At 63.3% G+C, this 56,345-nt stretch carries 59 protein-coding genes (1 of these 59 running past the window's edge); 47 read left to right on the top strand and 12 right to left on the bottom strand.

Annotated elements, in window-relative coordinates; translation table 11 throughout:
- The 20 genes from GBB18_RS02820 to rplQ form a co-directional block, all read left to right on the top strand.
- On the top strand, positions 1-19 hold the end of the coding sequence (locus tag GBB18_RS02820) for a substrate-binding domain-containing protein (RefSeq protein WP_151549543.1). 980 nt of this gene lie to the left of the window's left edge; only the last 19 of its 999 coding nucleotides appear in the window; its start codon lies off the left edge, out of view; its stop codon occupies positions 17-19.
- Between the two features lie 35 nt (positions 20-54).
- Positions 55-1,056, top strand: a complete 1,002-nt coding sequence (locus GBB18_RS02815; protein ID WP_151549544.1) for an ABC transporter permease — start codon at positions 55-57, stop codon at positions 1,054-1,056.
- Between the two features lie 3 nt (positions 1,057-1,059).
- Positions 1,060-1,821, top strand: a complete 762-nt coding sequence (locus GBB18_RS02810; RefSeq protein ID WP_151549491.1) for an ATP-binding cassette domain-containing protein — start codon at positions 1,060-1,062, stop codon at positions 1,819-1,821.
- 303 nt (positions 1,822-2,124) lie between these two features.
- A complete protein-coding gene (rpsH, locus tag GBB18_RS02805; RefSeq protein WP_151528927.1) occupies positions 2,125-2,523 on the top strand; it encodes a 30S ribosomal protein S8 in 399 nt (132 codons plus the stop codon).
- A gap of 18 nt (positions 2,524-2,541) precedes the next feature.
- Entirely contained in the window at positions 2,542-3,078 is a 537-nt protein-coding gene (gene rplF / locus GBB18_RS02800) for a 50S ribosomal protein L6 (protein ID WP_151549492.1), read from the top strand.
- Complete coding sequence (rplR, locus tag GBB18_RS02795) at positions 3,078-3,479, top strand: 50S ribosomal protein L18 (RefSeq protein WP_151528925.1); 402 nt, start codon at positions 3,078-3,080, stop codon at positions 3,477-3,479. The genes rplF and rplR overlap by 1 nt, the downstream gene beginning before the upstream one ends.
- Positions 3,480-3,519: 40 nt before the next feature.
- Positions 3,520-4,146, top strand: coding sequence for a 30S ribosomal protein S5 (gene rpsE, locus GBB18_RS02790; protein WP_151528924.1), 627 nt, complete (start codon positions 3,520-3,522; stop codon positions 4,144-4,146).
- 3 nt (positions 4,147-4,149) lie between these two features.
- Entirely contained in the window at positions 4,150-4,335 is a 186-nt protein-coding gene (gene rpmD, locus GBB18_RS02785) for a 50S ribosomal protein L30 (protein ID WP_151528923.1), read from the top strand.
- A gap of 7 nt (positions 4,336-4,342) precedes the next feature.
- Positions 4,343-4,792 carry a 50S ribosomal protein L15 gene (rplO, locus tag GBB18_RS02780; RefSeq protein WP_151549493.1) on the top strand — a complete coding sequence of 150 codons (450 nt, stop codon included), beginning with the start codon at positions 4,343-4,345 and terminating at the stop codon, positions 4,790-4,792.
- Between the two features lie 366 nt (positions 4,793-5,158).
- Positions 5,159-6,481: a preprotein translocase subunit SecY gene (gene secY / locus GBB18_RS02775; protein ID WP_151549494.1), complete on the top strand. Its 1,323-nt coding sequence runs from the start codon at positions 5,159-5,161 to the stop codon at positions 6,479-6,481.
- A complete protein-coding gene (locus GBB18_RS02770) occupies positions 6,481-7,026 on the top strand; it encodes an adenylate kinase (RefSeq protein ID WP_151528920.1) in 546 nt (181 codons plus the stop codon). Before secY ends, GBB18_RS02770 begins: the two co-directional genes overlap by 1 nt.
- Before the next feature lie 98 nt (positions 7,027-7,124).
- Entirely contained in the window at positions 7,125-7,934 is an 810-nt protein-coding gene (gene map / locus GBB18_RS02765; RefSeq protein ID WP_151640698.1) for a type I methionyl aminopeptidase, read from the top strand.
- Positions 7,935-8,083: 149 nt separating this feature from the next.
- Entirely contained in the window at positions 8,084-8,923 is an 840-nt protein-coding gene (locus GBB18_RS10835) for a L,D-transpeptidase (RefSeq protein ID WP_192795896.1), read from the top strand.
- Positions 8,924-9,005: 82 nt separating this feature from the next.
- Positions 9,006-9,497: a GNAT family N-acetyltransferase gene (locus GBB18_RS02755; RefSeq protein WP_192795895.1), complete on the top strand. Its 492-nt coding sequence runs from the start codon at positions 9,006-9,008 to the stop codon at positions 9,495-9,497.
- 157 nt (positions 9,498-9,654) lie between these two features.
- A complete protein-coding gene (gene infA, locus GBB18_RS02750) occupies positions 9,655-9,873 on the top strand; it encodes a translation initiation factor IF-1 (protein ID WP_012359610.1) in 219 nt (72 codons plus the stop codon).
- 252 nt (positions 9,874-10,125) lie between these two features.
- Positions 10,126-10,494 carry a 30S ribosomal protein S13 gene (rpsM, locus tag GBB18_RS02745; RefSeq protein ID WP_018018724.1) on the top strand — a complete coding sequence of 123 codons (369 nt, stop codon included), beginning with the start codon at positions 10,126-10,128 and terminating at the stop codon, positions 10,492-10,494.
- Entirely contained in the window at positions 10,494-10,898 is a 405-nt protein-coding gene (rpsK, locus tag GBB18_RS02740) for a 30S ribosomal protein S11 (protein WP_018018725.1), read from the top strand. Before rpsM ends, rpsK begins: the two co-directional genes overlap by 1 nt.
- A gap of 28 nt (positions 10,899-10,926) precedes the next feature.
- Complete coding sequence (gene rpsD, locus GBB18_RS02735; protein WP_151528916.1) at positions 10,927-11,532, top strand: 30S ribosomal protein S4; 606 nt, start codon at positions 10,927-10,929, stop codon at positions 11,530-11,532.
- Between the two features lie 177 nt (positions 11,533-11,709).
- Positions 11,710-12,735 (top strand): DNA-directed RNA polymerase subunit alpha, encoded by a 1,026-nt coding sequence (locus GBB18_RS02730; RefSeq protein WP_151528915.1) that lies wholly within the window; start codon positions 11,710-11,712, stop codon positions 12,733-12,735.
- 94 nt (positions 12,736-12,829) lie between these two features.
- Complete coding sequence (rplQ, locus tag GBB18_RS02725; protein WP_151549499.1) at positions 12,830-13,321, top strand: 50S ribosomal protein L17; 492 nt, start codon at positions 12,830-12,832, stop codon at positions 13,319-13,321.
- A gap of 138 nt (positions 13,322-13,459) precedes the next feature.
- Here rplQ and GBB18_RS02720 read toward each other — a convergent pair whose 3' ends face one another.
- Positions 13,460-14,221, bottom strand: coding sequence for a siderophore-interacting protein (locus tag GBB18_RS02720; RefSeq protein ID WP_151640697.1), 762 nt, complete (start codon positions 14,219-14,221; stop codon positions 13,460-13,462).
- Positions 14,222-14,416: 195 nt separating this feature from the next.
- Between GBB18_RS02720 and GBB18_RS02715 the strand changes: the two genes are divergently transcribed.
- From GBB18_RS02715 to GBB18_RS10605, 5 genes are all read left to right on the top strand, one after another.
- Positions 14,417-15,289, top strand: coding sequence for a DUF998 domain-containing protein (locus tag GBB18_RS02715; RefSeq protein ID WP_151640696.1), 873 nt, complete (start codon positions 14,417-14,419; stop codon positions 15,287-15,289).
- Between the two features lie 64 nt (positions 15,290-15,353).
- Complete coding sequence (gene truA, locus GBB18_RS02710; protein ID WP_151640787.1) at positions 15,354-16,232, top strand: tRNA pseudouridine(38-40) synthase TruA; 879 nt, start codon at positions 15,354-15,356, stop codon at positions 16,230-16,232.
- Positions 16,233-16,343: 111 nt separating this feature from the next.
- A complete protein-coding gene (locus GBB18_RS02705; protein WP_151640695.1) occupies positions 16,344-18,779 on the top strand; it encodes a DUF6541 family protein in 2,436 nt (811 codons plus the stop codon).
- 28 nt (positions 18,780-18,807) lie between these two features.
- Positions 18,808-18,966 carry a hypothetical protein gene (locus tag GBB18_RS10610; RefSeq protein ID WP_192795894.1) on the top strand — a complete coding sequence of 53 codons (159 nt, stop codon included), beginning with the start codon at positions 18,808-18,810 and terminating at the stop codon, positions 18,964-18,966.
- Between the two features lie 379 nt (positions 18,967-19,345).
- Complete coding sequence (locus GBB18_RS10605; RefSeq protein ID WP_192795893.1) at positions 19,346-19,504, top strand: hypothetical protein; 159 nt, start codon at positions 19,346-19,348, stop codon at positions 19,502-19,504.
- A gap of 833 nt (positions 19,505-20,337) precedes the next feature.
- Here GBB18_RS10605 and GBB18_RS02695 read toward each other — a convergent pair.
- Positions 20,338-20,919 (bottom strand): NADPH-dependent FMN reductase, encoded by a 582-nt coding sequence (locus GBB18_RS02695; protein ID WP_151640694.1) that lies wholly within the window; start codon positions 20,917-20,919, stop codon positions 20,338-20,340.
- Positions 20,920-21,408: 489 nt separating this feature from the next.
- Here GBB18_RS02695 and GBB18_RS02690 point away from each other — a divergent pair, with 489 nt between their 5' ends.
- Positions 21,409-21,669 carry a hypothetical protein gene (locus GBB18_RS02690; protein WP_151549503.1) on the top strand — a complete coding sequence of 87 codons (261 nt, stop codon included), beginning with the start codon at positions 21,409-21,411 and terminating at the stop codon, positions 21,667-21,669.
- Positions 21,670-21,687: 18 nt separating this feature from the next.
- Here the strand turns inward: GBB18_RS02690 and GBB18_RS02685 are convergent, their stop codons facing one another.
- Together GBB18_RS02685 and GBB18_RS10715 are read right to left on the bottom strand one after the other, a co-directional pair.
- On the bottom strand, positions 21,688-22,374 hold the full coding sequence (locus GBB18_RS02685) for a metal-dependent transcriptional regulator (protein ID WP_151640693.1): 687 nt from the start codon (positions 22,372-22,374) through the stop codon (positions 21,688-21,690).
- Positions 22,375-22,608: 234 nt separating this feature from the next.
- Positions 22,609-23,277: an SHOCT domain-containing protein gene (locus tag GBB18_RS10715; protein WP_225979193.1), complete on the bottom strand. Its 669-nt coding sequence runs from the start codon at positions 23,275-23,277 to the stop codon at positions 22,609-22,611.
- 313 nt (positions 23,278-23,590) lie between these two features.
- Here GBB18_RS10715 and eccB point away from each other — a divergent pair, with 313 nt between their 5' ends.
- A complete protein-coding gene (gene eccB / locus GBB18_RS02675; protein WP_151640692.1) occupies positions 23,591-24,916 on the top strand; it encodes a type VII secretion protein EccB in 1,326 nt (441 codons plus the stop codon).
- A 61-nt stretch (positions 24,917-24,977) separates the two neighbouring features.
- On the opposite strand, the gene GBB18_RS02670 is transcribed toward eccB, so the two are convergent.
- A complete protein-coding gene (locus GBB18_RS02670; RefSeq protein WP_151640691.1) occupies positions 24,978-26,192 on the bottom strand; it encodes a S8 family serine peptidase in 1,215 nt (404 codons plus the stop codon).
- A gap of 6 nt (positions 26,193-26,198) precedes the next feature.
- A complete protein-coding gene (gene eccD / locus GBB18_RS02665; protein WP_192795892.1) occupies positions 26,199-27,626 on the bottom strand; it encodes a type VII secretion integral membrane protein EccD in 1,428 nt (475 codons plus the stop codon).
- 363 nt (positions 27,627-27,989) lie between these two features.
- On the opposite strand from eccD, the gene eccCa reads away from it, so the two are divergent.
- The 6 genes from eccCa (at position 27,990) to rpsI (ending at position 35,184) form a co-directional block, all read left to right on the top strand.
- Positions 27,990-31,625, top strand: a complete 3,636-nt coding sequence (gene eccCa / locus GBB18_RS02660) for a type VII secretion protein EccCa (protein WP_151640689.1) — start codon at positions 27,990-27,992, stop codon at positions 31,623-31,625.
- On the top strand, positions 31,626-32,711 hold the full coding sequence (locus GBB18_RS02655) for a type VII secretion-associated protein (RefSeq protein WP_151640688.1): 1,086 nt from the start codon (positions 31,626-31,628) through the stop codon (positions 32,709-32,711).
- Between the two features lie 191 nt (positions 32,712-32,902).
- The gene (locus GBB18_RS02650) at positions 32,903-33,217 is read left to right on the top strand and encodes a WXG100 family type VII secretion target (protein WP_151640687.1); all 315 of its coding nucleotides are present in this window, start codon (positions 32,903-32,905) and stop codon (positions 33,215-33,217) included.
- Positions 33,218-33,286: 69 nt separating this feature from the next.
- A complete protein-coding gene (locus GBB18_RS02645; protein WP_151640686.1) occupies positions 33,287-33,574 on the top strand; it encodes a WXG100 family type VII secretion target in 288 nt (95 codons plus the stop codon).
- Positions 33,575-34,195: 621 nt separating this feature from the next.
- Positions 34,196-34,639, top strand: coding sequence for a 50S ribosomal protein L13 (rplM, locus tag GBB18_RS02640; RefSeq protein WP_151528899.1), 444 nt, complete (start codon positions 34,196-34,198; stop codon positions 34,637-34,639).
- Positions 34,636-35,184: a 30S ribosomal protein S9 gene (rpsI, locus tag GBB18_RS02635; protein WP_151640685.1), complete on the top strand. Its 549-nt coding sequence runs from the start codon at positions 34,636-34,638 to the stop codon at positions 35,182-35,184. Before rplM ends, rpsI begins: the two co-directional genes overlap by 4 nt.
- A gap of 102 nt (positions 35,185-35,286) precedes the next feature.
- On the opposite strand, the gene GBB18_RS02630 is transcribed toward rpsI, so the two are convergent.
- Positions 35,287-36,285 carry a TIGR00730 family Rossman fold protein gene (locus GBB18_RS02630; RefSeq protein ID WP_151640684.1) on the bottom strand — a complete coding sequence of 333 codons (999 nt, stop codon included), beginning with the start codon at positions 36,283-36,285 and terminating at the stop codon, positions 35,287-35,289.
- 136 nt (positions 36,286-36,421) lie between these two features.
- Here GBB18_RS02630 and glmM point away from each other — a divergent pair, with 136 nt between their 5' ends.
- The 3 genes from glmM to GBB18_RS02615 all read left to right on the top strand — a co-directional run bounded on the left by glmM (position 36,422) and on the right by GBB18_RS02615 (position 39,720).
- Positions 36,422-37,765, top strand: coding sequence for a phosphoglucosamine mutase (gene glmM / locus GBB18_RS02625; RefSeq protein ID WP_151640683.1), 1,344 nt, complete (start codon positions 36,422-36,424; stop codon positions 37,763-37,765).
- Positions 37,766-37,915: 150 nt separating this feature from the next.
- Positions 37,916-38,239 carry a hypothetical protein gene (locus GBB18_RS02620; RefSeq protein ID WP_151640682.1) on the top strand — a complete coding sequence of 108 codons (324 nt, stop codon included), beginning with the start codon at positions 37,916-37,918 and terminating at the stop codon, positions 38,237-38,239.
- Entirely contained in the window at positions 38,236-39,720 is a 1,485-nt protein-coding gene (locus GBB18_RS02615; RefSeq protein ID WP_151640681.1) for a hypothetical protein, read from the top strand. The genes GBB18_RS02620 and GBB18_RS02615 overlap by 4 nt, the downstream gene beginning before the upstream one ends.
- 309 nt (positions 39,721-40,029) lie before the next feature.
- On the opposite strand, the gene GBB18_RS02610 is transcribed toward GBB18_RS02615, so the two are convergent.
- Positions 40,030-40,896 (bottom strand): dienelactone hydrolase family protein, encoded by an 867-nt coding sequence (locus GBB18_RS02610; protein WP_151640680.1) that lies wholly within the window; start codon positions 40,894-40,896, stop codon positions 40,030-40,032.
- Between the two features lie 155 nt (positions 40,897-41,051).
- Between GBB18_RS02610 and glmS the strand changes: the two genes are divergently transcribed.
- A complete protein-coding gene (glmS, locus tag GBB18_RS02605; protein WP_151640679.1) occupies positions 41,052-42,917 on the top strand; it encodes a glutamine--fructose-6-phosphate transaminase (isomerizing) in 1,866 nt (621 codons plus the stop codon).
- A 67-nt stretch (positions 42,918-42,984) separates the two neighbouring features.
- On the opposite strand, the gene GBB18_RS02600 is transcribed toward glmS, so the two are convergent.
- Positions 42,985-43,722 carry a CPBP family intramembrane glutamic endopeptidase gene (locus GBB18_RS02600; protein ID WP_151640678.1) on the bottom strand — a complete coding sequence of 246 codons (738 nt, stop codon included), beginning with the start codon at positions 43,720-43,722 and terminating at the stop codon, positions 42,985-42,987.
- 43 nt (positions 43,723-43,765) lie between these two features.
- Here GBB18_RS02600 and alr point away from each other — a divergent pair, with 43 nt between their 5' ends.
- On the top strand, positions 43,766-44,929 hold the full coding sequence (alr, locus tag GBB18_RS02595) for an alanine racemase (protein WP_151640677.1): 1,164 nt from the start codon (positions 43,766-43,768) through the stop codon (positions 44,927-44,929).
- 6 nt (positions 44,930-44,935) lie between these two features.
- Positions 44,936-45,424 carry a tRNA (adenosine(37)-N6)-threonylcarbamoyltransferase complex ATPase subunit type 1 TsaE gene (tsaE, locus tag GBB18_RS02590; RefSeq protein WP_151640676.1) on the top strand — a complete coding sequence of 163 codons (489 nt, stop codon included), beginning with the start codon at positions 44,936-44,938 and terminating at the stop codon, positions 45,422-45,424.
- A gap of 25 nt (positions 45,425-45,449) precedes the next feature.
- Here the strand turns inward: tsaE and GBB18_RS02585 are convergent, their stop codons facing one another.
- Entirely contained in the window at positions 45,450-46,949 is a 1,500-nt protein-coding gene (locus GBB18_RS02585; RefSeq protein ID WP_151640675.1) for a hypothetical protein, read from the bottom strand.
- A gap of 254 nt (positions 46,950-47,203) precedes the next feature.
- Here GBB18_RS02585 and GBB18_RS02580 point away from each other — a divergent pair, with 254 nt between their 5' ends.
- Entirely contained in the window at positions 47,204-48,658 is a 1,455-nt protein-coding gene (locus GBB18_RS02580) for an MFS transporter (protein WP_151640674.1), read from the top strand.
- Here the strand turns inward: GBB18_RS02580 and GBB18_RS02575 are convergent.
- Positions 48,655-49,107 carry a methylated-DNA--[protein]-cysteine S-methyltransferase gene (locus GBB18_RS02575; RefSeq protein WP_151640673.1) on the bottom strand — a complete coding sequence of 151 codons (453 nt, stop codon included), beginning with the start codon at positions 49,105-49,107 and terminating at the stop codon, positions 48,655-48,657. The genes GBB18_RS02580 and GBB18_RS02575 overlap by 4 nt on opposite strands.
- A 37-nt stretch (positions 49,108-49,144) precedes the next feature.
- Here GBB18_RS02575 and tsaB point away from each other — a divergent pair, with 37 nt between their 5' ends.
- The 7 genes from tsaB (at position 49,145) to groL (ending at position 55,762) form a co-directional block, all read left to right on the top strand.
- Positions 49,145-49,819, top strand: a complete 675-nt coding sequence (gene tsaB, locus GBB18_RS02570) for a tRNA (adenosine(37)-N6)-threonylcarbamoyltransferase complex dimerization subunit type 1 TsaB (protein WP_151640672.1) — start codon at positions 49,145-49,147, stop codon at positions 49,817-49,819.
- Positions 49,820-49,976: 157 nt separating this feature from the next.
- Positions 49,977-50,477 carry a ribosomal protein S18-alanine N-acetyltransferase gene (rimI, locus tag GBB18_RS02565; RefSeq protein ID WP_370513257.1) on the top strand — a complete coding sequence of 167 codons (501 nt, stop codon included), beginning with the start codon at positions 49,977-49,979 and terminating at the stop codon, positions 50,475-50,477.
- Between the two features lie 14 nt (positions 50,478-50,491).
- On the top strand, positions 50,492-51,520 hold the full coding sequence (gene tsaD, locus GBB18_RS02560) for a tRNA (adenosine(37)-N6)-threonylcarbamoyltransferase complex transferase subunit TsaD (protein WP_225990224.1): 1,029 nt from the start codon (positions 50,492-50,494) through the stop codon (positions 51,518-51,520).
- Between the two features lie 152 nt (positions 51,521-51,672).
- Positions 51,673-52,101: a hypothetical protein gene (locus tag GBB18_RS02555; protein ID WP_151640670.1), complete on the top strand. Its 429-nt coding sequence runs from the start codon at positions 51,673-51,675 to the stop codon at positions 52,099-52,101.
- Positions 52,102-52,290: 189 nt separating this feature from the next.
- Positions 52,291-53,649 (top strand): sodium/glutamate symporter, encoded by a 1,359-nt coding sequence (locus tag GBB18_RS02550; protein ID WP_151640669.1) that lies wholly within the window; start codon positions 52,291-52,293, stop codon positions 53,647-53,649.
- Positions 53,650-53,827: 178 nt separating this feature from the next.
- Positions 53,828-54,127 carry a co-chaperone GroES gene (groES, locus tag GBB18_RS02545; protein ID WP_151528881.1) on the top strand — a complete coding sequence of 100 codons (300 nt, stop codon included), beginning with the start codon at positions 53,828-53,830 and terminating at the stop codon, positions 54,125-54,127.
- An 18-nt stretch (positions 54,128-54,145) separates the two neighbouring features.
- Complete coding sequence (gene groL / locus GBB18_RS02540; protein WP_151640668.1) at positions 54,146-55,762, top strand: chaperonin GroEL; 1,617 nt, start codon at positions 54,146-54,148, stop codon at positions 55,760-55,762.
- A gap of 98 nt (positions 55,763-55,860) precedes the next feature.
- Here the strand turns inward: groL and GBB18_RS02535 are convergent, their stop codons facing one another.
- The gene (locus GBB18_RS02535) at positions 55,861-56,136 is read right to left on the bottom strand and encodes a WhiB family transcriptional regulator (RefSeq protein WP_151640667.1); all 276 of its coding nucleotides are present in this window, start codon (positions 56,134-56,136) and stop codon (positions 55,861-55,863) included.
- Positions 56,137-56,345 lie beyond the last annotated feature (209 nt).

Raw genomic sequence — 56,345 nt, 5'->3', positions numbered from 1 at the left:
AAAGGCGGGCCTGCGATGAGCGACACCGCTTCGGCGAGCGCGGCCGATGAACGCATGCTGCAGCGCTCCTTCTTTCAGAAACTCATTCGCCGCCCCGAGCTGGCGAGCCTGCTCGGCGCCATCGTGATTTTCACGCTCTTCATGATCGTGGCCCCACCCTTCCGCTCTTTTGAGTCGCTGGCCACGGTGCTCTATGCATCGTCCACGATGGGCATCATGGCCCTAGCGGTGGGCATGCTCATGATCGGCGATGAATTCGACCTCTCCTCTGGTGTCGCCGTGACGACTGCTGCTTTGGCCGCCACGATGCTCAATTACAATCTGCACCTGAACTCTTGGGTGGGGGCGGGCATTGCGCTGCTTATCGCGCTGACCATCGGCGCGCTCAACGGCTATCTCACGACCACCACCGGTATCCCCTCCTTCCTCATCACGCTGAGCGCCTTCCTCATGCTGCAGGGGCTGAACTTGGCCATCACCAAGCTCGTCACCGGCGCGGTGGCCACTCCTACCATCGCGGATATGGAGGGTTTCTACTCCGCGAACATGGTGTTTGCCTCCAATGTCAATGTCGCTGGGGTGCAGGTGCGGGTGACGGTGTTCTGGTGGATTGGCTTCGTGGCGCTGGCGTCGATCCTGCTTTTTAAAACCAAGTTTGGTAACTGGATCTTCGCCGTTGGCGGCAACCAGGACGCCGCCCATGCCGTGGGTGTGCCGGTGCGCCGCACCAAGATCATCCTGTTCATGTTCGTTGGTTTCGCCGCATGGTTTGTGGGCATGCACAATCTCTTCGCCTTCGACTCCATCCAAGCGGGCCAGGGCGTGGGCAATGAGTTCCTCTATATCATTGCGGCCGTCATCGGCGGCTGCGCGATGAATGGCGGCAAAGGCACCGCCGTCGGCACCGCTATCGGCGCCCTGATTTTCGGCATGACCAACCAAGGCATCGTCTACGCCGGGTGGAACCCGGACTGGTTCAAGTTCTTCCTCGGCGCCATGCTGCTGTTCGCCGTCATGACGAACCTCGGCGTCGCGAAATATACGGAAAAGAAATAGCCCATGGACCCGATCATTGAGCTGCACGACGTCAGCAAAAAATACGGCGCCTTCGACGCGCTTCGCTCGATCAATCTGCAGGTGGTGCCCGGCGAGGTCACCTGTGTGCTGGGCGATAATGGTGCCGGCAAATCCACGCTCATCAAGATTCTGGCCGGCCTGCATCCCCACACCTCGGGCACGATGCTTGTCGACGCCACCCCGACGCACTTCACTTCCCCGGCCGATGCTCTCGCCGCCGGTATTGCCACCGTGTACCAGGACTTGGCCGTGGTGGGGCAGATGAGTGTGTGGCGCAACTTCTTCCTCGGCCAGGAGATCAGCAATCGCTGGGGGTTGATCAATGAGGGGAAGATGAAGCGCATCGCCGCCACGGAGCTGGAACACATGGGCATTGTCATCCCCGATATCGATGCGCCCGTCTCCTCGCTGTCCGGTGGCCAGCGCCAAGTGGTGGCGATCGCCCGGGCTATCTACTTTGGCGCCCGCGTGGTGATTTTGGATGAGCCCACCGCCGCGTTGGGCGTGAAGCAGTCCGGCATGGTGCTGAAATTCATCGCCAAGGCCCGGGAACAGGGCACCGCCGTCATCTTCATCACCCACAACCCCAAGCACGCGCTGCTGGTGGGGGATAGGTTTGTGGTGCTCACCCTCGGCAAGCAGACGCTGCAGGCGCGGCGCGAGGACGTGGATGTTGACACCCTCACGCTAGAGATGTCCGGCGGCGGGGAACTCGACGCCCTGCAGCACGAGCTTCAGCGCTAGATGCACCGCCCCGGCCGAGAGCGGTGACGTGCTGAAACGTCTTGACCCGCAGGCTGGGGGTGTGTATCATTTCATTCTTGGACTCGCGAGATCCCGCGAGATCCTTTTATTTTGTACGTTCCTACTTTGTTGTAGGCCTTATATTCGCCCCATAACGTCCAGCGTTCGTGAGTGCAAGGCAGCGAGCTTTCCCACTATTGAGTGCGTGGAAGCGCCAGAGTCGCCGGCTCCCTAGTGACAGCTGACAACGGTTCTTGGGTGAATTAGGAACCGCAACGAGAAAGGTATCAAGGTCTAAGTCTTATGACCATGACTGATCCCATTGCAGACATGCTGTCTCGCATTCGTAACGCTAACCACGCGTACCACGAGACCGTGTCCATGCCGTCTTCCAAGCTGAAGGCGAACATCGCGGGCATCCTCAAGCAAGAGGGTTATATCAAGGATTACAAGGTGGAGGACGCCAAGGTTGGCAAGACCCTCACCCTGGATCTGAAGTATTCCTCCGCCCGTGAGCGTTCCATTTCCGGCGTTCGTCGCGTGTCCAAGCCCGGTCTGCGCGTGTACGCAAAGTCCACCAACCTGCCGCAGGTTCTCGGTGGCCTCGGTGTGGCGATTATCTCCACATCTCAGGGGCTGCTCACTGACCGCCAGGCTCACGAGAAGGGCGTAGGCGGAGAAGTCCTCGCCTACGTCTGGTAAGAGGGAGGGAATCTAAATATGTCTCGTATTGGTAAAGCTCCCATCGCCATCCCCAGCGGCGTTGACATCAAGATCGACGGCCAGAACGTTGAGGTCAAGGGCTCCAAGGGCACTCTGTCCCAGGACATCCCGGCCCCGATCACCGTTGCCGTGGAAGACAACCAGATTATTGTCTCCCGCCCCGATGATCACCGTAAGAACCGTTCCCTGCACGGTCTGTCCCGCTCTCTCGTGAACAACATGGTTGTGGGCGTGACCGAGGGCTACACCATCAAGATGGAAATCTTCGGTGTTGGTTACCGTGTGCAGGCCAAGGGCCAGAACCTCGAGTTCTCTCTCGGTTACAGCCACCCCGTGCTGGTTGAGGCCCCCGAGGGCATCACCTTCGCGGTCGATGGCAACACCAAGCTTTCGATCTCCGGTATCAACAAGCAGCAGGTCGGCCAGGTCGCCGCTAACATCCGTCGTCTGCGTAAGGATGACCCCTACAAGGGTAAGGGCATCCGCTACGAGGGTGAGCAGGTCCGCCGCAAGCTCGGAAAGACAGGTAAGTAATGAGCAACACTGCAGAGAACAAGCGCGTTCCTGTCGGCAAGGACATCTCTACCCGTCGTCGTCAGGCTCGTGCCCGTCGTCACTTCCGTCTGCGCAAGAAGCTGCGCGGTACCCCCGAGGCACCGCGTCTCGTCGTCCACCGTTCCTCCCGTCACATGCACGTTCAGGTCATCGACGACCTGGCCGGCCACACCCTGGCCGCTGCATCCTCGATGGATCAGTCCATCCGCGAGATGGAGGGCGACAAGAAGGCCAAGGCCACCGCTGTGGGCAAGCTCGTCGCCGAGCGCGCCAAGGCTGCCGGCATTGAGAAGGTTGTCTTTGACCGTGGTGGCTACCAGTTCCACGGCCGCGTTGCGGCTTTGGCCGATGGCGCTCGTGAAGGTGGTCTGAACTTCTAATGATCACCGCAGATAAGTTCAACAACGGAAGGATCGCGTAATGCCAGGACGTGAACGGCGCGACGGCGGACGCACCGCCGACGAGAACCAGAAGAACAACCGCAACGACCGCCGTGGTGGTCGTCGCAATGACCGCAACCAGCAGGACGAGCGCTCGCAGTACTTGGAGCGCGTTGTCACCATCAACCGCGTGTCCAAGGTCCAGAAGGGTGGTCGTCGCTTCAGCTTCACCGCTCTCGTGATCGTCGGCGACGGCCAAGGCATGGTCGGCGTTGGCTACGGCAAGGCCAAGGAAGTTCCCGCCGCTATCCAGAAGGGTGCCGAGGAAGCTCGTAAGAACTTCTTCCGCGTCCCGATGATTGCCGGCACCATCACCCACCCGGTTCAGGGTGAGGCCGCAGGCGGCGTCGTTATGCTTCGCCCCGCTGCCCCCGGTACCGGTGTGATCGCTGGTGGCGCTGCCCGCCCGGTGCTTGAGTGCGCTGGCGTGCAGGACATCCTGTCCAAGTCTCTCGGCTCGGACAACGCCATCAACGTTGTCCACGCCACCGTGGATGCCCTCAAGCAGCTCGTGCGCCCCGAAGAGGTCGCTGCCCGCCGCGGCAAGAGCATCGAAGAGGTCACCCCGGCCCGTATGCTGCGCGCACGCGCAGGTCAGGAGGCGTAAATCATGGCCCTCAAGATCACCATGACCAAAAGCACCGTCGGTGCTAAGAAGAATCAGCGTGACACGCTGCGCAGCCTCGGCCTGAAGCGCCCGAACAATGTTGTTGTTCGCCCGGACACCCCGATCGTTCGTGGCTACATCAACACCGTTCGCCACATGGTCGAGGTCGAAGAAGTAGCAGGGGAGTAGATAACTCATGAGCGAACCTATTAAGCTCCACGATCTGCGCCCGGCGAAGGGCGCGAAGAAGGCCAAGACCCGCGTGGGTCGCGGTAATGCCTCCAAGGGCACCACCGCTGGCCGCGGTACCAAGGGCACCAAGGCTCGTAAGCAGGTGCCAGCAGGTTTCGAGGGTGGCCAGATGCCCATCCACATGCGCCTGCCGAAGCTCAAGGGCTTCAAGGCCCGCAACAAGGTCATCTTCCAGGTGGTCAACGTTGCAGACATCGAGAAGGCTTTCCCGCAGGGCGGCGACGTCAGCGTTGCCGATCTCGTAGCAGCCGGCCTGGTGCGAAAGAACCAGCCCGTCAAGGTGCTCGGCAACGGCGACATCTCTGTGAAGGTCAACGTGACCGCACAGAAGTTCTCCGGTTCCGCCAAGGAAAAGATCGAGGCCGCCGGCGGCTCTGTCGCCGAGGCTCAGTAGCACCCCTCAGTCCCGCGCCGAGCGCGGGGCGCGAAGAGTGCGGAAGCCGCCAGTCCCAGCAGTAGCTGAGGCTGGCGGCTTTGTTATCTCCCATACGATGGCCGATCGAGGGCTGCGTCGATAAGCGCGCGGCCCTGCTGAGCGGGGATTCCCCCTCAAGGTTAGGGTGTGGTGAGTACGCAATATCGGTGCCGGCGAGCATTGCTGGTAAAGTGACACCGTTGTTAACTCTTGATCTCAGGCACGCGAGCTTGGTGCGTGCGCTGATTCGTCCAGTTAGGTATTTGTTACTACGTCCCTTATGTCCTCGATCGGGTGCGGCACACCCGCCGCAGATCGAGCTAGGGGTGTACAGGAGGATTATTAGTGTCCGCCATTGTCTCGGCCTTCAAGGACGCTGATCTGCGAAAGAAGATTCTGTTCACGCTCGCGATGGTCGTGCTGTACCGCATCGGTGCACAGATCCCCTCGCCCGGCGTGGACTATCGCGAGATCAGCGCACGGCTGCATGAGATCGCCTCGGAAAACTCCGGCGTGTACTCGCTGATTAACCTGTTTTCCGGCGGTGCGCTGCTGCAGCTCTCGGTGTTCGCCATCGGCATCATGCCCTACATTACGGCGTCGATTATCGTGCAGCTGCTCACAGTGGTGATCCCGCGATTCGAGGAGCTCAAAAAGGAAGGCCAATCGGGCCAATCTACGATGATGCAGTACACCCGCTACCTCACGGTGGCGTTGGCGCTGCTGCAATCCGCCGGCATCGTGGCGCTCGCCGATCGCGAGCAGCTACTGGGCCAAGGCCAGCGCGTGCTGGTGGAAAATTCGAATATCTTCACCCTGCTCATGCTGGTCGTGGTGATGACCTCCGGTGCGGTGCTGGTGATGTGGCTCGGCGAGCTCATCACCGAACGCGGCATCGGTAATGGCATGTCGCTGCTGATCTTCGCCGGTATCGCCACGCGTCTGCCCACCGACGGCATGAACATCCTGCAATCCTCCGGTGGGGTGGTCTTCGGTGTCGTGCTCGCCGCGGTGATCCTGCTGGTGATCGGCGTGGTCTTCATCGAGCAGGGGCAGCGCCGCATCCCAGTGCAGTACGCCAAGCGCATGGTGGGCCGCCGCCAATACGGTGGCACCTCCACCTACCTGCCGCTGAAGGTGAACCAGGGTGGCGTGATCCCGGTGATCTTCGCCTCCTCGCTCATCTACATGCCGGTGCTGATCACCCAGATCGTGAACTCCAATAGCGCCTCGGTGCCGGATAACTGGTGGATGCGCAACGTTATCGCGCACCTGCAGACCCCCTCCTCGTGGCAGTACATCGTGCTCTACTTTGTGCTCATCGTGTTCTTCTCCTACTTCTACGTCTCGGTGCAATACGACCCCTACGAGCAGGCCGAGAACATGAAGAAGTACGGCGGCTTCGTGCCGGGCATTCGCCCTGGGCGTCCCACCGCCCACTACTTGGGCTATGTGATGAACCGACTGCTCTTCGTGGGTGCCGCCTATCTGGGCATCATTGCCGTATTGCCGAACATCATGCTGGACCTCGGAGTTGGTAACATAGACGCAGGTGCAACTCCCTTTGGTGGTACCGCACTTCTGATTCTTGTCTCGGTGGCTCTGACCACCGTCAAGCAGATTGAGAGTCAGCTCCTGCAAAGCAACTATGAAGGATTCTTGAAGTAATGCGACTCGTTCTCCTAGGCCCTCCCGGTGCAGGCAAGGGCACCCAAGCTGCGATTCTTTCCGAGAAGCTGGGTGTTCCGCACATCTCCACCGGTGATCTATTCCGAGCAAATATTGGCGAAGGAACCCCGCTGGGCGTGGAGGCGAAAAGCTATATCGACGCCGGCAAACTCGTCCCCACCGAGGTGACCGCCCGCATGGTGGAATCCCGCCTTGCCGAGGACGACGCCAGCGAGGGCTTCCTGCTGGACGGCTTCCCCCGCACCACCGAGCAGGCCGACCTGCTGGCTGAGATGCTGCAGAAGCAAGGCGTGGACGTCGACGGCGTGCTGAACTTCCAGGTATCCGAGGACGTCGTGGTCGAGCGCATGCTCGCCCGCGGTCGCGCCGACGATAACGAGGAGACCATCCGCACCCGCATGGAGGTCTACCGCGAGCAGACCGCCCCCGTGATCGACTACTACGGCGACAGCGTCTACACCGTCGAAGCTGAAGGCAGCATCGAAGAGATCAACGAGCGCGCCATGAGCGCCCTCGGCAAATAAGTTCATCTCTCGCCTCCGCCGGCCTCCTCTCCTCGAGAGGATGGTCGGCGTTGTGCTGTGCCGACCCCCTAACCAAGAACCAAAGGAGAACGCCGCCCATGGCGCGTCGCAAGAACAACCGCACAATCCCCGCCAAAACCCCCGAGCAGCTAGAGAAGATGGCGGCCGCGGGCGCTATCGTCGGCCACGCCCTGCACGAGGTGCGCGCCGCCGCCCGCGAGGGCATGAGCACACTCGAGCTCGACCGCATCGCCGAGACCGTCATCCGCGATCACGGCGCCACTCCCACCTTCCTCGGCTATGAAGGCTTCCCGGCCACGATCTGCGCCTCCGTCAACGATGCCATCGTGCACGGCATCCCCAACGCCGAGACCATCCTGCAGCCCGGTGATCTCGTCTCCATCGACTGCGGCGCCACCTACAACGGCTGGGTCGGCGACTCCGCGCTCAGCTTCGGCATCGGGGAGCTTGACGACGCCACCTCCGCGCTCAATGACGCCACGGCATGGGTGCTACGCCAGGGCATTGCGGCCATGGTACCGGGCAACCGGCTCACCGATATCTCCCACGCCCTCGAGATGGCCACCCGCGCGGCCGAGAAGAAGTTCAACGTGGAGCTGTTCATCGTGGACGGCTATGGCGGCCACGGAATCGGGCGCACCATGCACGAGGATCCTTTCCTCGCCAATGAAGGGCGGGGCAATAGGGGACCGCTGATCCAGGAAGGCTCGGTGCTGGCGATCGAACCCATGCTCGCCGGCGGCACCGCCTATTCGGAGGTGCTCGAGGATAACTGGACGGTGGTCACCGAGGATGCTTCGCCCGCCGCGCACTGGGAGCACACGGTGGCCGCCACCGCTGCGGGGCCGCGCATTCTCACCACGCGCCCGGAGGGGGACTTCTCCTAGGGTGTGTCCCCTTGACTGCACCGCACGATAAGGGGATAAGATTCCTAAAATATCGCCCAACCTGAGTGTGATCAGATAGGGTGGGCTTGAAATACACATTGCGGCGCCCACATGAGGTGTCGCTTGAAGAAAAGGACGTCTACACTCCTATGGGCTCTCGTCACTCCTCCGGCTGCGGTGTTGGTGCTCGGCTCGTGCGCGGCGCTACCGCCTTGTGCGCCACCCTCGCTGTTGCTCTCCCGCTTGCTCCGGCAGCGCACGCACAGCTTCCCTTCGGCCTCGACAACATGGTGCCGGACTTCGGTTCCTCCCAGTTCGAGCTGCCGGGCCTCGATGGCTTCACCATCCCCACCCAGTCCGATTTCCAGGCCCAGGGCGAGGCCCAGGCATGGCGCACCCGTGGTGATCTGCACCGCAGCGCCGACCAGCTGCTGCCGGCACCGCTGGCACAGCAGGCCAAGGACGCCGTAGACCGCACCCTCGAGGCCGTCTACCCGGGCATCATCGCCCGCCACTCCGGCCCGCGCCCCGCACCGAATCCGGCCCCCGCTCCGGCCCCGCAGCCCGCTCCGGCGCCGAGTCCGCGCCCCACTCCCAGCCCGTGCCCGAAGGAGGCACGTGCCTGCGTGGACGCTGATAAGCAGGTGGCTTGGCTGCAGGACGGCAAGGGCCACCGCGTCAGTGACGTCATTCGCGTCTCCACCGGCGCCGATGGCTACGACACCCCGCCTGGTCGCCACTATGTGAACCGCAAGGTCAAGTACGAGGTCTCCCGCGAGTTCTACAACGCTCCCATGCCGAATTCCGTGTACTTCACCAGGAACGGTATCGCTTTCCACGGCGGTGACCCCGAGGTGCTCTCCCACGGTTGCGTGCACGTGCCCATGCGCGAGTCCGAGCGGTACTTCAACCACCTCAACATAGGCGATCTCGTCTATGTCTGGGGCGATGTGGACTACGGCGTTCCCAACGGGCACGTGCGTCGATAAGCACCCCTTAACGCGCGGCGGGGGCCAGCGCTCGGGCGCTGCTGGCATCATAGTGTGGCCTAGATCGCTACACTGGATAGTTATGCAGGACTATACGATCCGCCCCGCCCGTGACACAGACATCCCCGAGATCCTCGATCTCATCCACTGCCTCGCCGAACACGAGGGCGCTCCCAATGGTGTACGCGCCAATGAGGAGCGTCTCGAACAGCACCTCTTTAGCCCGCACCCTTTGGCGCGGGTCACCGTGCTTCAAGAAGAGGGCGCCGAGCGGCTCGCCGGCTTCGCTCTGTGGTTCTATAAATTTTCCACTTGGGAATCCACGCCCGTCATTCACATGGAGGATCTCTATGTGCGCGAGGAGCACCGCGGCAAAGGCTATGGTCAGGCACTGCTGAGCTCCTTGGCCGCCGAATGCGTGGACCGCGGCTATGCCCGCATGGAGTGGAATGTGTCCAAAGACAATGACAATGGCCGTGCCTTCTACACCAGGATGGGCGGCGGGGCGCTGGAGGATCAAGAAATCTTCCGCCTCGAAGGCGATGCTCTCCTCCGCGCCGGTAACAAAAACTAAACCTCGCCGGCCCCTCGCGCGTGATGACGCAGCCATTTTGCGATTTCCAGCAGAAACGGTATGCTTGCGCTTTGGTGTGACTGTTTTGGCTGTCGCGCCTATGTAGCAGACGACCATCAAACCGGCCACAGCAGTGGCTGGGGAAATGTTTGAGGATATGGCAAAAGAAGGCGCAATTGAGGTTGAGGGTCGAATTATCGAGCCTCTTCCGAACGCAATGTTTCGAGTAGAGCTGGACAACGGCCACAAGGTGCTCGCGCACATCAGTGGCAAGATGCGCCAGCACTACATCCGTATCCTGCCCGAGGACCGCGTGGTAGTGGAGCTGTCTCCCTATGACCTGTCCCGCGGCCGCATCGTCTACCGCTACAAGTAAAACTCACAGCCTCCTAACTCTACCGAGTGCCCCGAGGCGAGACGGAACCCGACGGTTATTTCACGTTGGGTTCTTGCTCATGTATGCGCCTGCACGGCGGATCCAACCGTGGCACTCAACCAACCTTCGGCAATCGGTGGCTGAAGCCCTACGTATCTTGGCCCACAGTCCGGCACCGCATCCGGGCGAAGCGTCAACTGGTGGGGACGAGTTGGGAGAAAACCACCGTAACAACCGGAAAGGTAATGCCTCATGGCACGTCTAGCTGGAGTTGACCTCCCGCGCAATAAGCGCATGGAGGTCGCTCTCACCTACATTTACGGCATTGGCCCGGCTCGCGCCGCCAAGCTGCTGGAAGAGACTGGCATCTCTCCCGACCTGCGTACCGACGCTCTGACCGATGAGCAGATCTCTGCTCTTCGTGATGTTATCGAGAACTCGTGGAAGGTTGAGGGTGACCTCCGCCGCCAGGTTCAGGCTGACATCCGTCGCAAGATCGAGATCGGCTGCTACCAGGGTCTGCGCCACCGTCGTGGCCTGCCCGTGCGCGGTCAGCGCACCAAGACCAACGCTCGTACCCGTAAGGGCCCGAAGAAGACGATCGCAGGAAAGAAGAAGTAATGCCTCCAAAGACTCGCTCCGGCGCTCGCCGTTCTGGCCGTCGCGTCGTAAAGAAGAATGTGGCACAGGGTGCCGCTTACATTAAGTCCACCTTCAACAACACCATCGTGTCTATCACCGACCCGAATGGTGCCGTCATCTCCTGGGCCTCCTCCGGCCACGTCGGGTTCAAGGGCTCCCGTAAGTCCACCCCGTTCGCTGCGCAGATGGCTGCCGAGAACGCTGCCCGCAAGGCAATGGATCACGGCATGAAGAAGGTTGACGTCTACGTCAAGGGCCCGGGTTCGGGCCGCGAAACCGCAATCCGCTCCCTCCAGGCCGCCGGCCTTGAGGTTCTCTCGATCTCGGATGTGACTCCGCAGCCGCACAACGGTTGCCGTCCGCCGAAGCGTCGTCGCGTTTAAGAATTCGGGAAAGGAAGGTTAGAAACTCATGGCTCGTTATACCGGCCCAGCAACCCGTAAGTCCCGCCGTCTCCGCGTCGACCTCGTCGGTGGAGATATGTCCTTCGAGCGTCGCCCGTACCCCCCGGGACAGGCAGGCCGCGCTCGCATCAAGGAGTCCGAGTACCTCCTGCAGCTGCAGGAGAAGCAGAAGGCTCGTTTCACCTACGGCGTCATGGAGAAGCAGTTCCGCCGCTACTACGCCGAGGCGAACCGTCAGCCCGGCAAGACCGGCGACAACCTGCTCATCCTGCTCGAGTCCCGTCTCGACAACGTTGTCTACCGTGCCGGCCTCGCCCGCACGCGTCGTCAGGCTCGTCAGCTTGTCTCCCACGGTCACTTCACCGTGAACGGCAAGAACATCAACGTTCCGTCTTTCCAGGTTTCTCAGTACGACATCATCGATGTCCGTGAGAAGTCCCGCAAGATGGTCTGGTTCGACGAGGCCCAGGACAACCAGGTGGACGCCGTCGTTCCGGCATGGCTGCAGGTCGTGCCCTCCACCCTGCGCATCCTCGTGCACCAGTTGCCCGAGCGCGCCCAGATCGACATTCCGCTGCAGGAGCAGCTCATCGTCGAGCTTTACTCGAAGTAATAGCTGCCACTCGCTGGCCCACAGCGGCCGGCGGGGCGCCATTACCGAAGAGGAATCTTCACGTGCTCGTGCTGGTGCGATGCCACCTAGGTGGTTGCTGCACCGGCAGCACAACAACGTCATATGTTCCTTATCTCAGGCGTCATATAGCGGTCGCCACACAAGGAGTTCTATCCCATGCTCATTTCGCAACGCCCTACCCTCACCGAGGAGTTCGTTGAACAGGCTCGTTCACGCTTCGTGATCGAACCGCTGGAGCCCGGCTTCGGCTACACCCTCGGTAACTCGCTGCGTCGCACCCTGCTGTCGTCCATCCCGGGCGCGGCCGTGACCAGCATCAAGATCGACGGTGTGCTCCACGAGTTCACCACCATCTCGGGTGTGAAGGAAGATGTCTCCGACATCATCCTCAACATCAAGGGCCTCGTGCTGTCCTCCGACTCCGACGAGCCGGTTGTGATGTATCTGTCCAAGGAAGGCGAAGGCGACGTCACCGCAGCTGATATTCAGCCGCCGGCTGGCGTGGAGATCCACAATCCGGATCTGCACATCGCCTCGCTGAATGAGCAGGGTCGTCTAGACATCGAAATGGTGGTCGAGCGCGGCCGCGGCTACGTTCCCGCCACCATGTACAACGGCAGCAAGGAAATCGGCCGCATCCCCGTGGACCAGATTTACTCGCCGGTGCTCAAGGTGAGCTACAAGGTTGAGGCAACGCGTGTTGCGCAGCGCACCGACTTTGACAAGCTCATCATCGATGTGGAGACCAAGAACTCCATCACCGCCCGCGACGCTCTTGCCTCCGCCGGCAAGACCCTGGTGGAGCTGTTCGGTCTCGCCCGCGAGCTGAACACCGCCGCCGAGGGCATCGAGATCGGCCCCTCCCCGCAGGAGACCGAGAACATCGCCGCCTACAGCGTGGCCATCGAGGATCTGAACTTCTCCGTTCGCTCCTACAACTGCCTGAAGCGCCAGGACATCCACACCGTCGGTGAGCTCGCAGAGTGCACCGAGTCGGATCTGCTGGATATCCGCAACTTCGGTCAGAAGTCCATCAACGAGGTCAAGGTGAAGCTCGCAGGGCTGGGCCTGACCCTCAAGGACGCACCGGAGGACTTCGATCCCACCCAAATCGAGGGCTACGACGCCGAGACCGGCGACTTCGTGGACACTGACGCCTCCGACGCTGAAGATTCCGAGTAAGACATATCCGGGCGAAACCGCCGCCCACCAGCGCTAAACGGCTGGGCCCGCGGCGGGAATAAGCTCACAACATTCCTATACGAGGAGAACCATTATGCCTACCCCGAAGAAGGGTGCCCGTCTGGGCGGCTCGGCTTCTCACCAGAAGAAGATTCTGGCGAACCTGGCAGCCCAGCTGTTCATGAACGAGCAGATCGTTACCACCCACGCCAAGGCCAAGCTGCTTCGCCCCTACGCGGAGAAGCTCATCACCAAGGCCAAGAAGGGCACCGTCGCGGATCGCCGCAACGTTGCTAAGCACATCCAGGACAAGGATGTCATCTTCCACCTCTTCCACGAGCTGGCTCCCCAGTTCGAGGGTCGCGAGGGCGGCTACACCCGCATCATCAAGCTGGAGAACCGTCGCGGCGACAACGCCCCGATGTCCCAGATCTCGCTGGTGCTCGAGCCCACCGTCTCCACCGAGGCGGAGCGCGCCACCCGCGCCGCAGCTTCCAAGAAGGCTGAAGAGGCTCAGGCTGAGGAGACCGATGTCGAGGAGGCCGAGGCCGCTGAGACCACCGAGTCCACCGAGGACAAGGCTTAAGCGCTTTCGCTAAAGCCGGACACTCGTCGGATTGAGACAGAAACACCGCAGGGATATCCCTGCGGTGTTCGTCTTTTTCTAGGGCTGCGCGGGGCGGGAAACGCTCGGCCGTGTCAGTCGCGGCTGCGGTACGGGCGCCTAATCCTGAGAGCGGGAGACGTCTCGGCTGGTTCCCATCGCCTTGCCGGCAATCCAATACGCGTGGATGTGCATGTCGCCCTTTTTCATACCCACGTTTTTCAGCAGGTAGCGTCGCGTAACGAGCAGCACCTTCGCTTCGCAAATGAGGTGCGGATACCAGCCCTCCCAGGTGAAGCCGCGAGCCTTTTCCAGCAGCGCCTCGCTGGTGGGAGCCACCCATTCCACCGAGATATTCTCGTGCTCCATGATGGGGATCTCATGATCGGTAGGGTGCCAATCAAGCATCCACACCTGCACGGGACAGCGGGGCGCTAAATCGGCGGCGAGGGCATTGACATAGGGAATACCTGCGGCGTCGGCAATGAAAACGAAGCCATAGGGGTCTGCACCCTCCACGCGAAAGGGGCTGGAGCCGTAGTAGGCGGCGTCGAATGTATCGCCCTCTGTGGCGCTCTGCGCCCACGCGCACGCGGGCCCGGCAGGCTCGTGGAGCAGGAAATAGAGGGTGAACTCCCCGGTGTCATAGTCGATATCGGTCAGGGTGTAGCCGCGCATCACTTCTTTAGCCGGGTTGCTCAGCTCTGGGAACCAGCAGCGCAGATACTCGCCCTCGGCGGGCCGGATGGTGCGAATAAACTCGGGCGAGCTGATGCGCAGCGCTTTCATAGTGTCGGTGTGCATCCACACCCGCTCGACCGTGCACTGCAGATCCTCCGCCCGCAGCAGCTTCATGATCGTGCCGTATATTCCCTTACCCATGCTGCTGTGTCCTTTACGCGTCTGCGGCTCATCATGGCTCGTTAGTCACGTCGATGCTATCGGACTAACGAATACTAAGGCAAGGCGGCCCTAAGAATATGGGCGGCGCAGGGCAGTGATGGTGCACGCACAGGTGCTAGAGGTTTCTTCCTTGTGGTCGTTAGTCGGTTGCAGGTGATCGGTTAGGGTAGAGGCGTGAATGAAACCAGCGGCGCCCCGCAGTCCCCGCAGCCACCCGAGGAGGGTTCTCGTGCTGCGGATACGTCGAGCGCCGCCACGCCCAGCGCCACCCCGAGCGCCGCGGCCACGGGCGAGGAGCAGCGACCGCGCCCCCGCTATGAGGACCGCCCCTCCAATGCCGCGTTGCAGTGGTCGCGCATCCGCACGATCGGCTGGATGATCTTCCTCGGGCCGCTCCTGATTTTCCTGGCCCGCCTCTATGCCGCGCGGGTCTATCTGGGCGATTTCAATATCGAGACCAACCGAGTCGATGATCTCGGTGCCCGCACTTGCGGCTCCTTGCCCATGGAGATCCCCGCGGTGGAGATCTGCTCCCCGGGATTCTTCGTGTTTAACGGGGCGCTCCTCGCCACTGGGGTGTTGATGCTCACCGCCTCATTGATGTGCGAGCAGCTCCGCATGGGCATCACCCGCCTCCACCCGCTCTTAGATGCCCGCGTGACTCGGCTGATCGGCGTGTGGGGTGTGGGCGTGGGCCTGGCAGGGCTGGCGCCTCTCGATATCACCCGGTGGGTGCATGAGGCCATGCTGGGGCTGATCTACATTTCCGCGTGGTCCACCTTGGTGGTCACATTCATCGTTATTGTCGGCGCCCGCGCCGCGCACGGGGTGAAGGCCGCCGGCTGGGCGTTCATCATCACCACCGCGCTCATACTCTTTTTCTCCGTTGTCTCCGCGATGATGTTCCTCGTGGCGGTCACCGGCGCCTCGGGCGGTATCTTCCAGCGCATCTCCCTCGATACCCTCGGGCTGTGGCTGCAGTTTTATGGTTTGACGGTGGTGCTCACCGGCTCCAAGCGTTTCACCAAGTATTTTATGAACAACTAAACGGCCGCGTCACCGTGGCCGTGTCTCGCTCATCCCGCAAGGAGGATTATCTCCCGTGTCTGAGATCGACACCGCGCAGTCTGATACTGTCCGCCTGCGCTTTGACCTCGCCTATGACGGCACGGACTTTCACGGCTGGGCCAAACAATTCAACCGTGCGCACCCCGATGCCCCGCGCCCGCGCACGGTGCAAGAGGAGCTGGAAGAGCGGCTGAGCACGATCTTTCGCCAGCCCATTGAGCTGGTTGTGGCTGGCCGTACCGATGCGGGCGTCCATGCCCTCGCCCAGGTCGCCCATGCTGATGTGCCTGCTGCGGCCCTGGAGTCCCGCTCCATTAATGGCGATCCCACGCGTTTGGTGACGCGGCTGAATAAGATGCTCCAAGGCGATATCCAGGTCCGCGATGTGCAGCTTGCCCCGCAGGGTTTCGACGCGCGTTTTTCCGCTTTACGACGCCACTACGTCTACCGTCTCACCTGTGCCCGCGCCGGAGCCCACCCGTTGCGTCGCCGCGATACCGCGCAGGTCCGTCACGAACTGGATCTCGAGCTGATGCACCAGGCCGCGGACCGGCTGCTCGGCCTGCACGATTTTGCGGGTTTCTGCAAAGCCAAGCCCCACGCCACTACGATCCGCACTCTGCAGTATTTCCAGTGGGAGGATATCTCCACTGCCCTGGAGCCCCGGCTCTTTCAAGCGTCGCTAAGCGCGGATGCGTTTTGCTGGAACATGGTGCGCGCCCTCGTCGGCGCCTGCATCGAGGTAGGTCGCGGCGCCGAACCGGTGGAGTTCGTGGACGATCTGCTTCTCCGCGACACCCGTTCCCCGCGGCTGCGGTTGGCCCCAGCACGAGGGCTGGCGCTGGCCGGGGTGGACTATCCGACGAGCGTCGAGGAGCTGCAGGCGCGCTCCCTCGTGACCAAAAAACGCCGTGATCACTAGCGGTGTGCAGCGCGGGCATACCTGCCCGTGGGGTAGTGGGTCTAGGATAAAAGTCCGTGCAGTATCCCTCATGCGAGTAATGAAGGCAGGGTAGACGCGTTGTTGTTCTCGGTGCTCACCATCACCAGTCTGGTCTTTCTGCTGCCCGGCTTTATTTTCGCCCTGATCAGCGGGCTGCGTCCCTCGAGCGCAGCTGCCATGTCCTTGCCGCTGAGCTTCGGCATCTACGGGTTGTTGGCGTGGTTGGCCGGCGCTATCGATAAAGACTACGACGGTGGATTTATCCGCGGCGGCATCATCAGCATGTGGGTGATCGCAGCCCTATGGGGGTTGGCGCGGCTCGTGATTGCCCAACGGCGCTTCGCGCGGGCGCGCGGCGGCGAAGGCTGGGGCGATGCCTCCTCGCGTATCACCGACGCGGTGCGACGCCGCGCGCGCAATAGCCGCACCTACACCTGGTTGATCGCGGCGGCCGGTGTGCTCCTGGGGGTCAGTATGTTCCTCCGACGGGGGCTGGAGATCCTCACAGACACCCCCGAGGGGCTGGGCTCGATCCACCAAGGATGGGATGTGGAATGGCACGCCAATGTGGTGCGCTACATCGCGGAGAACCACATGGCGTCGCCGACCCGCATGGGTGAGGTACTCTCCCGCGAGCCCGAGGTGAGCCAGTTTTATCCCTCCGGTTGGCATGCTGGGGTTTTTGCGCTTGTCGACGCCAGCAACTACTCCGTTATCGAGGCACTGAATATATCCTCCATCATGCTCCCAGCACTGGGCTTTGTGATGGCCGCAGCCTATGTGGCATGGCGCATCCTTGGCTCGCGCGGCATGGCGGCGGGCATTGCGGCCGCCTTCGCCGCGATTATTGTTTACGCTATTCCGGCTGTGTTCTGGATCGGGCACTACGTGGGGGCGTGGCCGTATATCGCGGGTGTAGGCATGGCGATGATCGCTGGCTGCGCGATGATGAAGGTGCCGGAGAACCCTGGCCGGGCGTTGGCCGCCGGGATGGCTTTTTTGGGCGCGGCCCAAGTGCATTCCTCGGTAGTCACGATCGTGGTGACACTCGTGGCCTGTTATTGGCTGTTGTATCTGCTGTGGTCGCCGTCGACGACACCGGCGAATTGGCGGGAACGCATTCTCGTCCGGTTGAAGGATGTGGGGTTGCTTGCCGCGACTGGTGCAGGCGCAATGCTAGTGCTCTTGCCCCAGATTGTGGCTGGTTTCGGCGCGACGAAGGAAGTGGAGGCCTTCGGGGAGGACTTCGGTTTCTCCCGTTCGGAGGCGTGGTACCACGCCGCTACGTTGCAGACCCGCCACACCGAGATATTTGAGTCCCACATGGGGCTGCTCTGGCTGGCATTGGCCGGCGGCATTGTGGCGCTGCTGTGGCGTCGCGCGCTGTGGGCTGCCGCAGCCTATGGAGTGTTCTTGGCGGTCACCACCGAAGCCTTCGAGCCCTTCGGCACCGGCGTGGGAGATCTGCTGCACATGATCTCGGCGTTGCACTACAACGGCCCACACCGGCTGGTGATGCCGGTGGGGATCTTCATCGCCGCCGGCGCCGGCGTGGCCCTCGCTGCCGCGGTGCGGCTAGTGTCTTTGGCCCCTGTGACTTGGTGGCTGCGTCGTTCCCAGATACGCCGCGCCCGTGCCGCAGCGGGGGAGCATGCCCACTCCCCAGACTATGACGATCCCGCCCCAAGCAAACAGGTGCGTGCCTGGGCGGCGGCCTCTGCCGCGGTATCGCTGCTCTTCAGCGGAATCGTGGCACTCGTGGCCATCGACGAGGCCCAGGCGGCTGTGCGCGGCGGCGACCAGTGGGCGGTGGGCTCCACCTACCGCGTAGAGCGCATGGTCACCCCCTATGATCACCATGCCTTCGACTGGCTGGCTAAGCAGCCCGGTGCCTATGAGGGAACGATCATTGGTGAGCCGGCGGATGGTCATGGGTGGATGTATGCCTATAACGGGCTGCCCGCGGTGTTTAAGCACTATCAGTGGCCCGAGCCGCCCATTGGTTCGCCGACACACATCGCCCATGATTATCCGAACTTGGTGGGCGCTGGCACCACCTATGATCCGGATGAGGAGAACTTTGCCGATGAAATGGTCAAAGAACTCAACGTGAAGTACTACATCTCCTCCCCGCCGATCTTCTGGCCCTTCCAGCACCCACACCTGCGCCTCGATCACGGCAGCTGGGAATCACCTGGGCTCACCCCAGTGTACAAGGATCACGACACAGTGATCTGGGCGGTGAACGCTAACTTCACCGACAAGGAGCTGCTGGAGATTCGCAAGAACTCACGCTTCTCCCCGGAGAAGCTGCCGCCCTTGCCCACCCGCGTCAACGACGAGGGCGAAGAGGTGCCCTATTTCCATCGCCCCTCTAAACCCAATAAGAATCGTGACCGCGATCCGAAGGAGCTCTCTGCCACCATGCAGGGCTGGCGCTTTAAGGGCGATCACCTCGATGATCCGCCCCGCGGCCCAGCACCCCAGCCGATCGCAGCCGCGGATCCAGAAGACAAGGACTCCTAACCCGACGACAGCACGGAGGTGCGCAACCATGGGCGCAGGCGACATCCTCATGATTGTTCTCATCTTCTTCATCACCTTGGTGACTCCCACAGTGGTGGTCGCCGCCAAGGTCCTCGGCAAAGGCGCGCGCCCATCGCAGCGGCGGGACTCTGGCGATGGCGCAGACGAGCGAGATGATGAGCGCTAGTTAGCGGGGTGGGGAGTCAGAGCAGCGGCGGATAGGTGTGGATTCTTATCCATGGGGTATAGGTGGCCGTGCTCCTCTCAGAGCTGATAGAGCTGCTCGTGGGCTCGGATAGCCGCCGAGGCAGCGTCGGTACATGCCTGAAACTCAGTAGTAGCCATGATAAGCGCCTAGGGTGACATGATTCGGGGCGTGCGCGACTGTGTCTTCTCGCCTTTATGCCGGTGAACGTTCCCCGATCCGGATACCCTGACAGCAGTACCGTTGTGCCAGTGGGCGCGGTGACGTAAAATGTTCGGTGATAGATCCTCGGTCAGGCCTCTTCCCCTTGTGGGTAATGCACACATGACCGGGGCCTTTCATTTCTATGGAGGCATATGCGATGGCGAAAAGGTGGCTGAGCTACGAGCAACAGGTAGAACTGCTCGAGCAACGCGGCATGCGCATCGACGACAAGGCAGCTGCAGCACAATTCCTCGCGCGGGGAATTGCTCAACCAGCTCGATACGGAGACATGCCTCACGGCATCCTTATTGGGTAGTCCCTTTTAAAAGAACGTATTCGGATCCACCCGTTGACAGCAGCAGGCCTGCGGCCAGACGCAGCGCCTCCACCGTGGAGACGTAGCAGGTCATGGAGCTGTTCATCTACCCTCCTCTGCCATATCGATGCGGTGCAGGGCGCCGGCCACCTCGTGGTCCTGCTCTGAGAGGGCGCGGAGATGATCGCTGGCGGCAGAGAGCCAATGAACACGCAGGGCAGTGTTCCACGAGTGTGCAGATCTTCCTCGCTTCGGTGGGGATCGCGAGGTAGTATAAGCACCAACATGACCGGTTCCGCTGCCCACCTCGGTGGGGGCAGGGCCGGTCCTTGTCTTGTGTGCTGGGGTACATATGAGGCAGATGAAGCAGTTCAAGACCTATAGGGAACAGATCGAATTGCTTCGCGAACGCGGGTTGAGGGCGGATGATCCCACCCGCGCTGAGAAATTAGTGGCGCGGCTTAGCTACTATCGCTTGTCCGGATAGTGGTTTCCGATGCGGCGCTTTGCTCCGCCCGATGGCACCGCGCAAGATGAGTTTGTTGAGGGAGCCGAAGTGATCGAGGGCGAGCTCGGTAGAGCGGCGGATAGTGGAGTACTGCCCAGTCGCCTATGTGGATCGGCACTCTCATAGAACTCACCGCACCTCGGTGGCGCCGTTAAAGAGGTACGAAAAAGCCGCGCCAAGAGGCTGCACAGCTAGTGGGTGGTAGCTAGAGACCCACAGCTGTTGCCTCCACTAGTCGCCGGTACGTGCAGACCGAAACGATTGGCGCGGCTTAATTCGTGAGCGCAATTGGTTGGGGTGTACGTACCCCTCCGCGCGCGGGGCGTTAGGCCTTGTTTCGCGGGTTGGCTTCCATGAGCTCGACGAAGCGCTGGACGTGGCCCTGGAGGAACTCCACCGTGGATTCCACGGCGATCTTGTCATTGTCGTCGAAAAGCGTCGGCGACTGGCCGAGGAATACCTCCGGCTGCCCCAGCATCGGCATGTCGAAGTAGGAGAGTGCCAGCTTCAGGTTCTTTTGGGAGGAGTAGCCGCCCATGCGGCCAACGGAGTGGCTGATGATCGCGGCGGGCAGGCCCTTCCATGCCACATCGGAGTTGGGCTTGGATCCGATATCAACGGCGTTCTTCAGTGCAGCGGGGATGGTGCGGTTGTTTTCTGCCGTAACGAAGAGAACGCCATCGGCTTGCTTGAGCCGCTCGCGGAACTCGGTGTACTCCTGCGGGGTGGTCTTGTCCTCGACCTCGGGATCGTCATAATCGAAGTCGTACAAAGGCAGGTCCCGGATCTCCACGATCTCGGCGGAGATGCCCTCGGGGAACATGGGGATCACATTCTTCGCGATCTTGCGGGCGAAGGATCCACGTCGCAAACTTCCGACAAGTACTACTACGTTCTTGTTAGTCATACATACTCCTTAAAGCGTGTGTAGCTGGTGTTGAGAGGCTGCTCGGCGCTTCCCGCAGTGGAGGACGATCCTGGTGTGGGGGCCGTGCTGTGGCATAACCACGCTGAGGCACGTGCCGCTGAGACGATGAGCACGCGACGGGAAATCCCCATCGCGGAGGGGCCGTGCGGGCCCGCTCAGAAAGGCTCGTACTCATGCATTCGCAGCGGTGGTGATCCACTTTGAGCTGCATAAATGCGCTAATCCGCCCCGCCCGTAGCGACCGCGGGCACCAGTGTGTAGTTATCCACGGCAATTATGAGCGCTTGTGATAGGCTGTGTCAAACATTTAACTTCGACTAGGCGAACACTGCGGCTCTGTTGTGATCTGCAGTGCGTGAGCCGAAGACCATGCATATGTTCACCGATATGGGCAGTGGCTGTGTTCTCGACGCAGCCGGTGCTGGTGCGGTGGATGGACACTTCTCGTCATACGAGGGAGGAAGAGCGATGGATGCACAACCAGCCTCCGATGGTCACTGGATAGAAGCCGTAGGCATGTTTAGTGATCTCAAAGAGGGAAACCCCGCATCGGCTACGCGCATCTTGGCTAGCTCCCATGCGCCTGAAGAGGTCATGGAATATTTCATGAGGATGGTCAGCCTCTACCTGCGCAACGCCGATCAAGACGACGTGACTCGCTTTGTGGATGCAGCGTGGCAGATGGGGCCGCCGCCCCGAATCCCAGATGCGCTCCGCGGATTCTTCTGATCGCGCGGCGCAGCGTAGTTAGTCCTGCGGCTGCGAGGGAATAGCGAAGATCGACTGCGCTATGGTGCTGCTGATAGTGAGCGCCTCCTCGCCGTCGTGCGGCGTGATAGTGATCGACTCGCTAAAGGGCGGTCCCGCCGTCACCTGAACGCGCGTATCGAGGCCGATGTCATGTTCGGCAAGGTACTGCAAAAGCTGTGGATCATCATCGGCAATGCGGGCAATGGTCACCACGGAATGCGGTTCGCATTCCGTTAATCGCACCGCGGGCGGGCGGATAATAGTTCCCTGCGAGTCAGGAATTGCATCCCCGTGCGGGTCGCGTTGTGGATGGCCAAGGTGCTCATCCAATCGTTCGATCATCAGATCAGACACCACATGTTCAAGAGCATCCGCTTCGCGATCCACCTGTTCCCAGCGATATCCCAAGGTGTCCACGAGGAAGGTTTCGATCAGGCGGTGCCTGCGCACCATGGCCACTGCGTACTCTCTGCCCAGATCCGTTAGAGTCACTGCGGAATAGCGCGAGTGCTCGACGAGGCCGGCTTCACTAAGCTTGCGCAACGCATCGGAGACCGTGGACTTCTTCACCCCAGCTTTGTCCGCGATCATTCCCGTGGTGATGGGCGCCGTACTCCATTCGCTCAGCCCCCAAATGATCTTCACATAATTCTGGGTACTGGCAGATAACGAGCTAACAGACATGGTTCCAGACTACCCGTACTTCGGGCCTCCCAACTCAGAATTTCGCTTAGTCAGCGATATCGCTTATCGCGCTGTGGCGATGCTCCACAAACGGCGTATAACTCTTTGCACTGGGATGGAGGTCCCTTGACTCGGGTGTCCCCATCCCAAGCGCATCAGTGTTATCACCAGGCCACCGTCACGACCACAGCGGCCCGATGTCGTGACTAGCGATAACTCATCGTATGGCGGTTATTAGAGTCCGAGGGCCTTGGCCTTCGCGGCCGCGAATTCCTCGTCGGAGAGAATTCCTTGGGCATGAAGATCAGCAAGTTTCTTAATCTGTTCCATGCCGGTATCGAGATCAGAAGGGGCAGCCGCGGCCTGGGAAGGCGAAGTGGCTGCATCCTGCGCTCCGGCTGTTTGGCGCTCGCGCACAATGTCCTGCAATTCCTCGAAATCCCGAGTGCACTTTTCGAGTTGAATCATCTGGGCATTAGACCACAGATTAATCCATGCTCCTCGGAGATTACGCCCCACGTCAATACGATCGATTGCGCTGTAGAGCAGCTCTGTATGGGCGAAGTTGAGCGTCTTGTTATAGGCAATAAAAATGCGATCCACCGTGGCGACAAGTACGCATCCGACATCTAAGTCCGCTTCTTTGGCTACGGCTGCAAAAAGAATCTCTTCATCGTCTCGCAGGACCATCCCAGCCTGTGATACTGCTGCAAGACAGGAGTTTCGCTCAAGTGCGGGGAGATGCTTCTGGATGATTTTCGTTTTGGCGATCATCCGCTTCTGCAACGCGATTTCGGAATCGACCTTGGCGCCGAGCTTGTCCACCATCGACCCCACGAGGTTGGTGTTCTTCGAATCAGACGATGAAGGGGTCTGCCCAGACCGGCGCTTAAAAATGCCCACAGTGTTCCTCCACAAGATGGTTGAGTACTCTAACCTCTGCAGAATACTGGGCGGGGGTAGAGCTCTGGGGAATGATTCAGTGAGTACAGGTAGAGCACGCGCTGTCCTCACCCTGCACCCCGCCTGCGCAGCGTTTAAAGTGAGAGCAGCGTCGCTCAGCGCAGGTACACAGCACAGAATCTGCAGGCCTTGAGGCCATCAGCACCCGTCGGGGGACGGGGTGCGTCGAAAAGCCACCTAGAGGCTTTCGCGTGAGTGTGTGTGCGAGGGCGCGGTCCTAATAGTCATTCTCGGGGGAGGAGTCTGGTGCCACATGGGTGAGCACTCCGATACACACCATCAGCCGCTGCGGTCGATCCTGCAGCCCACCACGCAGGCGCAGGTGAGCGGCTATAAGTTTCTGCTCCGTCGCGCCGAGCTCGGGGCGGTGATGGGCGATATTCGAATGATCCACGATCCGCTCGGGGCGCGGAATAAGGCGCTGGCCTTTGGTGCTGCCGCGGCTGTGGTGGTGGGGCTGGGCGCCGGCGCGATGGCGCTATTTTCGCCGCAGCGCGATCCAGGGGAGGCGCCGATCATGGTGGCCGATTCGGGGGCGCTCTATGTGCGCTCCGAGGAGGGCGTTCATCCCGTAACTAATTTGGCTTCGGCACGGCTGGTGGTGGGCGAGGCCGCCACCCCAGCGCGGATTTCGGATGCGGTGCTGGCCACGCAGCGTTTCGCGCATGAGGTGGGCATCGGGGTGGCGCCGTCGGCCGTGGCGGACACGGCGCCGGAGCAGCCTTTGGTGGCCTGCCACGAGGTGCGTAGTGATGAGCTGCACGTGGGCTCGGGGATTGAGTATCGGCCGCTGGGGGAGGAGGAGGCGTTTGTGGCCCGCGATGAGCGCGGTACGCAGTGGTTGATTACCTCCGAGGGGCGTCGCCGGTTGCCTTTTGCGCGTGATGAGCTGGGGGCCGCTACCCGCCAGGCAGTGGGGGTGGATAGAGACACTCCGGTGGTGGAGACCTCCAGTACGTGGCTGAATACTGTTCATGCGCTGCCGGATTTCGCGGTGCCCTCGGGCCCGTGGGAGATCGCGGATGTGGGCGGGGCCGCCTATCTCATCCGCCGCGAGGGCCTGATAGAGCTCACGGACACGCAACGCAGCATTCTCGTGCAACTGGGGGCGCGGACGCGCGAGCGCACGCGGGAGGACATCAGTGGTTTCGGCGATAGTGGGCAGACACTGCAGCTGCTGCGTCGCCCGTATTCGCTTATCGACGCCCCCTTCCTCGGCGCGCCGGAGTCGCATCCAGCGGCGGTGTGCTCGGCGGGTACACAGCGCGGCCCTGGGGTGCGGATGGGCGCGCTGGAGGGTTCGATCCCCGTGTTAGGTGCCCATGCCACCCATTACCGTCCGGCCTATGAGGATGAGCAGCGCTCGGGCTTGGCCTTTGGGGTGGATACCGCCCAGGGCACGCATGTGATCTCGGAGACGGGGCGGCGGCATGCGGTGCCCTCGGGCAAAGAGTTAGCGGTGGTGGGCGTGGAGTCCACCACGGCGGCCTCATGGTCGGTGGTGTCGTTATTGCCGGAGGGCGAGGTGCTGTCTTTTGAAGCGGCCCGCGCTCCCGCGCATCGCAATATAGAGGAATAGCTCAGCGCTATAAGTAACCCCTTGCCCTTCGCCTCAGCCTGTGGGCGAGGGGCGAGGGTTTTTAGGCCTCGTGGTCGCTGTGCCAGCCGCGGATGATGGCGCGGAGTGCGATCGCGGCGAGGGCCACCGCTGCCATGATCGCCACCCGGCTGCGGGTGGGATCGCTCTGCACGGTGCGGATGGTGATATCCCGCTCCGCTGCGGTGGTGCGGGTATCGAGATCGAGGTGAGTGAGCGCGGCGTGGATATCGAATTCACCCCGCGCCGGGTCGGCGATGGTGGCCAGTCGCGCCCGGATCTCCGCGGGGCTGGCGTGGCGGTCGCGCTGCAGCAGGAGTGCGACGGTGCCAGAGACCACCGGCGTGGCGAAGCTGGTGCCGCTATAGCCGTGTACTTGCCCTTCGTCGCCATATACCCCAGAGGCGAGGCCGCTTCCTTCCGAGTGCAGGGCTATGGGCACATCGCCCTTGGCGCTGAGCCGCAGCCCAGTGTCCTCGGCGGCGGGGAGTGCGTAGTCGGCGAGGCTGCGCGTGGAGTGATCGACGGCGCTGACCGCGATCACGGTGGGCAGATGCGCCGGATACACCACATCGCCGGGTGAGCACTTCTCGGAGACATTGCCGGCCGCGGCGACCACCACGACGTTGCTGGCCTCCGCCCGTCGTACCGCAGCGCGGAGTGCTTGCGTGTTCAGCCCCGCGGCGCGGGCGGGAGAGACGCAGGACACCACCGACACGTTGATCACATCCGCTTTGGCGTCGATGGCCGCGTGGATAGCCTCGGCGAGATTCGCGAGATTACCGCTGCTGCTGTGCTGCGGGCTGCGATAGTGGGTGCTGGTGTGGCGGATGCTGAGGATCTCAGCATCCGGGGCGATGCCGGTGAGTTCATCGCTGCTCGGGTCGGGGCGCATGCCGATGATCCCTGCCACCACGGTGCCGTGGGAGTCACAATCATGATCTGCGCGCGGCTGTTCGGGGTGGATAAAATCCGCATCTGGGGTCATGCGCAGGCGTGGATGCTGCGCCACCCCGGTATCGACCACGGCGACTTTTACCCCGGCACCGGTGGCGTGCTGGTGGGTATCGCGGAGGGCGAGGGAGCGTCGTACAGCCTCATCCCATGCGGCACGATCGCCAGCGGAGTCGCTGATCTGCACGGGCTGAGCGCAGGCAATGTCTGGGGCATCCGGCGCGGGCGGCGAGTCCTGGGCGACGGTGAGAGGGGCGCAGCCGACGAGCAGCACGGCGGCCATCAGGGGACACACGAAGCGCATCACGACCTACCATCCCCAGGTGCGGATCGCGGTGAATATGCCCATGAGGTGCGCGGAGAGCGGAATGATGGCGGCCAATGCGATGTGCTCCACTCGCTCGAGGCGCCGCTGCCATGTGGGCTCCATGGTGGATAGCGGCCCAGTGAGTAGGGGAGCGGCGCCCGCTAGCGCGAGCACAGCCCCGGCGAGCACCAACGGCCAGATAATCCACGAGCCCTGGCCGGCAAGCTCCGCGGTGGCCATACGCAGCGCGCATAGCGCGAGCGCGGCCATCCCGGCGCAGCTAGAGACCCACAACGCCCACATGCTCCAGACATCGTGATGACGGGCGGCATGCACCACCACGGACCCCACGGTGCAGGCCACCAAGGCGAGGGCGAAGGCATCGGCGCGCTGGGCGAGCACCAGCAGCAGCGGGCTCAGTACCACCGTGAGCCCAAGGTAGAAACCACCCAGGATCTGCGCAGTTCGCCGGGCCTTCTTCTCCGGCTCGGCGATCGTATGATCGGCCACCTCGAGGTCCTGGCCGGCCGAGGGGATCAGCGGCACCCGGAGACCCGCGGCTTTCAGTGCCACACTGGGCGCGGCGCTCATAGCCACCATGGCCATCGCGATGGTGCCGGCGCTGGCAGCCACCCACTCGCCGCTCGCGGCCAGCAACCCGCCGCACACCGTCAGCAGGGCGACCGTGGTGATCGCCGCGGCACAGTGCCGAATATGCAGGGTCTTCGCGCCGAGGGCGGTGGCGGCGGCCAGTCCACCCGCAGCAGCCACCAGAGTCCACCCCGCGGCACTGCTCGAGAGCGCGAGGGCCTCCACGCCGCGCTGCTGGGCGGCGCTGGCCCCGGCTATCGCTGCGCTGAGCTGGGCAATGCCCATATAGCAGGCGGTGGCCTCTGGGTTGAGCCGGCGGCGCGCCCGCAGGGCCACTGCGCTGGCCGCCAGCGCGAGGCTGGCACCCCACCACGCCACTGCGGTGGCACTCAGCGGTGCGGCCACCGCGCCGAGACACACTACTAGGCCCGCCACCAGCAGCGGTAGCGTATCGAGGCCGCGCCGGCAGGGGGTGCTGGCGGCGTCGGCAAGCGCATGGGCGGTGTCTTTGACCACCGGCGCGGCGTGCTGCTCATACGGCCCGAGCACCAGCACGCCCCCATGCAGGAAGGGCACGGTGTGCAGCGGCCGGGTGGCGTCGATAGGCACCCCTGCGGCGGTGCGCCCCTGCCAGGGCACGCTGATGCTCGGCGCATCGAGGAGATCTAAGACCTCATCGAGCACCTCCGCCAGTGAGGAACGCGGCGGCAACACAATATCGAGCTGACGATTGCGCTCGGGCTGCTCCGGCACGTCGAGACGGATGGTGGTGGTCACCGCCGTGGTGGCGGGGCGCGGCTCGTGCGGCGGCGCCGATGGTGAGTGAAGTGACAGCGTCACAAGAAATTCCCCCTGAGTAGATAACACGATCACGCCCACAGACGGCACAGAGAGATAGCGGTGCTCGCGCGCACGACGGCGTCGAGTGCTGCTGCGATGGTTCCCCCGAACCATCTCCCCCCTCCACCCTCCATGGGGTGCTGGCGAGCTGCAGACGCGAAACCTTTGGCCTGCAGTGCCCATCAGCTTGGCTTAGGATCAGTGCCGTGTCCACTCGAGGCGCACCGGAGCAGCGGCCGAGCACCGCTGTTCCGGTGGGGCTGAGCGAGCGGGCGACGTCGATCATGCATGCGGCGCGGGGATGGGGGACATGCCTGCGCGCCGGGTGCAGCCAGTATCCGTGCTACGGGGGGAGTTTGAGATATGGCTGTCGCATTTCCGCAGGCAGTAGAAGAAACCAGAGCGATCGAGCGGATCGCGGCACCACCGCTGCCCAGCGGCAGCATCCAGCCGGAAGCCGTACCGGATGCCCCGACGCGGCAGCCGGTGCCGCTGGTGCGCATCATCATCCCGGTGGTGATGGTGCTGGCCATGGTGGGCATGGTGGCGCTGATGCTCACCGGAGAACGGCAGCTTAATCCCATGATGCTGCTCTTTCCGCTGATGATGGGCGCCTCGATGCTGGCGATGTTTATGCCCCAGGGTGGCGAGGATAGCGATGACACCCGCCGCACCTATCTGCGGCATCTCTCGCATGTTCGCCGCGCCGCGCTGAACAACGCCGCCGCGCAGCGCGCCCACGAGCTGCACCGCCACCCCGATCCGAAGGCGCTCTACGCCGCCGCCGGCTCGCCGCGGATGTGGGAGCGCAGCCTCGGCGATCCCGATGTGGGGGAGGTGCGCATCGGGCGTGGCACCACCGCGCTCTGCACGCCGATCGAATTACACAACATCAACGCCACCGAGGACCTTGACCCGGTGTGCGCGGTGGCGCTGCGCCACATGGTGACCGCCGTGGACACCGTGCCCGCCATGCCACTGGTGGTGCAGGTGGGCTCGTTCAGCGTGCTCTCGCTGCACGGGGAAAAGGCCCGGGCTCTCGCGCGGGCACTCATCGCCCAACTGGTCTTTCACCACGGGCCCGAGGCCATCGGCATCGAGGTGCTCAGCGGCACCCGCGCCGCTGCCGCCGCCGAGGGGGAGTGGCAGTGGCTAAAATGGTTGCCGCACACCCGCACTCCCAGCGAGGCCGCCTGCCGGGTACTCATCGTGGATATCGACGATGCCGAGCAGCCCGCCCACCTCGTGGGCTCGCGCCGCTGGGATCTCATTATCGCCATCGACGCCCACCAGGCCACGCCGCTGTATGAGGCAGCCTTCAATGACGGGCTGATCCTGCACGCCGATGCCGCGCTGGTGGTCTCGATTCTCGGCGGCGAGGAAACCATCGGGGTGCCCGATACCCTCAGCATCGCCGAGGCCACCTGCCTGGCCAAGGCCCTTCATCCCCACGACCGGCCAGAGCGGCACAGCACCGCTCCTTCGGGAGAGCTCCTGCCGCTGCTCGGCTACCACGAGCAAGAGCATGTGCGCGCCGAGACCCTGTGGGCGCCGCGCGCCCCAGGCGATCCCACCCGCCTCAACGTGCCCATCGGTGTGGGAAGCGATGGTCAGCCGCTGCTGCTCGATATCAAAGAATCCGCCCACGGCGGGGTGGGGCCGCACGGGCTGTGTATCGGTGCCACCGGATCGGGAAAATCCGAGCTCCTGCGCACGTTCGTGGTCTCTCTTGCCCTTAGCCACTCCCCAGCGGAGCTGAACTTTGTGCTGGTGGACTTCAAAGGCGGCGCCACCTTCCTCGGCCTCGATGGCCTGCCGCACACCTCCGCAGTGATCACCAACCTGCACGCCGAGGCTGATCTGGTAGAGCGCATGAGCGACGCCATCTCTGGGGAGATGAACCGCCGCCAAGAAGTACTGCGCGCGGCCGGCAACGTGCCCAATGTGGAGGCCTTCAACGCCGCCGCGGCCGCAGCTGGCACCGAGCCGATGCCGGCGCTGGTGATCGTGATCGATGAGTTCTCCGAGCTGCTCGGCCAGCATCCCGACTTCGCCGATCTCTTCGCCGCCGTCGGCCGGCTGGGCCGCTCCCTGCACATCCACCTGCTGCTCGCCAGCCAGCGCCTGGAGGAGGGGCGGCTGCGCGGGCTGGACTCGCACCTCAGCTACCGCATTGGGTTGCGCACCTTCTCGGCCATGGAATCCCGCCACGTGCTCGGCGTGCCGGACGCCTATGAGCTGCCCAATCAACCCGGCCGTGGCTTCATCAAAGCCGATGCCGCCGAGGTGCGCGGCTTCCAAGCAAGCTATGTCTCCGGCCCGGTCAGCGCCAGTACCAGCCCCGCTGCGGAGGCGATCGTGCGGGTGGGCCGCTTCGATACCCGCGCCGATACCCTGCCCGAGCCGCGCCTGCCCGCCGCCAGCGCCAGCTCGCAGCAGGGCCCCTCGAGTACCCAGACGCTCGTGGATCTCACCGTGGAACTCACCACCGCCCGCGCCGCCCAGCTGGGGCTGAAGGCGCACAAGGTGTGGCTGGATCCGCTGCCCGCTGCCATCCCGCTCGGCGGGGTGGTGGAGGATCTCGGCCCCCTACGTGCTGCGGTGGGCGTGATCGATCGCCCCTATGAGCAGCGCCAAGATCCCCTCGTGGTGGACTTCACCGGCCAAAACGGGCATGTGGCGGTCTGCGGCGGGCCGCAGAGCGGAAAAACCACCATGCTGCGTAGCATCGCCACCGCGCTCGCCTCCACCCACAGCACCGAGACGCTGCGCCTCTACGCTCTGGACCTCGGCGGCGGCGGGCTCGGCACCCTCACTCGCCTCCCACACACCGCTGGGGTGGCTGGCCGCGAGCAGGAAGAAACCATCGCCCGCGTGGTGGATGAGGTGCTCGGTTTTATCGATGAGCCGGAGCAGCGCCACACTTTTTTGCTTATCGACGGTTGGCAGGCACTCACCACCGACTTCGAGGAGCTCACCCCGAGCCTGCAGCGCATCGCCAGCGAGGGCCTCGCGGCGCGGGTGCACCTGGTGATCTCTACCTCCCGCTGGACCGCCCTGCGGCCATCGGTGCGGGATCTCATCGGGCAACGCTATGAGCTGCGTCTGCCCGAGGCCATGGACTCAGTGATCGATCGCCGCCGCCAAGAAAAACTCCCCGCCCTGCCCGGCCGAGGACTCAACGCGGCAGGGGAGAATATCCTCATCGCCCAATCCAGCGCCCAAGACATCGCCCATGTGGCCCGGCAGAGCGAGGAAGCCGGCATGGCGGCCGTGCCGGCGCTGAAAACCCTGCCTCTTAGCCTGCCGGCCGCCAGCCTGCCCGACTCCGAGCAGGTGCTGCTGGGCATGGGCGGGGCCCGACTCGAGCCGGTGGCGGTGGACTTCAGCGACACCCAGCACGTGATTGCCCTTGGCAACAAGGGCTGCGGCAAATCCCAACTACTCAAGGTCGTGGGCCGGCAGCTCGCCCAGCTGCCGCATGAGCAGGCGCGGCTGCTGGTCATCGATCATCGCCGTCGCCACCTCGGGGTATTCCCCGAGCACATGCTGGCCGGCTATAGCGGCACCACCGACGCCAGCCGCAGCCTCATCAGCGATCTCAGCACCACGCTGCGTCAACGCCTACCCAGCGAAGACATCACCCCGCAGCAGCTGCTTCAACGTTCCTGGTGGAGCGGGCCCGAGCTATATCTGCTTATCGACGACGCCGAGCTGCTGCCACACGGATTACTCGATCCGCTCGCGCCCCTGCTCCCGCACGCCACCGATATCGGCTTGCACCTGATCTACGCCCGCAAATCCGGCGGTGCCTCCCGCGCCTTCTTTGCGCCTGGACTCGCCGAATTGAAGGACTCCTCGCCGCTGGTGCTGCTCTTCGACAGCGATAAAGACGAAGGCCCGCTCTTCGGGGCGCGGCCCGCCACCCTCGCGCCGGGGCGGGCCCAGTTGATCCGCGGCGGCAGTGCCGAAGGACTCATTCAGGTGGTGAGTGACTAAATGATGCCCCGTTGGGAAGTCTCCGTCACCGATGCGCTCACCATCGTGGTCGAGGCCACCACCGCTAAAGCGCACTACTTCTATGATCTCGGCGCCGCCGCCTTAAGCGAGCCCGATCAGGCCCGCCGCTTAGTCTCCGAGCTGCGGGATCTGACCGGTAGCCAGTGGCCGCAGGTCGAGGTGATCATCGATGCCGCCGAAGAACCCGGCGAGTGCCTGCTGGAGCAGTGTCACACCGCCCGCGTTCGGGCCTGGCGCTATGGCGAGCCGCCACCCGAGCCAGTCGAAGCGTCCGAGCCCACCGCACCTGCAGCGCCACCCGCCCCGCCCGCCACCGCGCTGCGATCTACTGCGGCGCCGCAGCCGGAGCCCGAGAACAGCCCGTGGCCGCAGCCGCCACAGGGCGTGCGCCGCCGCTCCCTCCACGGTGGCGGCATCGCCCAGCTGCTGGAGCGGGTCAATCTCTTTAGCGTGGGCATCGTGGCCGTGGTGCTGCTTGTGGTGGGGGTGAGCTGGTGGTCTACCCAGCAGTCCTTGGAGCCGGCGCCGGTGCGCACGGTGGCGGAACCGGAGCAGCCGGGTTCCAGCCTGCCGCCGAGTGACAGTGCCGAGGAGGAGGCGTCGACAAGCGCTGCGGCGCCGCGAGAGATAGTGGTAGAGCGTGGCCCGGTGCGGGTGCGCACCCCGGAGGGATTCGAGATTAGTGACCGTGGGGACAGTAGCTTTCAGCTCAACGGTGCGGATCCCGAACTGCGCATCCTCATCTCCTTCGATGAGGTCTATTCTGTGTCGCCGGAGGCGGTGATCGCCGAGGTAGAGGCGATGGTGGCCGTGGATGAGACACTGCGCACCGAGGCGGCCGTATTTCGCCGGCACGGGCAGCCCGCCCAGACCAGCTATATCGAAGAACCAGGCGATGGCTCGCTGGTGCGCTGGACCGCCTGGGTAGAGCAGGACACCTTGATCAGCGTGGGCTGTCATTCGCGGCATCAGCCCAGCCATGCGCATACCGCCAGCTGCCGCATGGCGGTGGATAGTCTCGAGCACCGCGATAACACCACCGGCGATGGGGAGAAGCTTTTTTAGCCGGGGCGGAACCTCAGTCGCTGTGCCTGACGTCTATATCCCATGAAGCCACTTGGTTTCACCACCACAGGGGGGATTGTGTGGAGCACTCGGGGGAGCATCACATCCGATCACTGTGCAGTCCATTCCCTATACATCCGACAGCAGCTGCTGCATCAATGCACACAGGATTATTTTTTCAAGGAGCATCTATGACTGGGCACTTTCGCACAGAATCACAGACCATGGTCGCCACCGCAGGCAAGGTGGATCAGACCAACCACGACGTTCAGGCTGAGCTAGCCCGGCTGCGCGGCACCGTCGACGCCATCAGCGGTAGCTGGCAGGGCAGCGCGCAGCTGGCTTTCACCAATCTCATGAGCCGCTGGGATGCCTCGGCACGCCAGCTACAGGAGGCGCTGACCTCCATCTCGGAGAATATCCGCGCCAACGCCCGTGCCTTCGACGTTTCCGAGACCGAGAACGAAACCGCATTCCGTCAGGTCGGTGGCGGCTTGGCGCTCTAGCGCCGCCGCATCCGCTCACTTGCATCAGCACACGCTCAAGAGCTCAACACAGAAAGGTTAATGCCACTCATGGACACGATTCGTTATCAATTCGGCGCCATCAGCCAAGCGGCTGAGGATATTCGCGCCACCTCCGCCAAGATCAACGCCAACTTGGAGGACCTCAAAGCCCAGATCGCGCCGATGACTGCGGCGTGGGAAGGCGAATCCTCCTCCGCCTACCAGGAAGCCCAGCGCGCGTGGGATGCCGCCGCGCTGGAAATCAACACTATTTTGACCACCATCTCCCGCACTGTGGCAGAAGGCAATGAGCGTATGAGCGATGTCAACCGCCGTGCTGCCGCTAGCTGGAGCTAGCCGCCCGCGGCCGCAGAGCTAGGGCCGGTGCTTGTATCGTGCGAGGGCGTGTCCGTGGAATCCCCATGTTTTCCGTCTATTACTAAACTCCAAGGACGCAGCCGCTCACTCGCATCAGCTCACTGCCCGTAGCCTCGTTACGCCGGCGCACAACCGCCACGCCCCCGCGGGTCGGAGGCAGGTCCGCAAGGCATAGAACCACCACCCCATCGAGCAGTACGCTGCCACACCTCGCGTAGTGGTGCCAGCCGCCAATGATGAATGTGCGGCACGCTACCGCGGGGTGTGTGCCGTTTTATGCGCCCTATCGCTCAAGGTATGAGCTGATCTCCGAGTATGTCTGGGTTATCTCGGCGCGGGCCTCGACGGTAGGGGGCAGTAACAAGGGAATTGCGCGGTGGAGGCGGGCTGGTACAGCGGGGCAAGGAGGAGTTTGCGCTGCGCAGGTAAAGGGGGCTAAAATTCATTCTTCGTGTGTACTCGCCGTAGCTACGCCTGCCCTCCTAGGGATGCGAAAACTGCGAAAAGTACTGATATCGCGGGTCTCCACCGGCCGCCGCGCTATCCATAACTGACACGTTTGGCTGGCAGCTAGCAGAATAGACTTTGAAAGGTTTTGCATTGTCTACTTATCACCCGAAGAGCGGTGACATCACCCGCAAGTGGTATGTCATCGACGCCACTGATGTGGTGCTGGGTCGCCTGGCAGTGACCGCCGCAGGCCTCCTGCGCGGCAAGGGCAAGCCCCAGTACGCACCCAACGTCGACTGCGGTGACCACGTCATCATCATCAATGCTGACAAGGTTGCTGTTTCCTCCAACAAGCGCGAGCGTGAGTTCCGCTACCGTCACTCTGGCTACCCGGGTGGTCTGAAGACCATGTCCCTGGGGCGCTCCCTCGAGCTGCACCCGGAGCGCGTTGTGTTCGAGTCTGTTGAGGGCATGATGCCGCACAACCGTCTCTCCCGCGCCTCGGTGAAGAAGCTTCACGTCTTCGCCGGCTCCGAGCACCCGTATGCAGCCCAGAAGCCCGAGACCTTCGAGATCAAGCAGGTGGCCCAGTGACCGAACAGAATCAGAACGAATCCCAGGTAGCCTCCGCTGAGGACATCGCTGCAGCGCAGGCCGCAACCGAAGAGTTCACCAACACCATCGGTGACTCCCTCGTGGACGAGTCCGCCGAGACCTCCGAGGCTCCCGCAGCCGAGGGCCCGGCCGACCTCAGCCACCCGATCCAGACCGTCGGCCGTCGTAAGCGCGCCGTCGCCCGCGTCACCATGACCCAGGGCACCGGCAAGATCACCGTTAACGGCCGTGAGTTCGAGGAGTACTTCCCCTCCAAGCTCAACCAGCAGGACATCAAGACCCCGCTGACCCTTCTGGAGCGCGAGAACCAGTTCGACATCCGTGCCCGCATCTCCGGTGGCGGCCCCACCGGCCAGTCCGGTGCAATGCGTCTGGCTATCGCTCGCGCCCTCAACGAGTACAACCCGGCTGAGCGTAAGCAGCTGAAGAAGGCTGGCCTTCTCACCCGCGACGCCCGTGCCGTGGAGCGCAAGAAGGCAGGTCTACACAAGGCCCGTCGTGCTCCTCAGTACTCCAAGCGTTAAACACCAACGCTTCTTCAACGCCCGTGGCTTCGGCTACGGGCGTTGTTCGTTTATGGGGAACCGCTACAGCGCCACGGCCAGAAAACTCCTGCCGCTGTGCTGCTAGCTCCACTTCGGTTTCGGTGCGGTCCACGTGCGCATGGCCTGGAGAATCTCCTCGGGGCTATCGGCGAGGATGAGCGCGTCATAATCGTCTGCCCGAACAAAGCCCTCCTCCACCATGATGCTGAGCGCCCGCAGTGTGGGAGCCCAATAGTCGCTGTCAAGAAACGCGATTGGCTTGGCGTGATAGCCGAGCTGCTGGCCGGTCCACACATCGAAGAACTCATCTAAGGTGCCGGTGCCGCCGGGCAGGCAGAGGAAGGCGTCGGCACGCTCGCTCATGCGCTGTTTGCGGGCGGGCATAGTCTCTACCACCTCGAGCTGCGTCAGCGCGGGATGGGCGATCTCGCCGTGCATCAGGCTCTGCGGTAGCACCCCGCTCACCGCTCCGCCGGCCTCGAGGGCCGCCGTGGACACGGCCCCCATCAACCCCACTGCGCTGCCGCCATAGACAAGCCGCATGCCATTGCGTGCCAGGCTCTCTCCCACAGCGCGGGCAGCCACGAGGTGGCGCCCATCCTGTCCCGCGCGGGCGCCGCTAAACACCGCCACCGAGTGAATGGGGTGGCCCCGAAGATAATCCAGCACATGCTCTGTGAGCAGCGGCGCCAGTGGCACGGAGCGATCATAGAGTGTATCGAGTGCGAGCCACTGCCGCTCGGGGCCCAGCCCCTGTCCCGCGGCAGGTGCTGTCCTGTCCTGGGCGGCTGCGTCGTGAAGCGGCGAGCCGGGGACGAGAAATAGTGCCACCCGCGCCAGCTCGGTGTCCGTGCTGCTAGCGCGGGTCGTGATGTCTCCGCAGGGGGTGAGCTCCCCTGCTGCGATGGTGATGCCGAGTTCCTGCAGCGCCCTGAGTGCGGCGTGGGTGGCGGATTCTCCCAGCTGAGCTACAGCCTGGGGGAGGGTCAGCGCGGCGCCGGCGGGCTCGCGCACGGTGAGCAGGCGGCGGCGGGGATCACGAATAATAACGGCACTACTATCGCGGGCATCTACTGGCATGGCTGCAAGGCTACTAGCTGCCAGCCTCGGCGCACGGGCAGCTGCTTCCGCATGGGCACGGGGTCATACGTCTGAGTACCACCACAGGGGAATGTCTGGCGTGGGATCGGGGTAGCCGAGCGTGCATAATGGAGGAATGACTCGACTCTTCGGAACAGACGGTGTACGTGGATTAGCAAATAAGAAGCTGACGGCCCCCTTGGCGCTGCAGCTCGGTGCAGCGGCTGCGGAGGTACTGACAAAGGAGTACCGCAACTCCAAGCGCCGCCCCGTCGCCATCGTGGGCCGCGACCCGCGCGTCTCCGGCGAGATGCTGGCTGCGGCGATCTCCGCGGGCATGGCATCGCGCGGTGTGGACGTGTTGCGCGTCGGCGTGATTCCCACCCCGGCGGTGGCATTTTTGACCGATGATTATGGCGCGGATATGGGCGTGATGATCTCCGCCTCCCACAACCCCATGCCGGATAATGGCATCAAATTCTTTTCCGACGGCGGCCATAAACTGCCCGATGAGGTAGAGGATGAGATCGAGCGCCGCATGGACAATATCGCCGCCGAAGGTCCCACCGGCCACGGTATCGGCCGCGTGATTGAGGAAGCCTCGGACGCCCAGGAACGCTATCTGATGCATCTGGCCCAGGCCGTGCCGCAGGACCTCTCTGGGATCAAGGTGGTGGTGGACTGCGCCAATGGTGCCGCTGCCGAGGTAGCCCCATTAGCCTATGGCGCCGCCGGTGCCGAGGTGATCCCGATTCACCACAAGCCGAATTCCTACAACATCAACGACGGCTGCGGGTCCACCCACATCGAGGAAGTGCAGCGTGCGGTCCGCGAGCACGGTGCCGATATTGGCTTGGCACACGATGGTGACGCCGATCGCTGCCTCGCCGTGGATGCTGAGGGCACCATCGTTGATGGTGATCAGATCATGGCGATTCTGGCCGTGGCGATGAAGGCCAATAGCGAGCTGCGCAAGAACACCTTGGTGGCCACCGTGATGTCGAATCTGGGGCTGAAGCTAGCCATGGAGGACGCCGGCATTGAGGTGCTCACCACCCAGGTGGGCGACCGCTATGTCCTCGCCGAGCTTAACCGCAGCGGCTATAGCCTCGGTGGCGAGCAGTCCGGCCACATCGTGATCCCCGATCACGGAACCACCGGCGATGGCGTACTCACTGGCCTCTCGCTCATGGCCCGCATGGCAGAAACTGGCTCGAGCCTGCAGGAATTGGCCACAGTAATGACGGTGCTGCCGCAGATGCTCATCAACGTTCCGGTCTCGGACAAGTCCGTGATCATGGATCATCCTCGCGTCAAGGAGGCCATCACCAAGGCCGAGGCGGAGCTGGGCGACACCGGGCGGGTACTGTTGCGCGCCTCCGGCACGGAGGAGCTTTTCCGCGTCATGGTGGAGGCCGCCCACGAGGAGCAGGCCCGTAAGGTGGCCGGTCGCTTGGCCGCCGTGGTCGCTGAGGTCTAAACCCGCCTCCCGCCGTCATTCCCGCGGGGTGCGCAGAATACTTCCGCGCCGCGGGAACCTCCCAAGGGCGAGTATGCGTCTAACTCGGTGAGAAGGTGCGCCCTGTCAGGGTGCACGCCGCCGTTTCTTTGACCTCGCATGGGGGAGGCTATGACGCACACTCACATAGATTTCGATCCACCAACCGCGCTGGCGTACACCGCCGAGTTGCTCCGCACTATCGCCGAGAACACGAGTGCGCACCAGCGCCACGCACCACAGTTCCCGCCCGCTGCCGCGGGGAAGGAGCTGCGTGAACGCGGTGAAACCCTCGCCCGTGTATTCACCCAACTTCACACCGATACCGCCACTGCTTTAGACGCAGCTCGCTTATCGACGCATACCGCCAGCGGCCATCTCCGCGCTCTCTCAGAGCAGGACCACGAGGCGGCCGGCGCTCTGCACCGCATCGATACAGCAGGTGAGGGCAGATGAACAGCTCCGTGAGGTGCTATGCCTCTACGGTGGAGGCCCTGCGTCTGGCAGCGGGCCCGCTGTATATCGGGCCGCAGATCAGCGCCGAGGAGTTAAGCACCGCCGCCGAGAATCTCGCCGGTTTGGACACCTCCGCACTACGCACAGCCGCGAGTTGCGCCCTGGGGGAATCCGCCCCGCAGGACACCGGCCGCTGGGTGCAGGAGGTGCTTAGCCCCGCTCTCGCCGGAGTGGCCGAGGGGGCCATGTGCGGCGGCGTGAGCCGGGCTATGCGACAGTGGGAGCAGCGGGTAGAAGGTGCCGCAGCAGTACAGGCGGCCGCGCATTCCTGCGCCGATAGCATCGACGCAGTCGGCAGCAGCGCCCACGAGGCGGCGCAGACGATGACGCTGAGTCTTGATGAGGCAGTACGCGCGGTGTGCCACGCCCTCGAACTGCTGGGTAGTAGCGGAGCCCGCGGTCTGGCACAGCAATTAGTGCACATGGGCGCAGGTCTAATCGATAGCGCCGGCCAGCAGCTGCTGGGTATCTTCAGCGATCATGACACAGCCGTGGCGGGTTGTTTTGATGAACTGATTGCCCACGCCGAGCAGCACTGCGCCACCGAACCGCCCGCTGTGTGCACCCCAGAGCCGCGGTGCGAGTCCGCGGTCGCCCCGCCTATAGCGGAGCTGGAGCCCTGCGTGCCAGACACTCCTACACCGCAGCCGGCACCACAGCCAGCACCGGCGCCTGCGGCAGCGCCCCAACCGGCCCCGCAGGTAGAGCCGCAGCCGGCACCACAGCCAGCGCCCGCTTGCGAACCCGCGTCCGCCGCGCCGCCGCCACAACAACCACCGACAGCGCCGCCGCAGCCCTGCGTGGCAGAAACTCCTGCTACTCCACCGGGTCCGGCACCTGTGCCTGCGCCCGCCGCTGCGCTCCCGTGCCCCGCCTCCGAGCTTGGACGGCTAGTGAGTGGCTCGGTACTCACGGTGGGGCAAGCGATGGCCAGCGCCGCCGCCGTGGGGGTGGCACAGGCTCAGGCCTCGCTTCATGCACACCTCGAGGCTGCTATCGCCAGCACTATCGAGGTACCCGCTCATCTCGAACAAACACCCAGTGTATGCCCGCCTGCGCCGGCAACGGAGTGCACGCCAGTAGTGGACCAACCCTGCACCCCTGCTGTCCCAGCTGTTGACCCCGCACCCGAACCAAAGCCGGAGCCCGAGCTGGAAGCGCCTCAGCCGGACGTCCCTGCCCACCGCAGGATCTCGCTGCTGTTCCCGAACCCGAGCCACCCGCGCAGAAGGTGGCCATGCAGAGCGCAGCGCAGGAGGCAGACCAAGCGCCAGACCCCGGCCCAGCGCCAACGCCGGCACCACCCGAGCCACAACCGGAACCGCCCTCTGAAGCTGCAGCAGATGCCGCCCCATCGACTGATGAAGGAGAACACAGTGAGTACACCAGCTGGCCCCGAAAGGCAGGTACGTGGTGACTAATGTGAATCCTGATTTCCTCCGGCATCTCGAGACCTTCCAGCGGCACACGAGTGCTCGGCTCGCGGAGTTTTCCCGCTCGCTCGATGAGCTCACCGCTCAAGCACGGCGCGAAGCACGCGCCAGCGCAGAACACACTCCCACCCCGCCACACACGGGTGCCAGACAGCGCCCAGCGGTGAGTGCGGGGGAGAGGGCATGGCCGCGCCCTGCGCAGAAGAAAACCGCCCCGCGCGGTCCTGTTCGGGGAGTGCTGAGAAACTCACCTTAAAGGCACCGCTCGGAGCGGGGGATAAAGACTAAACGTGGAGGTTAGTCTTGCCCTGCAACATCAGCGGAGGCATCCACATAGGGATCGTGCTTGGCTACCTCTTCACGTAGCTCTTGGCGTGTCCAAGCGGTCACGCCTTTGCCCTCAGCCGCGAAGGCAGAGAATGCTGAGTACTTGTTCTCTCCAGCGAGCTGGTGCAGCAGGAAGCCGGTGACTAGGCCGCGGGCTGTCTCTTGGGCACCGAACTCGAGCCCGCCGATTCCGGTGAGAAGCTTGCTCACGCTCGCCTCGCGGAAACCGGTCTGGCTCGCCTTGTCCACTACGCGGAAGGCGACATCGCCGCCCCAGTTGAAGGCCACCTTTGGCGGGTTGCCCATATCGAGGAACTCGCCGCGGCCTGGGGAGAGTACCAGCCCAGGTGCGCTCACGTGGCGGGCGGCTTCCTCGGAGGAGGGGGCGGTGACGGAGGGGTAGATGGCGGCGACGGCCTTCACCAAATCGCGGTCCACGGCGGCGAGGATCGCGGCGCCGGCTCCCATGCCGTGGCCCACCAAGCCGATTTTGCCCGGTGCAACGGTGATATTGCCTTGGCCGAGCTTCACTCCAGCGGCAATCTGCATGCAGGTTTCTAGATCGGCGGCGAAGCCACGGTGATCGGGGGCGAAGCCGGTCTCCGTGTCCGGTGCCACCGCCACAATGCCCCAGCTCGCGAGGTGGCGCAGGGTGGAGTGGTAGTGCTTAATGCCCTGCCGCCAATCGTGGCCAAAGGCCACTGCGGGCAGGCCCGTGCCCTCGGCGGGGGTATAAACCTTGCCGGGGATACCGGCATAGGACAGATCGCCCACGAGCACGCGGTGGGGGCCACGCTTAGACAGTTTGGTTAGGTGTTTCTTCAAGTTCTCAGCCACGGTGTTCAAGGATAGTCTATGCACGCTAGGCCGTGGGGCTGCGGCTCTGGCCGGAGAGTGTGCGACTAGGGCACAGTGGCAGACTCAAGGGGGCTGCGGCGCGCGGTGAGCTGCTACGAGGGGAGGTGCCTCTGGGGTGAGTTAGGATGAACGGCATGTGTGGAATCGTTGGATACATCGGTCATCGTGAAGGCTTGGATGTGGCGCTCGGCGCCCTCAAGCGTATGGAATACCGTGGCTATGACTCTTCAGGAATCGCCGTTGCAGACGGTGCAGGCAGCATTAATGCTGTGAAGAAGGCCGGCAAGATTAGCAACCTCGAGATGCGCATCGATGAGGAAGGTGCCGATAACTTCCGGGGCCACACCGCTGTGGGGCACACCCGCTGGGCTACGCACGGTCGCCCCACCGACAGCAACGCCCACCCACACCTGTCTGCGGACGGCAAGGTGGCAATTGTGCACAACGGCATTATTGAGAACTTCGCGGTGCTGCGCGAGGAGCTGGAGCACAGCGGCGTGGAGCTGCTCTCTGAAACCGACTCGGAGGTGGCCGCCCACATGCTGGCCGCCGCCTATAACGAGGGTGAGACCAAGGGTGATTTCCAGGCCTCCGCCCTGCATGTGCTCAATCGCCTCGAAGGCGCGTTCACCCTGCTGTTTACCCACGCCGATCACCCGGACACCATTATTGCGGCCCGCCGCTCCACCCCGTTGATCGTCGGTATCGGCGAGGACGAGATGTTTCTTGGCTCGGATGTGGCGGCCTTTATTGAATACACCAAGGAAGCTGTTGAGCTGGGCCAGGACAACGTGGTGATCCTCACCCGTGATTCCTATGAGATTCTCAACTTCGATGGCAGCCCCGCTGAGGGCAAGCCCTTCACCATTGACTGGGATTTGAGCGCCGCCGAGAAGGGTGGCTTCGATTCCTTCATGATGAAGGAGATTCATGAGCAGCCCGCGGCGGTGCGCGACACCTTGGCCGGCCACTTCCAGGACGGCCGCATCGTCTTGGACGAGCAGAACTTCAGCCAGGCCGATCTCAAGGCCGTGGACAAAATCTTCGTGGTGGCCTGCGGTTCGGCCTACCACTCGGGCTTGCTGGCCAAGTATGCCATCGAGCACTGGGCCCGCGTCCCCGTGGAGATCGAGGTAGCCAGCGAGTTCCGTTATCGCGATCCGGTGCTGGACAAAAACACCCTCGTGGTGGCCGTGTCCCAGTCCGGTGAGACCGCCGATACGCTTGAGGCCGTTCGCCACGCCAAGGCCCAGGGCGCCAAGGTGCTGGCGGTGTGCAACACCAACGGGGCACAGATTCCCCGCGAGTCCGATGCGGTGCTTTACACCCACGCTGGCCCGGAGATTGGTGTGGCCTCCACCAAGGCCTTTTTGGCGCAGGTGGCCGCCAACTACATTGTGGGCTTGGCCCTGGCGCAGGCCAAGGGCACCAAGTACCCGGATGAGATCGCAGATATCTACCATGATCTGGAGTCCATCCCGGAGAAGATCGAGACTCTGCTCGCCGTCGAGGACGAGACCAAGCGCATCTCGGAGGTGCTGGGCGCGATTCCCACCATGCTGTTCTTGGGCCGCGGCGTGGGCTTCCCCGTGGCGCTGGAGGGTGCGCTGAAGCTGAAGGAGCTGGCCTATATTCACGCCGAGGGCTTCCCGGCTGGTGAGCTTAAGCATGGGCCGATCGCGCTCATCGAGGACGATCTTCCCGTGGTTGTGGTGGTGCCCTCGCCGCGTGGGGTGAAGCTGCTGCACTCCAAGATCGTCTCCAATATTCAGGAGATCCGTGCCCGCGGCGCGAAGACCATCGTGATCGCCGAGGAAGGCGATGATGCAGTGGAACCCTACGCCAACTGGCTCATCCGTATCCCCGAGACCTCCACGATCATGCAGCCCCTGCTGGCCACCGTGCCGCTGCAGTTCCTCGCCGCGTTTATCGCCCGTGAGTGCGGTAACGAGGATATCGATAAGCCCCGTAACCTGGCGAAGTCCGTGACTGTGGAATAGCACCAGCAGTAGAAGAACTCGAGCCCACATGCTGTGGTGCTCGAGTTCTTTGCTTATCGACGCCGCCCTATAGCCACGTCCACGCCGCCGCGGCCGCCAGCGCCCCGGTGGCGTTGAGTGCCCAGTGCAAACCAATGGGGGCGATCACGCTATCGGTATGGTGGCGCAGCCAGGTGAGTACCGCCCCAGCACCGGCGGTGGCCAGTACCGCTAAGCCCACTCCGATCCAGGTGGCGAGGCTGCCGGAGCCGAGTAACCCCGACAGGCCCGCGTTGGAGGCAGTCAGCCCCAGCGAGGAGCTGATATGCCATAGCCCGAACAACAGAGAACCCGCTCCAAACACCAGCTTGGTGCCGCCGAGGCGATCGAGGGAGGCGTGCAGCATGCCGCGAAAAGCCAACTCCTCCGGAACCACGGTTTGTAGCGGGATAATCACCAGCGCGGCCAGCAGCGCCCGCCGAAGAGTGGCGTAGGAGTCATTGAGGAAGAACTCGCGCGTGAACGGCAACGCTAGCCCTGCGCCCACCACGAGGATGACTGCCCCCATCGATAACCCAGCCCAGCGCGCCCCACGGCGCAGGGTGGAGCGGGAGATCCCCATCGATTGCGGGGTATAGCCGCGGGCGAAGGCCACAAGCACCATCGCCGCTACTCCGAGAGCCACTGTGAAACGATAGGATGCCAGCTCGGTGAAGTGAGCGAGGGAATTGATGATGGCGAGGCTGCCGACTAGGAGGGCGACGTCGATAAGCGCTGAGCGCCGCGATCCGGACAGGCGGGGGCGGCGGGCAGCAGAAACGAACATGCGGTTCATCCTACGCTGCAGTGACAGTGGCACAATGTGGCTTATGGATTTGCTCAGCACCACCATTGATCTCGAGGCGATTGCGCACAATACTCGTGCGCTCAAGGCACGCGCCGGGAGTGCCCAGCTCATCGCGGTGGTGAAGGCCGACGCCTATGGTCATGGTATGGCGGAATGCGCTGCCGTGATGGCGCGCGAGGGCGCCGATATGTTTGGGGTGGCCACCCTGCCTGAGGCGCTCGAGGTGGTCGCCGCGCTGCGCCCACGCGGCTATGAGCAGCCGGTGCTGTGCTGGCTTTGGCATCCCGCCCAGGACCTTGATGCTGCGCTCGAGGCGGGAGTGGTGCTGGGAATCGCGAACCTTGAGCAGGCCCGTAGTCTCATCGCCCAGCTACAGGGGCGCCCCATCACCGTGCACGTGAAGGTGGATACTGGGCTGAATCGCTCGGGCGTGGATGATGAGGAGTGGGAGGAGATATTTCACCTGCTCGCCGCCGCCCCTACGGTTTCGGTCGATGGTATCTTCAGCCACCTTGCCTGCGCCGATGATCCCGGCAATAGCAGTATCGACGCCCAAGCAGAGCTCCTGCGCCGCGCCTCTGACTGCGCGCACCGCTGCGGCCTGCGCCCGCGACTGCGGCATCTGGCCAATTCCCCAGCTACCCTGACACGTCCCGATCTCTACTTCGAGGCCATTCGCCCCGGGCTGGCGCTTTATGGGGTGTCCCCCTTTGCCGGAAGAGACGTCGCGGAGTGGGGGCTTATCCCCGCGATGCGATGGACGGCGCGGGTGACCACCATCAAAACCACCCACACTGGCGAAGGCGTCAGCTACGGGCTGACGTGGCGTGCCCCGCGGGAGAGCGTGACCGCCGTGGTGGCGGTGGGCTATGCCGATGGGCTGCCGCGCGCCGTGCAGACTCGGCGCGGCGAATCCGATCTATGGGTGAGTATTAAGGGCCAGCGCTATCGGCAGATTGGTCGGGTGTGTATGGATCAGATCGTGGTGGACCTCGGAGATAATGCGCACGGGGTGGCCATCGGTGATGAGGTGCTGCTCTGTGGCGATGGCAGCGCGGGAGAGATGACTGCCGCCGAGCTCGCCGCGGCCGCCGGCACGATCGCCTATGAGATGGTGTGCGCCCCGAAGGGACGGACGGTGCGGCACTATCTGCCGGCTCATCAGCACAACTCAGTGGAGGAGTAGGAGTAGATGCACAAGGAGTGGCCCACCTCTGGGCAGGAGCGCTGCGAGGAATTGGAGGATACCCACGCCTTCGGGGAACGGCTCGGCCGTGCCCTCGAAGCCGGGGATGTGGTGATTCTGGATGGCCCACTGGGGGCGGGAAAAACCAGCCTCACCCAGGGCATCGCCCGCGGCATGAATGTGAAGGGGCGGGTGACCTCACCGACGTTTACTATCGCCCGGGAACATCGCCCGCGTGGCAGCGGTCCAAGCCTGATCCACGTGGATGCGTATCGGCTGCTCGGGGAAGGCAGCGGCTCGGTAGATCCGGTGGGCGCACTCGACTCTTTGGATATGGATAGCGAACTGCACGAGGCGGTGGTGGTGGCCGAGTGGGGTAAGGGCTTGATGGAGCAGCTCGCCGAGCACTATCTACTGCTCACACTCGACCGTCATTCCGCAGTGGAGGCCGATCCAGACTCGGAGGCGCGTCTTATCTCTTGGCAGCGGCACTAGCGCGTGTAGGCAGCCCCCCGCACCATTAGGCCGTCTCCGGCGGCGCCTGCCGTCGGTTGAGGGACATCTGGGGCTGCGCGGCTGGATCTGGGGTGCGCAGCACCCACGAAGGCGAGCGCGAGGGCGGCTCTCCGCCAGTGGCGCTCGTGGCGATGCTGAGGCGGTGGAGGAGATATTCCAAGGGGCCGCGCCGCCAGCGCAGGCGATAGAGCGAGGTGCCGAGGAGGAAGATCAGTAGTTGGATGCTTAAAACACTAAAGTCCTGCCAGCTATAGGGCTCTGCGTCCGGTACCGGACCTTCGTCGAAGCTGCTTTCCGCATCGGGTGAGTACTCGCCGATGAAGCGCTCAGCACTCTCTCTGGCGGCTGCGGGGGAGTCGATTGCACGAAGCTCATCGCGGAGCTGTTCCTGCTCAGGAGACAGCGGCGCTGTTGAATCGAGAAGAGGATCGGGCTCGGCCATGTAATAGTCCAAGGTGTACTCGCTGAGAGCACGCTCGAACTGCTCGCTGTTGAGGGGGCCGCGCAGGCGCATATGGAGCACATCCAAGGCGCGCTGGCGCTGCTGCGACACCTCTACCTCCGAGGAGTCGCCCACCGAGTCGCTTTCTACGTATCGAGCGCCGCCCAGAGCTGTGTCTGTGTATTCCGTGCTGGCTTCAGAGGAACCGAACGCAGGGGTGGAAGAATAGACATCCGCCGAGGGGTTGATTGCCGCAGTCATCGGGGCGCTCAGTAGAACGTGAGTGACGTAGACCGTCAGGGCCATGGAGCCGAAAGCCTGCAGCGGATAGAAGTGGGTGTATCGGAGCGCCACGATGACGGCCACAGCCGCGAATCCGGTACCCAGCACATCGCCGATGGAGCCGCTGTGAGGCAGCGGAAGCAGGTAGGACTGCAGCGCAGCGAATAACGGTGAGTCCGCCATCCCCGCGGGTGCGAGGGAAGGATCGGCGTGATCAAAAAGCAGAGAGCGGGCAAGTACGGCACCCACGCCGGCGGGGATACACCACAGCAGCGCTCGCGCCCAGTACACCCTAGCGAGCAGGACTCCGATGAGGGTGTAGGCCAGCCATGCCGGCAGCGGATAGACGCCGTCTCCTATCAGACCGACGGGGCTCGTCGACATGATCAACGCTTCCTGCAGCAACGGTCCGGTAAACACGAGCACCACGGTGAGAAGAAGTAATCGCCGCGTGCTGCACTGCGCGATGGGCGCGAGCAGGATCTGCGCCACGCCAATGGTGCCTAAGACGATGGCGATCGCGCCGCTGAAGGGAGTGAGGATGATGCTCACAGCGATCAGGGCGACGCCTCTGATTGTGGCCACGCTCCGATCGTGTCTATCTAGGATGATGGCCAACGTAATGCCGCTGAGTACGGCGAAGAGGGTTGAAGGATAGCCGTCCGAAAGATCTGTGAGTACGCTCGGCCCGTGATGCACGGTGTGCGCGTACATCATGCCGATGATCGCGAGCGCCCGTGCAATATCGAGCCCATCGACTCTCCGCAATGATGTCGCCATGACTCATAACTGTAGGCGCGTCGAGTGGGCAGCGCCCGCGAAAGAGGAGTACGAGTAGGGTGGTGCTGCGTTCAGCCAAAGCACTACTCCACGAATTTTTTTGGGGAGTGCTCGGCTCGGCATGTCAGCACCGAGAGATATCGCGTTCCCGCCGTGTCGGGCCCGTGGGGAACGACACGGCGTCTGTGCATGATCGGTGCCGATTAAGGACGAGCCCAGCGTGGTGATGATGGATAGATGAGGAGACCAAGCAGTTGAGTACCACCCCCGCTGCCGCGGATCCTATCCGCTGGAAAATCCTCGGGCTCATGCTCGTGTCCGTGTTTATGTCCCTGATGTCCGTGAGCATCATGAACGTGGCGCTGCCCGCGATCCAAGCCGGTCTGGGCGCCACCCACACCGATATCCAATGGGTGCTCTCCGGCTACACACTCGTCTTCGGTGCCTTCCTCGTGCCCGCCGGCCGGGCCGGAGATATTTTCGGCCGCCCCGGTTTTTTCCTCATCGGTCTCATCGTGTTCCTCAGCGGCTCGGTCGCGGGTGGCCTGTCGCCCAGCCCCGCCTTCCTCGTGGGAGCCCGGCTGGTGCAGGGCATGGGTGCGGGGCTGATGAATCCACAGCTGATCGGCATGATTCAGTACTATTTCACCGGCAAAGAACGAGGCCGTGCCTTCGGTTTCTTCGGCTCCACCGTGGGCATCGCGGTGGCCATTGGCCCTGTGCTCGGCGGATTCCTCATCGGTCTCGGCGGAGAAAACTTAGGCTGGCAGCTCACCATGTTCGTCAATCTGCCTATCGGGCTGATCGTGCTGATCTTGGGGCTTGTGTGGTTCCCACGGCCGCTGGCGAGCGCCGATCCGGTGCGCGCGGCGGACGGCAGCTACAAGATCTCCTCGGTGATTCGCGCCATCGATCCCGTGGGCGTGGCGCTGCTGACCAGCGCCGTGCTGCTATTCCTGCTGCCTTTCGTGGAAGGAAAAGAAAGGCCGTGGGTGTGGCCCTTAGTGCTGCTCTCCCTGCTGCTGCTCACCGCTTTTGTGTGCTGGGAACGCTCCTATAAGGATTCTGGCCACGCCCCCATGGTGGATCTCGATGTGCTGGTTGTCTCGAGTTTCCGCAATGGTGCCGCGCTATCCTCGCTGTATTTTTTAGGCATCACCAGTATCTGGGTGATCGTGGCCATGTATTTCCAGCAGGGCTTGGGCTACTCGGCGTTGGTGGCCGGCTCCGTGGGGATCCCCGCCGCGCTAGCCTCCTCGCTCTCTGCGGACTGGGCCGGCCGGAGAGTGATGGATCTCGGCCGCCCGTTGGTCGTGGGCGGCATGCTCGTGGCCACCACCGGCATGATCCTGAGCATCCTGGTGATCCTCGGCGAGCACCGCGGCATGCTCAGCGAGTGGTGGCTGGTGGCCACCCTCGGCATCGTCGGCATGGGGCAGGGCAGCGTGATCAGCCCGAACCAAACCTTGTCGCTGGCGGATGTACCCCAAAACTATGCCGGTTCCTCTGGGGCAGTCTTGCAGGTGGGCCAGCGTATCGGCACCGCCATCGGCCTGGCCATGATTACCGCCGTTCTCTTCGCCCTGCTGGAGCGCGTGGCGTGGTCGGTGGCCGTGGCCGGCAGTTTCGGCATCATCGTCATCATTATGCTCAGCGCCACCGCGATCGGGGTGCACGATGTGCGCCAGCGCCGCGCCACAGCCGACTAGATGTCCACACCCTCCAAGCGCAGCAGTCGGCGCTTGAGCTCTACTCCGCCGGCATAGCCGCCGATACTGCCGTCGCTGCGCAGAATCCGATGACAGGGCAGAAACACGGGCACGGGATTCAGCCGGAGCGCCGTGCCGGTGGCGCGCACCGCCCTAGGATGGCCGGCCCGCGCTGCGAGCTGGCCGTAGCTAAGGGTTTCGCCGTAGGCCACAGTGCTCAGAGCGGCATACAGATGGTGTCGAAAAGCGGTGTGGGAGCGATAGTCCCAAGCTACCGAGAACTGCCGGCGCTCGCCCGCGGCGTATGCACACAACTCCTCGCAGGCTTGGCGCAGCAGGTCAGAAGCTGGGGCGATGAGCTCCTCTGCGCCAAAACTCACCCGAGTGATACCGTGCGGGCCCGCGGTGAGAGTAAAGGCGCCTAGGGCGGTGGTCACTGTTGCCTGCATAGGCTCCTAGCCTAGCGGGTGGGTAGGGTGATACATCGTGTTGTGCTTAGCCATCGATACCTCCACACCTACACTTGTCGCCGGCATCGTCGACACTGGCCACGGCGAACTCGCCGTGCAGCTGGTGCGCGACTGCCGCAAGCACAATGAGGTGCTTATTCCTACCATCCAAGACTGCGCCGCCCGCGCTGGCTGCACCCTGTCTGATGTCGAGGCCATCGTGGTCGGCTGCGGACCGGGGCCCTTCACCGGCCTGCGCGTGGGCATGGCCACCGCCGCCGCTCTCGGCGATGCACTTGGCATTCCCGTGCACGGAGTGGTGTCCCACGATGCGATCGCCCAGCAGCTTCTCGACGCCGCCGCCCCGCCCAGCAGCCTCCTCGTGGCCACCGACGCTCGCCGCCGCGAGGTCTACTGGTCCCGCTACTGCAACGGCCAGCGCAGCACCGGCCCTGAGGTGCACGCCCCCGCCCATGTGGCCGAGCTACTGCAGGACGACCCGGTGGAGATGCTCAACTGCCCCGCGCACATTGAGCTGCCCGCCACGGCGACGCGCGTGGATATCAGCCCCACCCCAGCATCGCTGGTGGCGGTGGCGGACTGGGGGCGTGCACCCGAGCCGCTGGTGCCGCTCTATTTGCGCCGGCCCGATGCCGTGGAACCCACGCCGCAGCCACTATCGCCGGCGATCCCCGACATCAATCTGGGCTAGCGGCTGCGTATAGTGGCAAAGATAAGCGGCGCATCGCGCCACCGCCCGTGTAGCGCTGGGCATTGCCCATCAATACCGAGTGAGACCCGTCAAGGAAGTGTGAACTGTTCCCGTGAGTGACTCCAACCCTGCGTCATCATCCACCCCGCGCCCTGCGATCACCGACGACGATGGGCAGCTGCTCCTGCCTGACGCGCTGCGTCCGTTGAACAACGAGGATGCCCCGCGCTGCGCCCAGCTGGAAAAACAGCTCTTCGGCGAGGATGATCCGTGGAGCGAGCAGGCTTTCTACTATGAGTTTGCCGGCCGCACCATCTATATCGGCTACGAGGACAATGGCGTGCTCGTGGGCTATGCAGGCCTCGCTATGCTCGGGCCGGAGGATGATCCCGAGTTCGAGATCCACACCATCGGCGTGGACCCCGACTACCGCCGCCAGGGCATCGCCACCCTCATGCTGCAAGTTTTTGTGGACGTGGCCGACTATTATGAGGGGCCGATCTTCCTCGAATGCCGCACGGATAACACCGCTGCGGTGACGCTCTACCAGCGCTATGGCTTCGGCGTCATCGACGAGCGTAAGAACTACTATCAGCCCTCCGGTGCCGATGCCTATGTGATGCAGCGCAACCCGCACGGCGCCCCCAACCCCAGCTAGGTCAATACAGAGTCGTGTCACGCTTTATCTGCGGGATCGAATCATCCTGCGACGAAACCGGTGTCGGCATCATCGAGCTTTTCGAGGATGGCCGTATGGCCGTCCGCGCCAATGCCGTCGCCTCCTCCATGGATCAGCACGCCCGCTTCGGCGGCGTGGTGCCCGAAATCGCCTCCCGCGCCCACTTGGAATCCATCCAGCCGGTGATGCACCAAGCCCTGCGGGAGGCCGGCATCGATAAACCCGATGTCGTGGCCGCTACCGTGGGCCCCGGCCTTGCCGGTGCGCTGCTCGTGGGCGCCTCCGCCGCGAAGGCCTATGCCGCGGCCTGGGGCGTGGACTTCTACGGGCTCAACCACCTTGGCGGCCACGTGGCCGTAGCTAATATCGACGGCGAACCATTGCCGCACTGCGTGGCACTGCTGGTCTCCGGCGGGCACACCCAGCTACTCGAGGTGCGCGCGGCAGGCGAGCCCATGGTCGAACTGGGCTCCACCGTGGACGACGCCGCCGGTGAAGCCTATGACAAGGTGGCTCGGCTGCTGCGTCTCGGTTACCCGGGCGGGCCCGTGATCGACCGCCTCGCCCGTACAGGCAACCCCAAGGCCATCGCCTTTCCACGCGGAATGCGCAAATCCGCCTATGACTTCTCCTTCTCTGGGCTTAAAACCGCTGTCGCCCGCCATGTGGAACAGGCCGAGCGCGACGGCCGCGTGATTGATATCCCGGATGTGTGCGCCTCCTTCCAAGAAGCCGTGGTGGATGTCCTCACGGCCAAGGCGGTGCGCGCCTGCCGCGACACCGGCGCCAGCGTGTTGCTGCTTGGTGGGGGAGTGGCCGCCAATTCCCGCTTGCGTGAGCTCGCCCAGCGGCGCTGCCGCTCCGCCGGCATCGAGTTACGGGTGCCGCCGCTGAGCTACTGCACCGATAACGGAGTGATGATCGCCGCGCTCTGCGCCGAGAGGATTCGCGCCGGGGCCGCCCCCTCGGATCTCAGCGTGGGCACTGACCCCTCGCTTGAGGTGGAACAGCCTCAGGCTTAGTTGCCGCAGCACACACGCGGGGTGAAACTTTGGGAAACATCTGCTGAATTGTGCGGCGAGGGCAGGCGCCTGCGCTAGTTGATCTGTTAGACACAGAAGATGTCCCTGCGCCCGCGCGCTCCTCACGCAGAACTAGCAAAGGTTGTTTTTCCATGCCCCGTGGCCTGCTCGTGCACCCCGATTCCTCTTCGCAGCTGATTACTTTCGAGCTTGAGGACGCCGCCTCGTATCTCGGCGCCGACGGGCAGCGTTTGTCCGTCACCTTCCGTGATGATGGCACCACCGTGGCCGCGCTCTACGCCGCTGCGGCGGCCAGCGAGGGCGCCGAGCCCAACCCAGTGGCATCCATGGGCCGCCAAGAAGCCAGCACCGGAAACTCCGCCTTCCTCACAGACCCCACCAATGCTGTCTGTGGGCCGGTGCTCTTTGTCGGCGCCGATGGCTCCGATATCAGTGATGACGACATCGAGCAGGTGCGTTCCGGTATCCGCGCCGTGTGCAACTACCGAGAAGATGAACCGGAGGATTATGCCCTCTGGCGTGCGGCAGTGCTCAACCTCGGCCGCCGCGCCGCCGAGTAGACGCACCCAGTGCATCACGGGCGTCGCCCTCGCGCGGTGCCCCTCGTGCCCGCGACAGCGCAGGCTTGTCGCGGGCACCTCCTCGTGTGTGGGGGATGTTTCGAGACGCTAAGAAAAGTCTGTACTGTAGCTGACATTGTTGTGAATATGGCTTAAGTCATAGAGGTTCCAAAGATGTGAGGTACGCCTATGGATGATTTCTCGCCCTATGTTTTGCTGCTGGACCTTGGCTGGATCTCCGTGTTGCTCGTGGTGGGCAAACTACTGCGGCGATTCGTGTCGGTATTCCAGAAACTCATGGTCCCCGCGCCCATTACCGCGGGCATTCTCGGCCTCGCCCTCGGCCCCGAGGGGCTGGGGTGGATACCTTTCTCCGATCAGCTCAACACCTACACCACTATGCTCATCGCGGCGGTCTTCGGCGCATTACCCTACACCATGAACTTCTCCCAAGAGGTTCGTTCCGGCGCGCGCACGATGTGGTCGGTATCGGTGTCTATGTTTCTCACGCAGTGGGGCATATTCGCCTTGCTCGGAGTACTCCTCTTTGCCCCGCTATTGGGCACGCCCGAGTGGTTCGGCGCGATGGTGCCGGTGGGCTTTGTGGGCGGCTTCGGCGTGGCCGCAGCCGTCGGCGGATCGCTAGAAAGCCAGGGCCAAGAGGCAGCGATGACGCTCGGCTTTACGGCGGCTACCGTCGGCACCCTCGCCGCCGTGGTGGGCGGTGTAATCATAGCCAAGTGGGGTTCCTCCACAGGCAAGACCTCGCAGCTGCCGGACTTCTCCAGTCTCTCGGACGATATTCGCACCGGCTGGATAGGCCAGAGTAGCGAGCGTCCGAGCGTGGGTAAGGCCACCACGAATCCCTCCTCGATCGAGCCGATCGCCTTGCATGTCTCCGTCGTGGGTATCACCATGTTCGTGGGATATCAGATCAAGCTGCTGCTCGAGTCGCTATTTCCGCTGCTGTCCGTGCCGCTTTTTGCATCCTCTTTCGTCGTCGGCATGCTCGGGGTGGGGCTGCTGCATATGGTGAAGGCGCCTCACTTTGTGGATAAGGACCTTGTGGGCTCTATTTCCGGCGGGTTTACCGACTACCTCGTGGTCACGGGCGTGGCCGCGATTGTTCCCGCAGTGGTGGCCGACTATGCCTTAGCGCTGGTGCTGCTTTTCGTCTTCGCTCTAGCGTTCTGCTGCGTTTACGCCTTTGTGGTGGCGCCGCGCACCTTCAAGGATCCGTGGTTTGAGCGCGCCCTCTTTGGCTGGGGCTGGTCCACCGCCTCTGTGGCCACGGCCATCGCCATTGTGAAGATCGTGGATCCGAATATGAAGTCCGGCACCCTCGAGGAATTCGGCGTGGCCTATGTGGGATTCGCACCCATCGAGATTCTGGTGATCATTATTGCCCCCATGCTGATCCTCGGTGGCTTCATTCTCGGGCTGGGTGCGGCCACCCTCGGGGCGGGCCTGATCGTCCTGTCCCTGCCCTTTATCGCCCAATGGCGCCGTCGATCCTCCGCGGACGCGGGCGCATCGACGGCACGCTGAGGTCCCGAGACCGAGAATTCAGCACCCTAGCAGTGGGCACAGTTGAGCGTTAGCACTCACGGAGGTAGAGTGCCAATAGGTTGTGTGACCCACAGTTGTTCACCCGCGACGACGGCTGTGCTGGAAGTACCAACCGGCACATGGAAACCATTCTTGCTATGTCATATGGAGGAATATCGTGGCGAATGTAAACATCAAGCCGCTGGAAGACCGCGTCCTGGTCCAGATCAACGAGGCCGAGACCACCACTGCATCCGGTCTGGTTATCCCGGACTCTGCTAAGGAAAAGCCGCAGGAAGCCACCGTCATCGCTGTAGGCCCGGGCCGCTGGGGCGACAACGACGAGCGCGTCCAGATGGATGTGAAGGAAGGCGACGTCGTGGTGTTCTCTAAGTACGGCGGAACCGAGCTGAAGTACAACGGCCAGGAGTACCTGCTGCTGTCTCAGCGCGACATTCTCGCAGTCATCGAGAACTAAGGAGGGGTCGAGCCACTTATGGCGAAACTCATTGCTTTTAACCAGGAGGCCCGCGAGGGCATCCAGCGCGGCGTCAATACTCTCGCCGACGCCGTGAAGGTCACCCTTGGGCCACGCGGCCGCAACGTGGTGCTCGAGAAGGCTTTCGGTGCCCCGACCGTCACCAACGATGGTGTCACCATCGCCCGCGATATCGACGTGGAGGAGCCCCTCGAGGATCTCGGCGCCCAGCTGGTGAAGTCTGTGGCCATCAAGACTAACGACGCTGCCGGCGATGGCACTACCACCGCCACGCTGCTCGCCCAGGCGCTTATCGACGAAGGTCTGCGCAACGTGGCGGCAGGCTCCAACCCTATCGGCCTCAACCGTGGTATCGCGGCTGCGGCGGAAAAGACCGTGGAGCTACTCAAGGCACGCGCTACTGATGTCTCCTCGGCCTCCGATATTGCGAACGTGGCCACTGTGTCCTCGCGCGATCCGGAGATCGGCGAGATGGTGGCCGGCGCCATGGAGAAGGTGGGCAAGGACGGTGTGGTCACCGTTGAGGAGTCCCAGTCCATGGAGACCACCCTCGATATCACCGAGGGCGTGTCCTTTGACAAGGGCTTCCTTTCTCCCTACTTCATCACCGACGTCGACGCCCAGCGCGCCGAGCTGGACGATCCGATGATCCTGTTGGTGCGCAACAAGATCTCCTCGCTGCCGGACTTCGTGCCGGTGCTGGAGAAGATCGTGGACTCCAAGCGTCCCGTGCTCATCATTGCTGAGGACATCGAGGGCGAGCCGCTGCAGATGGTTGTGGTCAACGCCCTGCGCAAGACCCTCAATGTGGTGGCCGTGAAGTCCCCCTACTTCGGCGATCGCCGTAAGGCCTTCATGGATGATCTCGCCGTGGTCACCAACGCCACCGTGATCGACCCGGAGGTGGGCATCAACCTCTCCGAGACCGAGATGAGCCACTTCGGTTCCGCTCGTCGCGTCACTGTGACTAAGGATCAGACCGTGATCGTCGATGGTGCTGGTTCCGCCGAGGACGTCGAGGTTCGCCGCGAGCAGATTCGCCGCGAAATCGAGTCCACCTCTTCCACCTGGGATAAGGAAAAGGCGCAGGAGCGTCTGGCCAAGCTCTCCGGCGGTATCGCTGTGATCAAGGTTGGCGCCGCCACCGAGACCGAGGTAGGCGAGCGCAAGCTGCGCGTGGAGGACGCCATCAACGCTGCCAAAGCAGCTGCCGACGAGGGCATTGTGGCCGGTGGTGGATCCGCCCTGGTACAGATCGCCGAAGAGCTCAAGGCCTATGCCGAGGAGTTCGAGGGCGAGGAGAAGATCGGCGTGCTGGCTACCGCCCGTGCTCTGACCAAGCCCACCTATTGGATCGCCGCCAACGCAGGTCTGGACGGCGCCGTCGTGGTCGCCCACACCGCAGAGATGGACAATGGCTCCGGCTTCAACGCCGCTACCTTGGAGTATGGCAACCTCATTGAGCAGGGAATCATTGATCCTGTGAAGGTGACCCACTCCGCTGTGGTGAACGCCACCTCCGTGGCTCGGATGGTGCTGACCACCGAGGCCTCCGTGGTGGATAAACCGGCCGAAACCGAGGAGCAGGAGGGTGGCTGTGGTCACCACCACTAAACTCGGCTAATAATGCAGCAACGCCCAGCGCCCTGAATTTCTCAGGGGCTGGGCGTTTATTGCTGTGTTGCCTCCGGCGGTGCCGAGCGCGGTTGCGTTTAGCGGGTGCGGAGGATGATGGCGCGCTCGGATTCAGAGAGCCCGCCCCAGATGCCATAGGGTTCTCCTATGCGCAGGGCGTGGTCACGGCACTGCTCGAGGACGGGACAGCCATGGCAGACTTCCTTGGCTTTGTTTTCGCGATTGAGTCGGGCGCGGCCGCGCTCCCCGTCGGGGTGAAAGAACACCGAGGACTCGTGCCCGCGGCAGGCTCCCTTCATCTGCCAATCCCAAAAATCCGTGTAGGTACCGGGTAGCTCGCTCGGCTGGGGCATGAGGATGCTCCTTGATGAATAAAAGGCGTGTGAACAAGACGGTGGTGATACGCCGATCAGTGTGCGCGCTACGGGTAAACGGCACATTAATCATTCATGGCACTTGATTTAAAGAAGTACTTTTCCGAGTAAATGCACATGTCCTGTGCAGGGGCTATGGGGCGATATGAACGATACGTGAACTCTTGGGTGGGGGCATGCAGGGGAGG

Source organism: Corynebacterium sp. 11A, assembly GCF_008930935.1.
GTDB classification, from domain to species: domain Bacteria; phylum Actinomycetota; class Actinomycetes; order Mycobacteriales; family Mycobacteriaceae; genus Corynebacterium; species Corynebacterium megadyptis.
The sequence above is the reverse complement of the archived record's forward strand: the minus strand, read 5'-3'. Positions and strand labels throughout refer to the sequence as shown.

Coding starts and splice junctions, on each gene's coding strand:
- GBB18_RS02815 (WP_151549544.1), top strand. CDS start 55: ATGCTGCAGCGCTCCTTCTTTCAGAAACTCATTCGCCGCCCCGAGCTG.
- GBB18_RS02810 (WP_151549491.1), top strand. CDS start 1,060: ATGGACCCGATCATTGAGCTGCACGACGTCAGCAAAAAATACGGCGCC.
- rpsH (WP_151528927.1), top strand. CDS start 2,125: ATGACCATGACTGATCCCATTGCAGACATGCTGTCTCGCATTCGTAAC.
- rplF (WP_151549492.1), top strand. CDS start 2,542: ATGTCTCGTATTGGTAAAGCTCCCATCGCCATCCCCAGCGGCGTTGAC.
- rplR (WP_151528925.1), top strand. CDS start 3,078: ATGAGCAACACTGCAGAGAACAAGCGCGTTCCTGTCGGCAAGGACATC.
- rpsE (WP_151528924.1), top strand. CDS start 3,520: ATGCCAGGACGTGAACGGCGCGACGGCGGACGCACCGCCGACGAGAAC.
- rpmD (WP_151528923.1), top strand. CDS start 4,150: ATGGCCCTCAAGATCACCATGACCAAAAGCACCGTCGGTGCTAAGAAG.
- rplO (WP_151549493.1), top strand. CDS start 4,343: ATGAGCGAACCTATTAAGCTCCACGATCTGCGCCCGGCGAAGGGCGCG.
- GBB18_RS02770 (WP_151528920.1), top strand. CDS start 6,481: ATGCGACTCGTTCTCCTAGGCCCTCCCGGTGCAGGCAAGGGCACCCAA.
- map (WP_151640698.1), top strand. CDS start 7,125: ATGGCGCGTCGCAAGAACAACCGCACAATCCCCGCCAAAACCCCCGAG.
- GBB18_RS10835 (WP_192795896.1), top strand. CDS start 8,084: ATGGGCTCTCGTCACTCCTCCGGCTGCGGTGTTGGTGCTCGGCTCGTG.
- GBB18_RS02755 (WP_192795895.1), top strand. CDS start 9,006: ATGCAGGACTATACGATCCGCCCCGCCCGTGACACAGACATCCCCGAG.
- infA (WP_012359610.1), top strand. CDS start 9,655: ATGGCAAAAGAAGGCGCAATTGAGGTTGAGGGTCGAATTATCGAGCCT.
- rpsM (WP_018018724.1), top strand. CDS start 10,126: ATGGCACGTCTAGCTGGAGTTGACCTCCCGCGCAATAAGCGCATGGAG.
- rpsK (WP_018018725.1), top strand. CDS start 10,494: ATGCCTCCAAAGACTCGCTCCGGCGCTCGCCGTTCTGGCCGTCGCGTC.
- rpsD (WP_151528916.1), top strand. CDS start 10,927: ATGGCTCGTTATACCGGCCCAGCAACCCGTAAGTCCCGCCGTCTCCGC.
- GBB18_RS02730 (WP_151528915.1), top strand. CDS start 11,710: ATGCTCATTTCGCAACGCCCTACCCTCACCGAGGAGTTCGTTGAACAG.
- rplQ (WP_151549499.1), top strand. CDS start 12,830: ATGCCTACCCCGAAGAAGGGTGCCCGTCTGGGCGGCTCGGCTTCTCAC.
- GBB18_RS02720 (WP_151640697.1), bottom strand. CDS start 14,221: ATGGGTAAGGGAATATACGGCACGATCATGAAGCTGCTGCGGGCGGAG.
- GBB18_RS10610 (WP_192795894.1), top strand. CDS start 18,808: ATGGGCGCAGGCGACATCCTCATGATTGTTCTCATCTTCTTCATCACC.
- GBB18_RS10605 (WP_192795893.1), top strand. CDS start 19,346: ATGGCGAAAAGGTGGCTGAGCTACGAGCAACAGGTAGAACTGCTCGAG.
- GBB18_RS02695 (WP_151640694.1), bottom strand. CDS start 20,919: ATGACTAACAAGAACGTAGTAGTACTTGTCGGAAGTTTGCGACGTGGA.
- GBB18_RS02690 (WP_151549503.1), top strand. CDS start 21,409: ATGGATGCACAACCAGCCTCCGATGGTCACTGGATAGAAGCCGTAGGC.
- GBB18_RS02685 (WP_151640693.1), bottom strand. CDS start 22,374: ATGTCTGTTAGCTCGTTATCTGCCAGTACCCAGAATTATGTGAAGATC.
- eccB (WP_151640692.1), top strand. CDS start 23,591: ATGGGTGAGCACTCCGATACACACCATCAGCCGCTGCGGTCGATCCTG.
- GBB18_RS02670 (WP_151640691.1), bottom strand. CDS start 26,192: ATGCGCTTCGTGTGTCCCCTGATGGCCGCCGTGCTGCTCGTCGGCTGC.
- eccCa (WP_151640689.1), top strand. CDS start 27,990: ATGGCTGTCGCATTTCCGCAGGCAGTAGAAGAAACCAGAGCGATCGAG.
- GBB18_RS02655 (WP_151640688.1), top strand. CDS start 31,626: ATGATGCCCCGTTGGGAAGTCTCCGTCACCGATGCGCTCACCATCGTG.
- GBB18_RS02650 (WP_151640687.1), top strand. CDS start 32,903: ATGACTGGGCACTTTCGCACAGAATCACAGACCATGGTCGCCACCGCA.
- GBB18_RS02645 (WP_151640686.1), top strand. CDS start 33,287: ATGGACACGATTCGTTATCAATTCGGCGCCATCAGCCAAGCGGCTGAG.
- GBB18_RS02630 (WP_151640684.1), bottom strand. CDS start 36,285: ATGCCAGTAGATGCCCGCGATAGTAGTGCCGTTATTATTCGTGATCCC.
- glmM (WP_151640683.1), top strand. CDS start 36,422: ATGACTCGACTCTTCGGAACAGACGGTGTACGTGGATTAGCAAATAAG.
- GBB18_RS02620 (WP_151640682.1), top strand. CDS start 37,916: ATGACGCACACTCACATAGATTTCGATCCACCAACCGCGCTGGCGTAC.
- GBB18_RS02615 (WP_151640681.1), top strand. CDS start 38,236: ATGAACAGCTCCGTGAGGTGCTATGCCTCTACGGTGGAGGCCCTGCGT.
- glmS (WP_151640679.1), top strand. CDS start 41,052: ATGTGTGGAATCGTTGGATACATCGGTCATCGTGAAGGCTTGGATGTG.
- GBB18_RS02600 (WP_151640678.1), bottom strand. CDS start 43,722: ATGTTCGTTTCTGCTGCCCGCCGCCCCCGCCTGTCCGGATCGCGGCGC.
- alr (WP_151640677.1), top strand. CDS start 43,766: ATGGATTTGCTCAGCACCACCATTGATCTCGAGGCGATTGCGCACAAT.
- tsaE (WP_151640676.1), top strand. CDS start 44,936: ATGCACAAGGAGTGGCCCACCTCTGGGCAGGAGCGCTGCGAGGAATTG.
- GBB18_RS02585 (WP_151640675.1), bottom strand. CDS start 46,949: ATGGCGACATCATTGCGGAGAGTCGATGGGCTCGATATTGCACGGGCG.
- GBB18_RS02575 (WP_151640673.1), bottom strand. CDS start 49,107: ATGCAGGCAACAGTGACCACCGCCCTAGGCGCCTTTACTCTCACCGCG.
- GBB18_RS02555 (WP_151640670.1), top strand. CDS start 51,673: ATGCCCCGTGGCCTGCTCGTGCACCCCGATTCCTCTTCGCAGCTGATT.
- GBB18_RS02550 (WP_151640669.1), top strand. CDS start 52,291: ATGGATGATTTCTCGCCCTATGTTTTGCTGCTGGACCTTGGCTGGATC.
- groL (WP_151640668.1), top strand. CDS start 54,146: ATGGCGAAACTCATTGCTTTTAACCAGGAGGCCCGCGAGGGCATCCAG.
- GBB18_RS02535 (WP_151640667.1), bottom strand. CDS start 56,136: ATGCCCCAGCCGAGCGAGCTACCCGGTACCTACACGGATTTTTGGGAT.